The organism is Tessaracoccus sp. OH4464_COT-324 (genome assembly GCF_003932855.1).
In the GTDB taxonomy this organism is placed as follows: domain Bacteria; phylum Actinomycetota; class Actinomycetes; order Propionibacteriales; family Propionibacteriaceae; genus Arachnia.
This window is the reverse complement of sequence record NZ_RQYZ01000008.1, coordinates 57243-113940: the sequence shown is the minus strand read 5'-3', so window position 1 is coordinate 113940 and position 56698 is coordinate 57243. Positions and strand designations below refer to the sequence as shown.

Genomic DNA, 56698 nt, shown 5'->3' with positions numbered 1-56698 from the left:
CTTCATCTCTCTGTCCATCGCGCTGGTGCTCGGCGCTTCCGGTCTGCCGCACGTGCTGATGCGCTTCTACACCGTGCCCACGGCCAAGGAGGCCCGCAGCTCGGTGACCTGGGCAATCGGGCTGATCGGTTCCTTCTACCTGATGACGATGATCCTCGGCTACGGAGCCGCCTGGCTCGTCGGCCCCGACGCCATCCGCGGCATGCCCGGCGGAGCCAACGCCGCAGCGCCCGCGCTCGCCTTCCACCTGGGCGGCGAGATCCTGATGGCGGTCATCGCCGGTGTCGCGTTTGCGACCATTCTGGCGGTGGTCGCTGGCCTGACCATCACCGCTTCCGCCTCCTTTGCCCACGACATCTACAACTCGGTGCTCAAGGATGGCAGGGCCGACCCGGCGCGCGAGGTCAAGGTGGCGCGCACCACGTCGATCGTCATCGGCCTGCTCGCCATCGTCGGTGGCATCGCCGCCAAGCAGATGAACATCGCATTCCTCGTCGCACTCGCTTTCGCGGTTGCCGCCTCGGCCAACCTGCCCTCCATCTTGTACTCCCTGTACTGGAAGCGGTTCTCGACCGCAGGCTCCATCTGGTCGATCTATGGCGGGCTCGTGTCGTCGCTGGTGCTCATCATCTTCTCCCCCGCCGTTTCCGGCGCGAAGGGTTCGATGCTGGGCGAAGGCGTCAACTTCGCCTGGTTCCCGCTCGACAACCCCTCGCTGGTCTCAGTGCCCCTTGGCTTCTTCCTGGGGTGGCTGGGCTCGGTGGTGCGCCCCGACGGCGACAGGTTCGCCGACAAAGGCGCCGAGATGGAGGTGCGTTCCATGACGGGAGCGGGCGCCGAAGGAGCGATCGACCACTGACCCGCAGGGACTTGGGCGGGGAACCCGGGCGAGGTTCCCCGCCCGATTCCTCGCCCGGGATTGCGCCACAGGCCTAGACTGGTACCACAGCAAACTCCAGGAGGGCAGATGAGGGACAACGGACCCAACCCCAACGCGTTCGATATCGAAGACGCGACCATCGCAAACAGCAACTACCGCACCACCGTGTGGACCGGCAAGTACCTGCAGGTGACTCTGATGTCGATCCCGCCCGGCCAGTCCATCGGCTTGGAGGTGCACCCCGAGACCGACCAGTTCTTGCGGGTTGACGCCGGTGAGGGCCGCTGCGTGATGGGTCCCGCCGAGGACCAACTGAACTTCAGTCAGGAAGTCAGCGACGGCTGGGCCATCCAAGTTCCGGCAGGCATCTGGCACGACGTGCTCAACACTGGCGACGAGCCGCTCAAGCTCTACGCCGTCTACGCCCCCGTGCACCACGCCCAGGGCATCGTTCATCCCACCTTCGAAGACTCGGAGCGCGACGAGGAGGCCGGCACCGATGTGCCGCCGGCGTGGACCGTGCAGCCGCACTGACCAGGCGGCTGCTCGGCCTATCGGACAACAACGTGAAATGAGGTGAGGGCGGATTCCCGCCCTCACCTCATTCGGCTTTCAGCTCCGCTCAGATCAGCCCAAGCTCCTGGACCGCCTTGCGCTCGTCCTCCAGCTCAGCGACCGAGGCGTCGATCTTGGCCCGGGAGAACTCGTTGATCTCCAGGCCCTGGACGATCTCCACCTTGCCGTCGGTCACGGTGCACGGGAACGACGAGATCAGGCCCTCCGGCACACCGTAGGAGCCGTCCGACACGACAGCCATCGACACCCAGTCGCCCTCCGGGGTGCCCAGCGCCCAATCGCGCATGTGCTCGACGGTGGCGTTGGCCGCCGAAGCCGCCGAGGACAGCCCGCGGGCCTCGATGATGGCGGCGCCCCGCTTGGCCACCGTCGGGATGAAAGTGTTCTCCAGCCAGTCCTGGTCGCCCACCAGCTCGGCGGCGTTCTTACCTCCCACCTTGGCATTGAACAGGTCGGGGTACTGCGTAGCCGAGTGATTGCCCCAGATGGTCATGTGCTTGATGTCGGTGACCGGACAACCCACCTTCGCGGCCAGCTGAGAGATGGCACGGTTGTGGTCGAGCCTCGTGAGCGCGTTGAACCGCTCGTTGGGGATGTCGGGGGCGTTGTTCATGGCGATCAGCGCGTTGGTGTTCGCCGGGTTGCCGGTGACGAGCACGCGAACGTCGTCGGCGGCGACCTCATTCAGCGCACGACCCTGCTGGGTGAAGATGGCGCCGTTGGCGCTCAGCAGGTCGCCGCGCTCCATGCCGGCCTTGCGCGGCATGGCGCCCACCAGCATGGCCATGTTCACCCCCTCGAACACCTTCTTCGGATCGTCGCCGATCTCGATGTTCACCAGGTTGCCGAACGCGCAGTCGTCCAACTCCATCACGACACCTTCGAGGGCCTTGAGCGCCGGGGTGATCTCCAGCAGGCGAAGCTCGATCGGGGTATCACCAAGCAGAGATCCGCTGGCGATGCGGAACAGCAGGCTGTAGCAAATCTGGCCGGCGGCACCGGTCACAGCGATCTTCACGGGAGCGGCAGTGCTCACTTCAAAATCCTCTCGATCGTGGGTCTGTGAGACCGACTCTACCGCGCCTGCCAATCGGTTGGACCAAAGCTTCGGTTAAGAGCCGATTCCGCCCAACCCGGGCAGCCAAACCGCTGCCTCCACCACGACGATGATGACCAGCCACGCGACCACCGCTATCTCCAACCAACCGCCGGACACGGCCCGCGACAACCCACGGACCAACCCCGCCGGGGCGAGCAACTCGTCGGCCAGAATCACCTGGCGGGTCAGGGCGTACCAGGCCAGAACGGTGCACGCGAAGAGCGTCAGGCACCAGATGCACAGCGCGTGGATGACGAAAGTCGACATGACCAGCAGCCAGTGTGCGTAACCCACGGCACCGAACAGCAGCAGCCACATCCCGGTCATGAACCACCTGGGAAATCGAGTCCCCCCCAGCAACGCGGCTGCCACGGTGACGATCACGGGTTGCAGCATCAACCCCCAGAAGGCATTCGGCACATCGAACAGCGCACGCGCCGCCCAGTCATTCGCCACGGTCGCGCAGTCGAAGACCGAGTTCAACGAGCAGCCGAGTTTCGCCTCTGGGTTTGCCGCCAGTACCAACTGGTCCAGCGCCAGGATCAGAGAAGCCACCAAGCCGAGTAGCCCCACGGCCAGGAGCAGGGCCGGAGCCATCCTGTCCGGCCGGGACGCATCCATCTCATCTTGCACGCCCCGATTGTAGCCGCGCGCAGAACCTCTCAGGCGGGCACCACCAGGGCGGCAACACAGATCGCCGCAGCCAGCCCGAAATACACCACCAGGTCAAATGCGAAGCTCCGCACGACGAGCAGACCGGCCCGCTGCCTGGGCAGCGCCATCCGGAGGATACCCGCAACGCCCACCGCGCCCGCCACGCACATTGACGCCCGACGCCAGTGCCCGAGCAACGCGAACCCGAACCCCACCGCCAGCGCAAGCAACACCAGCAGCAGGGCCCACGGGCTACCCGGCTGGCTTTCCGCCGGGCGCTCGGGCTGGTCCGGCATCAACTCAGGCATGCAGCGCTTCGCAGCGGTCCACAACGTTGCTGAGTAGCATTGCCCGCGTCATCGGCCCCACGCCCCCCGGGTTGGGGGTCACCCAGCCGGCCCGCTCCCACACGTCGGCCGCTAGATCGCCGACGGTCTTGCCTGCCACTCGGCTCACACCGACGTCGATGCAGACGGCACCGGGACGGATCATATCGGCCGTGATCATGCCGGGCACCCCAGCCGCCGCGACGACGATGTCCGCCCGGCGCGTGTGCTCGGCTAGGTCCTTGGTGCCGGTGTGGCACAGCGTCACGGTGGCGTTCTCACTGCGCCGAGTGAGGATCAGCCCGAGCGGGCGGCCGACGGTGATGCCGCGTCCCACGACGCACACCCCCGCCCCCCGCCAGTCCAGGCCGTGGCGGCGGACCAACTCGACGATGCCGCGCGGGGTGCAGGGCAGGGTCCCGGGCTCATTCAGCACGAGCCTGCCAAGGTTCACCGGGTGCAGGCCGTCCACGTCCTTATCCGGGTTGATGAGCGAAAGCGCCCAGTTTTCGTCCAGGTGACGCGGGATGGGCAGCTGGACGATGTAACCGGTGCACCCCTCGTCGGCGTTCAGTCCCCGGATCGCGTCCTCCAGCTGGGCCGCGGTGGCGTCGCCAGGCAGCTCCACCCGGATGGAGCGAATCCCAACCTCCTCGCAGTCGCGGTGCTTCATACGCACGTAGTTCTGGCTGGCAGGATCCTCACCGACGAGCACCGTCGCCAGGCCGGGAACGACTCCCCGGGCGCTCAACGCCGCCACTCGCTCAGCGAGTTCAGCCTTGATCTGCGCGGCCGTGGCCTTACCGTCGAGTTTCTGTGCGGTCATGTCGCTCCTAGTGGAAGAAATGTCGGGTGCCGGTGAAGTACATGGTGATCCCGGCTGCCTGCGCTGCCTCGATCACCTCCTGGTCGCGCACGGAACCGCCGGGCTGGACGATCGCGGTGACTCCGGCCTCGATCAACGCCTGTGGGCCGTCGGCGAACGGGAAGAAGGCGTCGGAGGCCGCCACCGAACCGGCCGCCCGCCCGCCTGCCCGGGAAACCGCCAGGTGGCAGGAATCGACGCGATTCACCTGTCCCATGCCGACGCCGACCGAGGCGCCGTCCTTGGCCAGCAGGATCGCGTTCGACTTGACCGCGCGCACCGCCCGCCAAGCGAAGAGTAGGTCTGCCAGCGTGGCCTCGTCAGCGGCCGGCCCAGCCACCAGCCGCCAGCGCTCCGGCGCGTCCCCCTCCGCGTCGAGCGCATCCGGCTGCTGGCGTAGCAGGCCGCCCGAGATTTCGCGCCCCTCAATGCGCTGCTCAGCACGCCCGAAGGACATGAGGATGCGGATGTTTTTCTTCGCCGCCAGCGCCTCGACCGCCCCCTGCTCGTAGCCGGGCGCGACGATGACCTCCGTGAAGATCTCCGCCACTTGCTCAGCCATCTCCTTGGAGACGGGGCGGTTGCAGGCGATCACCCCGCCGAAGGCGGAAACCGGATCCGAGGCGTGCGCCTTCCGGTGAGCCTCGGCGATGTCCGACCCGACGGCGATCCCGCACGGGTTGGAGTGTTTGATGATCGCCACCGCAGGCTGATCGAAATCGTAGGCTGCACGGTGGGCCGCGTCGGCGTCGACGTAGTTGTTGTAGCTCATCTCCTTGCCATGCAGCTGCTGCGCCTCCGCCAGTCCGATGCGCCCCGGCTCGGTGTAGAGCGCGGAGCGCTGATGGGAGTTCTCGCCGTAACGCAGGTCCGCCACCTTCTCGTAGACGGTGGCGTACCACTGCGGGAACTGGTCGTCGCTCGCCTGCTCCCCCAGCCAAGTGGCCACCGCGACATCGTAGGCGGCGGTGTGCCGGAAGGCTTGGGCCGCCAGCTCTCGACGCTCCTCGAAGGTGTAACCGCCCGCCGCGAGCGCCTCGCGTAGCCCAGCGTACTGGTGAGCGGAGGTGATGATCGCCACCGAGGCGTGGTTCTTGGCGGCGGCGCGCACCATCGTCGGGCCGCCGATGTCGATCTGCTCAATGGTTTCGTCAACGTCGGCTCCGGAGGCCACCGTCTCGACGAAGGGGTACAGGTTTGTGATCACCACGTCGAACGTCGCGATACCCAACTCGCGCAGCTGCTCGACGTGCGATTCGAGGCGCAGGTCCGCCAGGATTCCGGCGTGGATCTTCGGGTGCAGCGTCTTGACCCGCCCATCCAGGCATTCTGGGAAACCCGTCACCTGTTCCACGGGCGTCACCGGGACACCCGCCTCGCTCAGTCTTCGCGCAGTGGAGCCCGTGGAAACGATCTCCACTCCCGCCTCCACAAGTGTCTGCCCGAGCTCGACGAGTCCTGTCTTGTCGTAAACGCTCACCAGCGCCCTGCGCAACGGCTTTCGGTTCGTCACTTGCTACCCCAATCCCGGACCACATCGACCAACAGCCGACGTTCGACCACCTTGATTCGCTCGTGCAGGCTGTCGACCGTGTCATCCGCCAACACTTCGACCGCCCCCTGTGCCAAGATCCTACCCGTGTCCACCCCGGAGTCCACGACGAACACAGTGGCCCCGGAGATCTTCACCCCTGCGGCCAGCGCATCGCGAGGGCCATGCATGCCCGGGAAGCTGGGCAGAAGCGCCGGGTGGGTGTTGATGGTGCGTCCTTCGAAGCGAGCCAGGAACGCGGGGCCGAGCAGCTTCATGAAACCGGCCGAGACCACCAGGTCGGGCGCGTAGCCTTCGACGATGGCGGTCAGTTCTCGATCCCAGGTCGCCCGATCCGCCCCCTTGGCGAGGGGGTGGGCCACCGCAGGGATGCCGTGCGTGCGTGCGCGCGCCAGGACGCCGGCCGTCGGCTGGTCAGTCACGACGGCCGCCACGCGCGCCTGTATCTCCCCCGACTCGATCGCTTCGAGGAGGGCCTGCGTCAGCGTCCCCGAGCCGGACGCCAATACGACGATGGTCAACATCCGTCACTCCTTCGGTGATTCCGCCCGTTCTTCCGTCAGCTGCTCGGCCCGCTTCCTGCGGCGGGAGAACCGAATCAGCCCGAGGATCAGACCGCCAAGCGCCCCCGACAGCCCGAGCACGCTGGGTGCCAGCACCACCAGCACCGACAGGTTAGCTCCGACGTGCATCAGTCGCTGCCCGCCGAGCGAGCCGGAGGCGGCCGAGGCCAGCAGCGTGATGGCGAGCCCCGCCCCGATCCCGGCGAGCGCCCCGCTGAGGGTCGACTCGTCGAAGCGAGCCCGGGGGCGGGCCCGGGCCACCGCCACGCCGGCGAGCAGGCCGGCCAGCACCCCGCTCAGCAGCCACCAGCCCCCACCCAAGGGCCCCGGCTCCGGGACGGCGCCCAGCACCGGGATCGCGGGCTGCAGGCCCACGTCGGTGAACAGCGGGGTCAGGTTCGAGCCGTCGCCGAGGGTGAATCCCGCGCCCAGCACCCACGACACCAGCCAAAGCACCAGGTTGGGTAGGTAGATGAGGTGCAGCGCCACGAGGGCGAACTGGCCGGTCGCATCGGGTTGCAGGGATTCGGCGAGCGTCGCGATCCGTCCGCGTCCGGTCACCAGCGCGATTGTGAGGGCCACGGTGGCGATGACCACCACCGACAGCACCGCGACAGTCAGCGCGCGGGGCACGATTCGTAGCCAGCCGGGCCAGGCGCTCGTCGGGTCGTAGTCCAGTGCCCCAGAGGCACCCCACAGGCCGGAGATGGCGCCAACGGACAGCGATCCCACGAACACGGGTCCCATCAGCTGGCTTCCGGCTACAGTGCCCACGCCGACGGTGGTTGTGGCGCAGTAGGCCAGCGCGTAGGTGCCTGCGACCCGCCACACAATCACCTCCGGGCGCGTGCGCTGATCGTCGGCTTGCCTGGCGACGTGGTGGGCGACGGGCAGGCTGAGGAAGACCATGATGAAGGTGAGGCCGAGCGGCATCAGGGTGATCCCGACGGGGCCGATCTCCAGGCTCGCGCCGTGTGCGGATCCGAAGACCTGAGTAGCGAGGGTGAGTGCGGCGCGCAACGGAACGTCGGGGGCAGCAAGCCAGGCGACGGCGGTGACGCCGCCCACCAGCACCCACCCCGCGAGCACGACGACGAGCGCTCCGACCACGCAGATGAGCTGCCAGGGCCAGACGAAGGAAAGCCACTTTCCAGGCTCTTTCTCGTCCACCGCTACGGCCACCGTCCGCGTACGATCGGCCACTGTTCCTCCTCAGGAGTGTTTCGCTGCCAGCAAAGCTCGGTAACCTAGGATGTCATGGAACCCATTCGGAAGGTAGGCGAGAGCAATGTCGAATGACGCTTCGCGCCCCCGTCGGGCCTTCTCGGCCGACGACACCGCGCAGCCTGCCTCGACAGGATCAAGACCCGACGCGGCACCAAGCGCACCGCCGACGCCCACTCACCGGCCGCGTCGGATGATGCTGCCCGCCGACATCACGGAGGACGACCCTCGTTTTGTCGGCTACGACGAGGAGACCATCGTAGTGGATCGGGTTGACGACCCGAAGCCCATGATTCCAGCGCCCGTGCTGCCGAACCGGGGCGAGGGGTTCTTCGACGGCCCCGGCCCGAACCCGCGTCGTTCGGCGTTGAGTTCTGTCACCCCACCGGAGGCGGATTCAGCCGCTGTGGCCAAGCCGTCGGCCACGGTCGAGGGCAGGAAGTCGCGAGGGCTGCCGGAGTGGGCCGTCGCTCACGCCAAGTCGTTCGTGGCCTCGGCCATCGCGGTCGCCATTCTGGCTGCCGGAGCCGGGATTTTCGGTTTCTTCAGTTCTCGGTCTGCGACACCGTCCGCGGAGCCGTCGCTCGGCGAGACCTCGACGGAGGGGCTGCCCCGCGTCACCGAAGCCGACCTGATTGCGGAGGCCGACGCCAAGGCGCTATCCCCGAACGCCACGTGGGCCGTCGCCAAAACCACCACCAGTTTCGCCGAGCACTCGGCCCGGCCCGCATGCCTGAGCACGGAGTCCTCGGACACCGCGCGGCTTGATTCCCTGCAGCGTACCCTCGGCACCACCGAGGCCGACCAACTGGCACTGCTGCATCAACTGGACTCCTACCCCTCCGAGCAGGTGGCGAAGGAGGCCTACCAGAAGCGCGCGAAGGCGCTGGCCGCGTGCAGCGAGGTGCAGACCCTGATCCTGTCCGCGAGTTCGGTGTCCGGGTTGGGCGACGAAGCCACGGCGATTGCGGTGCTGGACGAGGGCGAGGCCAAACGTTTCCACAGCCTCCTGCTGTACCGCGCCGGCAACGTGCTCAGCATCGTCGACGTGGCCAGCGCCTCGGCCGCCCCAAGCGTGTCCGACGCCGCGGCGGCGCTGAAGCGGACGGCTCAGCAGGTGTGCGCTTCGGTCGGCTGCGAAGCCGGGGAAGTCACCGTCGCGGATGCGCCAGTTCCCGCGGTGGATCCGGCGGGGTGGCTCATCCCCTCCGACCTGCCCCGCATCCGGCCGGGATTCGGGCGTTGGACCACCAAGCCGCCGGTGGCGCTCACCAGCCGGGGGACGGGGTGCGAGAACATGACCCTCGCCAGCGACGCCGGTCCTACAGAGCGGCTGCAGGCCACCTACCTGCTAACTCAGGACGACCTGCGGCCAGAGAACTTCGGCCTCGACGAGATGGTGTTCACATTCGAGAATGCCGAGCAGGCCACCGAGTTCTCGGAGAAGCTGGTCGGCGCGATCAACGGCTGCGGTAGCCGCGTGCTAGGCACCACAGCCACGGCGGTCGAGGGCCCGGAAGGAGCCAACTCGTTCGAGATCGTTCGCGAGGTGGACGGAGGCAGCGTGCTCTACCAGGTCTCCGTCGTCGCTGAGGGCTCCAAGGTGGCGTACCTGCTCACCACGATCAGCAGCAGCTACAAATTCACGCCGGAGCAACTGGGCTCTGTCGCGCTCAGGGCGAAGGCCCGCTTGGGCCAGTAGCGTGGCGCCCGAGGGGCTCTGGGAGTCCCCACCGCCCCTCGGGTTTCGCCAGGCTCAGCCCTGGACGCGCAGCTTTGCGAGTTCGTCCCTGACCAGTTGGGCGGTTAGCGAGGGGGTCTCACCCACGCGCACGCCTACGTCCTCTAGTGCTTCCTTCTTCGCCTGGGCGGTTCCTGCTGAGCCGGTGATGATGGCGCCCGCGTGCCCCATCGTCTTCCCCGGGGGCGCGGTGAAACCGGCGACGTAGCCGACAACCGGCTTGGTGATATGCCCGCGGATGTAGGCGGCGGCCCGCTCCTCGGCGTCGCCACCGATCTCCCCGATCATCACGATCACGTCGGTCTCCGGGTCGTCCTGGAAGGCCTGCAGGACATCGACATGGCTGGTGCCGACGACCGGGTCGCCGCCGATCCCGACGGCGGTGGAGAAACCGTGATCGCGCAGCTCGTACATCATCTGGTACGTGAGGGTGCCCGATTTGGAGACGAGGCCGATACGGCCCGGTCCGGAGATGTGCGCGGGGATGATGCCGACGTTCGACCGGCCGGGCGAGATGAGGCCGGGACAGTTCGGCCCGATAAGCCGGACTCCTGCGCCCCTGGCCGCCTCATAAAACTCGACCGTGTCGTGCACGGGGATGCCTTCCGTGATGACCACGACGAGTTCCACCCCGGCACCCACGGCCTCCAGCACGGCATCTCGGGCGAATCTGGGCGGAACGAACACCACGGACACGTTGGCGCCCGTGGCGGCGCGGGCCTCCGAAACCGTGTCAAACACCGGCACCGGGTCCTCCTCGAACAGGACGGATTCTCCGCCGCGGCCCGGCGTGACACCGCCGACGATTCGGGTGCCAGACATGATCATTCGCTGGGTGTGCTTGCGGCCCTCCTTACCGGTCATGCCCTGCACGATCACCCGGGACGAGGCGTCGATGAAGATTGCCATGTGATTCAGTTCCCTTCGCTCGCGAGTTTGGCCGCGGCGTGGGCGGCCTCGTCCATGGTGGTCTTGACGGTGATCAGCGGATGGTTTCGCTCGGCCAGGATGGCCTTGCCCACCTCGACGGAGTTGCCGTCGAGGCGAACGACGATGGGCAGTTTGGCCTCGTCTCCCAGAATGTCGAGGGCATGAACGATGCCATTGGCCACGTCGTTGCAGGCGGTGATGCCGCCGAAGACGTTCACGAACACCGAGCGCACCTGCGGGTCGCTCATGATGATGCGCAGCCCGTTGGCCATCACCTGGGCGGATGCGCCGCCGCCGATGTCCAGGAAGTTGGCTGGCTTGGGCTGGCCCGGCAATTCCCGGCCGGCGCCCGCGACAACGTCGAGGGTGCTCATCACCAGGCCTGCGCCGTTGCCGATAACGCCCACAGCGCCGTCGAGCTTCACATAGTTCAAGCCGAGTTCCTTCGCTTGTCGTTCGAGGTCCACCTCGACGGAGGTCTCCTGATACTGCGCCCGATCGGGGTGCCTGAAGTCGGCGTTGTCGTCGACGGTGACCTTCCCGTCGAGCGCGAGGACGTAGCCGGAAGCGGTGCGCACCAGCGGATTCACCTCGACGAGAGTGGCGTCAGCAGAGCGGAACACGCTCCAGAGCCTGCTCAGCACCTGGGCCAGCTTGTCGTGTTGGTCGAGCGGGAAACCGGCCGCTGTGAGGATTTCGGCGGCCTTCTCCTCGTCGATGCCGGATGAGTCCAGCCCGATCTTGGCCAGGGCCTCTGGCCGTTCCTCGGCCAGGGTCTCGATCTCGACGCCGCCTTCTTTGCTGCACATCGCGAGGAATCCGCCGGTGGCTCGGTCGAGGAGGATGGAGAAGTAGTACTCCTCTGCGATTTCGGCGCCGGGGCTGAGCATGATCGTCTCCACCTGGTGGCCTTTGATATCCAGGCCGAGGATCTGTCCGGCTACCCGGGCGAGTTCTTCGGGCGTCCTGGCCAGCTTCACTCCGCCGGCCTTGCCGCGGCCTCCGGTGCGTACTTGGGCCTTGACGACGACGGTGCCGCCGCCCAGTTCCTCGTAGGCTTCCCGTGCTTCCTCAAGATTGGTTGCGATTCGGCCCGGCAGGACGGGCACGCCGTGGCGCTCGAACAGGTCACGCGCCTGATATTCCAGTAGATCCACTTTGATGACTCCGGGGTCGGTTGCGTCGTTGCGAGAACCACCGTACTAGATACTCTTGGTAGCGCGATGAAAGTCTAAGGAAACCCGCGCAAAATGGCCGACTCTGTGAAATGCTGTCCGCGCGGGGTCGGCCGCGGCCGGAGCCGCGGTTTTCCCGCCCAACAGCCAGCCCGTCGACACGTCCCGAAACTGTGAAGCCTGTGAACTCGGCACAATGTTCGCAAACTTGTTTGAGAACTTCCTAAGAAATGCTAAGGTTTCCACGGTTCATCGATCATCTAGGAGACCGACTTGAGCGCAACACACGGTGCAGCACCCCGTCGCGGCATGACTGACGACGCTCAGCTAGAGCCCATCGCGGAGGCGGCGCCTACGCACGCCAAGCGCGCCAGGACCACTTTCCGCGTCAGCAAACGCTCGGTTGCGGCCGGATTGGCCGGGCTGCTGGCTGCCGGCAGCCTCTTCTCCTACGCAATCACCGCCCGATACACCCCCGACGTCGATCCGGGTCTGAGCGCGAACGTCGCCATCCCGGCGGAGGCCGAGCGCGCCGCCGCAGCTGGCTTCGTGGACCGCTCGTCGGATGTCTCGCGTAACGCGATCCGCGAGGGCGTCTCAGCCGTTGCTGCGGACGCGAACGCCCGCCAGCGGGAGGCGGAGATCGAGCTCGCGGCCGACGCTGCGCTGGAGGCCGAGGCGGAAGGCACCGCAGAGGAACGCCTCCGGTTGCTGGAAGCTGACCTGGAACGCGTCGCTCAGCAGGCGGACGAGCTCAAGAAGGAGGCCGCGGAGGCCGCCGAGCTCATGAAGCTCGCCAAGCAGGCCTCCAAGGACGGCAAGGACGGCAAAAACGGCAAGGACAGCAAGACGGATGCCAAGGCCAAGCCCGGTTCGAAGAGCCTGAGCAGCGAAGAAGTTCAAGCGCTCAACACCAAGGGTGGCTCGATGCCGATCAAGGAAAACTTCCGGGTGGGTGCCCACTTCGGGCAGCGCGGCAAGTGGCACAGGTACCACACCGGCCAGGACTTCCCGGCTCCATCGGGTACCCCCATCTACGCGGTCGCCTCCGGTGTCGTCCTCAGCCCCACCCGCGCCTACTGGGCGGGCACCAACGTCGTCATCCAGCACTCCTCGGGGGCCACCCTGTACGCGCACATGTCGCGCAGTGTCGTCTCCCCCGGAACCACCGTGAAGCCCGGCCAGCTCATCGGCTATGTGGGCAACACCGGGCGATCCTACGGCTCCCACCTGCACTTCGAGTACTACAAGAACGGCACCACCCCGGGCGACGTCTACCAGGCCTCCGATCCGATGGCCTTCCTCCGCTCGCTCGGCGTGCGCTGAGTCGCCGCAACCGGCCGGGGGCCGCCCACGACGGGCGGCCCCCGCCGGTTGCGTTCAGCCGGTTATCACGGGACCCACTCGCTCCGACAGTACATTCGCCACTGGCCCTAGAGTTTCTCCATCGGGGAGTGCTTCAGGCTCATACGTTTCAGGCCGTGCGAGCCGAAGTCGATATCGGCCTTGGCGTCGGCCCCCGCCCCCAGCACCGCAAGCACCGTGCCCAGCCCGAACTTGGCGTGCACCACCCGGTCGCCGGAGCGCACCTCCAGAACCGGCCGAGGGCTGCCCTTGCCCAACGCCCCGGCGAACCCGCCCACCGCGCGTCGCGTCTCCCGGTTGCGCTCGGCGCTGGTTGCCGCCCACCGCGACTGCGCGGTCTCCGCTCCCGTGCGTCGCCAGTCCAGCACGCTCTCCGGGATCTCGCTCAGGAAGCGTGACGGCGGGTTGTACATGGGCGAGCCGAAGACCACCCTGGTGGCCGCCCGCGAAAGGTAGAGCCGTTTCCGTGCCCGGGTGATGCCCACGTAGGCCAGCCGACGCTCCTCCTCCAACTCGTCGGCGGACGAGAACACCGCCCGCTGATGCGGGAACAGCCCCTCCTCCATGCCCGTCAGGAAGACGGTGTCGAATTCCAGCCCCTTCGCGGTGTGCAGGGTCATCAAGGTGACGACGCCGTTGTCCTTATCCGGCACCTGATCGGAATCCGCAACCAACGCGATGCGTTCCAGGAAAGCCGCGAGCGAATCATCCGGCTCGGGCATCCCCGCGGTCAGGGCCGAGTCGTCGAGGCTCAGCGTGTTGGCGCTCGCGACGAACTCCGCCGCGACGCTGACGAACTCCTCCAGGTTTTCCAGCCGACTCTCGTCCTGCGGATCGGAGCTGGCCTGGAGTTCGGGCACGTAGCCAGACTCCCTGAGCACGCTCAGCAGCACCTCGTCGGCGGGCGCCTCCCGTGCGAGCTGACGATGCCGCTCGATCAGCTCGACGAATGCCCCGATCGGTTTCAGACTGCGCGCGCCGAGGGGCGCTTCGTCGGCGCGCTGCAGGGCCTCGAAGAACGTGATCTGCTCCGCCGCAGCCAGCGAGCTGACGGCCGCCTCCGCACGGTCGCCGATGCCCCGCTTGGGCACATTCAGGATGCGCCGGACCGAGACGTCGTCCGCCGGGTTCGCGATGGCGCGCAGGTAGGCCACGGCGTCGCGAATCTCCTTGCGGTCGTAGAAGCGCACCCCGCCCACCACTTTGTAGGGCAGCCCGACCCGGATTAGCACGTCCTCCAAGGCCCGAGACTGCGCGTTGGTGCGGTAGAAGATCGCCGTGTCCGAGTAGCCCGACTCGCCCGCGTCGCGCAGCCGATCGATCTCGTCGGCGATGAACTGCGCCTCAGAGTGTTCGTCGTCGGCCACCCAGCCGGTGATCAGCTCCCCCCTGCCCAGCTCGGACCACAGCCGCTTGGCGCGCCGAGAGCTATTCCGGGAGATCACCGCATTCGCCGCGTCGAGCACGTTCGTGGTCGAGCGGTAGTTCTGGTCCAGGACGATGGTGTCCGCCCCCGGAAAGTCCGCCTCGAAGTCGAGGATGTTGCGGATCGTGGCACCCCGGAAGGCATAGATCGACTGGTCTGAGTCGCCCACCACCATGAGTTCCGCCGGCTCGACGGTAGGCACGCCCTCCGCGGCCTGCGTGGGTTCCCCACACAGCTCACGAATCAGCGCGTACTGCGCATGGTTGGTGTCCTGGTACTCGTCGACGAGCACGTGCCGGAACCTGCGACGATACTTCTCCCGCACCTCCGGAAATGCCTGGAACAGGTTCACCGTCGTCATGATCAGATCGTCGAAATCCAGCGCGTTGGCCTTGGCGAGGCGACGCTGGTACTCCCCGTAGGCCTCCGCGCGCAGCCGCTGGATCGGGGTCTGCGCCTCCTGCTGGGCGGTCTCGTGATCGATCAGCTCGTTTTTGAACCGCCCGACGTCGCCTAGCACGGTGCGCACCGGGTGCTGCTTCGGGTCCGCGTCCAGGTCGCGCAGCACGAGGGACATCAGCCGTTTGGCGTCCGCGTCGTCGTAGATGGAGAAGCTGCGCGTAATGCCGAACCTGTCGATGTCGGCGCGCAGGATGCGCACGCAGGCGGAGTGGAACGTCGACACCCACATGTGCCGTGCCCGGGCACCGACCAGTTCGAGGACACGCTCGCGCATCTCGGCGGCCGCTTTGTTGGTGAAGGTGATCGCCAGGATCGCCCCCGGGTGGACGCCACGGCAGCTAATCAGGTGGGCGATGCGTCGGGTGAGCACGCGGGTCTTACCTGAGCCCGCTCCGGCGACCACCAACACCGGGCCCTGGGAATGCTGCACGGCCAAGCGCTGCGGCGAGTTCAGCCCGGCCAGCAGTTCCTCCTCCGTCACTCCTTGCGCAGGCTCGACGTCGGGCTCGGCCAGGCGCGCAGGGTCGAAAACGGCAGCAAGGTTGGGCATAAGCTCTTCGTTCATGGTCCCTCAAGACTAGCCGCTGCCCACGGCTCAGCCTTCCAGCTCGGGCTGGCCAGACTCAAGCTCGGCGAACTTGGCCGCCATGGTCGGGTTGCCCCGGGTCAGCCGCTTGATCGTGACCCCCTGGGCCTTGTCGTTGGCCAGCCGAAGGTTCCTCGACGATCCGAGCAGCGCCTCCTTCACCTTCTGCAGCCGCTTGATGGACTCGTCAATCTCCTTGATCGCTTCCCCGAAGCGCCGCTCGGCAAGTTCGTAGTTGCGGGCGAACTTCGACTTGAACTCCTCCAGTTCGTTTTCGAAGTTGGTGATGTCGACGTTCTGCGCCCGGATAATCTCCAGCTCGGTCTTGTATTCGAGTGCCTTCAGGCCGGAATTGCGTAGCAGGGTGATCATCGGGATGAAGAACTGTGGCCGGATCACAAACATCTTCGGGTACCGGTGGCTCACGTCGACGATCCCGCCGTTGTACAGTTCGCTATCGGCTTCAAGCAAGCTCACCAGCACCGCGTACTCGCAGCCCTTCTCTGTGCGGTCCCGATCTAGTTCTTTGAAGAAGTCCTCATTCCGGCGCTTCGTGGCGGTGGTCTCGTTCTCGTTCTTCATCTCGAACATGATCGACACGATCTCCACCCCTGCGGCGTCGCGGTCGCGGAAGATGTAGTCGCCTTTGCTGCCCGAGCTGGCGTCGGTGTCTTTCTCGAAATAGGCCAGCGGGAAGGCCGTGGCCCGCAGCCGATTGAACTCCGTCTCGCAGTGCGCCTCCAGCGTCTCGCCCACCATCTTCGTGGAGAGCCTCGCTTTCAGATCCTGAAGCCGCTCGATGGCGTCGTCGCGGTCCTTCAACTGGGCCTCGTAGCGCTCCTTCAGGCTCTGCTCGGCCAATTTCTTCTCCAGTTCGGCCTGCTTCAGCAAGCCGCGCAACTCGTCGCGCTCCCGCTCCGCCTCGCCCACCGCCTGGCTAAGGGCCAGGTCGCGCTCGATAGACGCCCGCTCGGCCTCGGAGCGCAATCTGGCGACCTCCTGTTCGGAGTTCACCTTCAGCCGCTCAACCTCGGCCGCGTGCCGCTCCTGCATCAACTCAGCAGCGCTGGCCTGTTCGGCGCTCAGCCTACGCACCTCCTCCGCCAACCGGTCGCGCTCCATCTCGGCCTCGCCCAGCGCCCTGCTCACCGCCAGATCCTGCACGACCTGCGCGTTCTCCAGCCGGGCGGACAGCGCAGCGATCTCAGCGTCCTTCTTCGCCGACTCCGCCGCAAGCTCCTCGGCGACTCGTTTCTCCGCCAGGCCAAGCTGGGCGCGGTGCGCCTCCTCAGCCAGTGCCAGCCGCTCAGTCACCTCCCGATCAAACGCCTCATCGCGCACCTGTCTGAGGATTCCTGCGTAGCCGACCTCGTCAACGCTGAACGCGGTACCGCAGTTGGGGCAATTGATCTGATGCATGGTTGCTCCTCTCCGACGGTGCAGACAATAGCGTTGCCCGCTGACCGATTCTGTACACCTCGCGCAATAGACTGCCTGCATGAGCCGTTTCGAGAGGATGCGTCGCACCGCTTATCGGCTCGCGCTGCGCATCGTCGTCGCGCAGCTTGCGTTCATGTTTGGGCTGACTTTCGTGGAATCCCTGCGCAAGAAGCGCCGCTCGCTGACTCGCTTCCCCACCAAGCCCCCCATCCCCGTACAGGTGGACCGCGACGAGGTGCGTGTCTTCAGCTACGGCAAGGATCTGTATCACGCCATGATCCAGGCGATCGACTCCGCCGAACACCACGTCTATTTCGAGACCTACATCTGGAAGGGAGACGCGTGGGGGCGTCGGCTCAAGGAGGCGCTTTGCCGCGCGGCCGAGCGCGGGGTGCGGGTGTACGCCATCTGGGATGGCTTCGCTAACCTCGTGGTGAACCCCAAGTTCTACTCCTTTCCCGACAGCGTGCAGGCCATGCGTTTCCCGGTACTGACGCAGCTAGTGATGCGCCGCGATTGGGGACGGGATCACCGCAAGCTGCTCACTATCGACGGGCGGATCGGCTTCATCGGCGGCTACAACGTCGGCACGTTATACGCCACGGGTTGGCGGGACACACACGTCGAGGTGCGCGGGCCGAGCGTCGCCGAACTGGACAATGCCTTCATCGACTTCTGGAACGCTAACCGGCGCCGCAGGCAGCCCAGGATCGCCGACTGCCCCCGGAGGGCCTGGTTCAGCCAACTGCGCGTGCAGCGCAACGTGCCCCAGACGTGGGTCTACCCGATCCGCAACATGTATCTGGAGGCAATCGACCGCGCCCAACAGCGAATCTGGCTCACGCACGCATACCTAATCCCCGACAACGACCTAGTAGCCGCGCTGCGCCAGGCCGTGCACCGGGGGGTGGACGTGCGGATCATCGTGCCCGAGCGTTCAAACCATGTGGTGGCCGACTGGCTCTCACGCGGCTACTACAGTCGACTACTGCGCGACGGGGTGCGGCTCTTCCTATACCAGGACGCGATGGTGCACTCCAAGACGGCCACCATCGATGGCGCCTGGTCCACAATCGGCACCGCAAACCTCGACTCGTTGAGCCTTCGCGGCAACTACGAGATCAACCTGGAGGTGACCGACGTCGGCCTCGCTCAGCACATGGAGGAGTTGTTCGAACTGGACCTGTCCAACTGCTACGAGCTGAAACCGGGTGAGTGGCGAGCGCGCTCCTGGTTGGCCAAGGCAACCGAGGTCTTCCTGAGCCCCTGGCGGCACCTGCTTTGATCCCCCGGGTTCGCCTCCCCCGACGCGGCCGTTGGAGCGAACCCTAGATAAAGACCGCCACCGCCGCGTTCACCGCGGTGAGGCCGAGCGTGGCGAAGAAGATCCCCGGCGCAATATCGTCCTTCTTGCGCTGAGTCACCACAAGGGCAAACACCACGAGCATGAGCACTAGCTTCACGGCGATCTTCACGTGGTTGACGTCGAGATCCGCGATCTCGCGGACGGCCACCAACGCCAGACCGCTGACCAACATCGTGAGCGATCCATGCCACATCGCCGGGTTGACGACACGCTTCGGGCCTTTCATCTGGGTGAAGGCCCCGCCGAACAAGGCGGCGAACCCGATGAGGTGCACGAAGAGCAGGACCAAACGCAAGAAATCCATTCCGCCACTGTAACAGCCGCCAGGATGCCGCGAAACTCGCTACTTCGAGTACCACACGTTGAAAGTGGCCTCCCCGAGCGGGCACACTGGACGCATGCTGTTCAACATTCTGGCTTACATAGTTATCGGTTTTTGTGGCGGAGCGATCGCCAAGGCGATCCTGCCCGGCAAGCAGGGCGGGGGCTTCGTCAAGACCACGGCCCTGGGCATCGTCGGCTCCTTCGTAGGTGGGATGCTCGGCCGGCTGCTACTCGACAGCACCCCAGCAGCCGTGTTCTCCATCACCGGCCTCGTCACGTCAGTGATCGGCGCAATCGTGGTACTTGTGATCTACGGCTGGCTCCAGAAGAGGCCCTGACGGACCACTCATCCTGGAAGACTCGGAATTGGAATTGGAAGGGGCGGCCGCTGGCCTCTTCCTTTACTTTCTCTCCTGTTGGGTTGCGGGCTCCTCCGCTACTCTCCCGCCCGTCCAGCCTTGCCACGCTGCCAGGCCCACATGCCCAGCGCCACCAACAGCCCGCCGCCGACGATGTTGCCCAGGGTAACCGGGAGCAGGTTCCACCACAGGTAGGCCTCAACTGTCAGGCCCTCCAACTGGACGTCGCCGAGGGACCGCATCAACTCCGGCGAAGCCTCGGCTTTGGCCGCTAGCGCCGTCGGGACGATGAACATGTTCGCCACCGAGTGCTCGAAGCCGGTAGCGACGAACATCGGGATGGGAAAAACCACTGCGGCGAGCTTCTCGACAACGGACTTACCGTGGAAACCCACCCACACCGCTATGCAGACGAGCAGGTTGCACAACACGCCCAGCGTGAAAGACTCCACCCACGTGTGACCCACCTTCCCGAGGGCCGATTTCACCAGCACCGCACCCCACTCCCCGTCGTGGTAGCGGTGTGTGCCGGAGCCCAGGATCAGCACGCCCAGCAAGGTGGCGCCCAGCATGTTCGAGAAATAGACCAGCCCCCAATGCCTGAGCAATCTGCGCGGGCCCAGCTTTCCCTCCACGAGAGGGAGCGTGGTCATCGTCGAGGAAGTGAACAGGTCCAGGCCCAGCACCATGATAACGAAGAGCGCACCCGAGAAAACCAAGCCGCCGACGGTCTTCGCCATCCCCCACGGCATGTCCGACGCGCCAACCTGCGTCGTCGTATAGAAGACGAAACCCAGCCCAATGATCAGGCCTGCGAACGTCCCCGAGGCCAGCGTGGCCAGGGTCGGGGTCGTCGCCTTCTTCAGCATTCCCGAAGAGGCCACGAGCTGCGCGGCCGCCGCTGCGTCGGGTTTGTCAAGGGCGATCGTCTGATCGGGATAGGTCATGGATCGATACGTTAGCCCCTTCGACTACCCGAGGACGATCGGGCCCCAACTTTGCGCTGCGGGGCCCGACCGTAAGCAGCCAAGCATCAGCCGCCGCAGCGGGCGGCGCTCGATCTCACTCCCACTCGATGGTGCCCGGCGGCTTGCTGGTAATGTCCAGCACCACCCGGTTGATCTCGGGGCATTCGTTAGTGATCCGAGTGGAAATCCTCTCCAGCACACCGTAAGGCAGCCTCGCCCAGTCGGCCGTCATCGCGTCCTCACTGGTCACTGGGCGCAGCACGATGGGATAACCGTAGGTTCGGCCGTCGCCTTGCACGCCCACCGAACGCACGTCGGCCAGCAGCACCACCGGGAACTGCCAGATCTCGCGGTCCAGGTGGGCTGCCGTCAGTTCCTCGCGAGCGATCAGATCCGCCTGCCGCAGAATGCCCAGCCGTTCCTCGGTGACCTCGCCGATAATGCGAATGCCGAGTCCGGGGCCGGGGAAGGGGTGCCGCCACACCATCGCCTCGGGCAGACCCAGCTGCGCGCCCACCGCGCGAACCTCATCCTTGAACATGGTGCGCAGCGGCTCGATGAGCGTGAACTGCAGATCGTCGGGCAGACCGCCGACGTTGTGGTGGCTTTTGATGTTGGCCGCGCCCTCGCCGCCGCCCGACTCCACCACATCCGGGTAAAGCGTGCCCTGCACGAGGAAGTCGATGCCGCGCTCCCCCGCCAGCCTAGCGGCGATAGCCTCGAACGTACGGATGAACTCACGGCCGATGATCTTGCGCTTCGCCTCCGGATCGGTAACGCCGCGCAGCGCGTCGAGGAAGCGGCGCTTCTCGTCGGCCACCACCAGATCGACGCCGGTCACGCGCACGAAGTCCTCCTTGACCTGCTCCGCCTCGCCGGCCCGCAGGAGACCGTGATCGACGAAGACGCACGTGAGCTGCGAGCCGATCGCGCGCTGCACCAGCGCCGCGGCCACCGCAGAGTCCACCCCACCCGACAGCGCACACAGCACCCGACGATCCCCCACCTGCTCCTGGATGGCGGTGATGGCGTCGGAGACCATGGTGTCAGCGGTCCACGTGGGGCTGAGACCCGCGATCTTGTACAGGAAATGCTCGATCACCTGCTGACCCCACTGGGAGTGCAGCACCTCCGGGTGCCACTGCACGCCGGCAAGCTTGCGATCGCGATTCTCGAACGCGGCGACGGGGGCACCGGCCGTGCGGGCCAGCACCTGGAAACCCTTCGGGGCCTTGGAGACCGCGTCGCCGTGGCTCATCCAGACGTTGATGGTGTTGGGAATGGAGTCGAGCAGCCTGCCGTTCGTCTGGATGGCAAGCGCGGAACGGCCGTACTCCCGCTGGCCGGTGCGTGCGACGGTACCGCCGAGGGCCGAAGCCATCGCCTGGAAGCCGTAGCAGATGCCAAACACCGGAACGCCTGCCTCGAACAGCTTCGGGTCCACCTGCGGCGCGCCCTCGGCGTACACCGATGAGGGGCCGCCAGAGAGGATGATGGCGGCAGGTTTCTTGGCGAGCAGCTCCGTCACGCTCATCCTGGAGCTGACGATCTCGGAGTAAACGTTTGCCTCGCGCACCCGCCGAGCGATCAGTTGCGCGTACTGTGCGCCATAGTCAACGACTAACACGCGTTCGTGATTGACGATCATGCGGCGAGTCTATCCCTCAACCGGACAAATTGGCCCCCATCCGAGTCGGTTCTCGCAGCCCCTGCGCACCAGGCGACGCGGCCCGGGAATATCCGGGCCGGCCTGCGCGTTTCACCGGCATGAAGATCTATCCCGATACGACCGCCCTGATCGGCCGGACGCCGCTCGTGCGATTGAACCGAATAGCTGGTGACAACGCTCTCGTGGCGGCAAAACTGGAGTTCTACAACCCGGCCAATTCGGTCAAGGACCGCATCGGTGTCGCGATCATTGACGCGGCAGAAGCCTCCGGCGAGCTGCGCCCGGGCGGCACCATCGTCGAGGGCACCTCCGGCAACACCGGCATCGGCCTGGCGGCGGCGGGCGCCGCACGCGGATACCGGGTGGTGCTGGCGATGCCCGAGACCATGTCCGTGGAGCGGCGCGCCCTGCTCAGGGCCTACGGGGCGGAGCTCGTGCTGACCCCGGGCGCCGAAGGCATGCGTGGCGCGGTGGCGAAGGCCGAGGAGATCGCGGCAGAGCGCGGCGGAGTGCTCGCCCGGCAGTTCGCGAACGAGGCCAACGTCGCCGTCCATCGCACAACCACCGCAGAGGAGATTTGGGCCGACACCGACGGCCAAGTGGACATCTTCGTCGCCGGCGTGGGTACCGGAGGAACCATCTCCGGGGTGGGCCAGGTGCTCAAGAGCCGAAAGCCTGAGGTCCAGATCATCGCCGTCGAGCCCGCCGACTCACCGCTGCTCAGCGAGGGCAAAGCCGGCCCGCACAAGATTCAAGGGCTGGGAGCCAACTTCGTGCCCCCCATCCTCGATCGGGAGGTCATCGACGAGGTGCTCACCCGAGACCTGGACCAAGCCCTCGACTTCGCCCGACGGGCAGCCCAGGAGGAGGGCATTCTGGCCGGGATCTCCGGGGGCGCCGCGTTGTCGGCTGCCGCCGAGGTGGCCGCCCGCCCCGAGAACGCAGGCAAGAAGATCGTCGTGGTGGTGCCCGACTTCGGCGAACGCTACCTGTCCACACTTCTCTTCTCCGGACTCGTGGACTAGGTTCTGGCCATGAGTATCCGCAAGAACCTGAACTCGGCCTGGCGCCTGATCCGCGAGGACCTGGATACGGCGATGCGCGACGATCCGGCCGCCCGCAACCGCCTTGAGGTGGCGCTGCTCTACCCCGGCATGCACGCGGTCTGGGCCTACCGGCTCGCCCACAAACTGTGGAACAAGTCGAGCGCACTCCGGCCCATCGCACGCGCAATATCGCAGATCGCCCGGGCCCTGACCGGCATCGAGATCCACCCAGGAGCGAAGATTGGGCGTCGCTTCTTCATCGACCACGGGATGGGCGTCGTGATCGGCGAGACAGCCGAGGTCGGTGATGACGTGCTCATGTACCACCAGGTGACTCTCGGCGGGCGTGCGCGTGGCAAGTTCAAGCGGCATCCCACCATCGGCAGCCGGGTACTGATCGGCGCGGGAGCCAAAGTGATCGGCGCCATCAAGGTCGGTGATGACGCGAAGATCGGGGCCAACGCGCTGGTCGTGAAGGATGTCGCGCCCGGTAGCGTCGTCGTCGGCCACCCCAGCGTGGTCCACGAGGGAGACGTGGTGGCCTGACTCGCCACCAGGATGGCAAGGGTCCCATTCGTCCTATCCGATGCATCACCATCCGGAATGAACCGCGGAACATGGGTCTCGCGACTCGTCTCGGCCTGCCTCGCTTCTTCCGGGGCGGGCCGAGCCCTTTCCCCCGTCCGAACGCCGGGCTGCTCCCCCACGGCCGGAGGAGTAGCCTGAATACGCGTGTAGATGGGAGCGAGTGATGGCGATTCCGGTTTGGGGCTTGGTTCCGTTTGTGCTGATGCTGGCGGCAATCGCGACGCTTCCACTGATCGGGGCGGTGGCCCACTGGTGGGAGCGCCCCCGAAACCAGCTGGTCGTGGCCCTGCTGCTCGGCGTCCCCGTCTCAGTCTGGTTCCTGTCGGCTGGGGAGGGCGCAGCCGTCGGGCATGCCGCGTTGGAATACTTCCAGTTCATTTCCCTGCTGCTGGCCTTGTTCGTCGTTTCCGGCGGCATCCACCTGCGGGGCGATATCGAGGCCAGCCCCCGCAACAACGTGGCCTTCCTGGCCTTCGGCGGGTTGATCGCCTCCTTTATCGGCACCACGGGCGCTGCCATGCTCCTGGTGCGGCCGATTCTGAAGACGAATGTTCAGCGCCGCCATGTGGCGCACACGATCATCTTCGCGATCTTCATCGTCGCCAACTGTGGCGGCCTGCTCACTCCTCTCGGCGACCCTCCGCTGTTCCTCGGGATGCTACGCGGTGTCCCATTCAACTGGACCTTCGGCCTACTGGCCCACTGGCTGCTCGTCAATTCGCTCCTGCTGTTTACCTACTACGCCCTCGATCACAAGATGCACAAGCTGGAGGATCCGGCTGCTGTGCGCAGGGACATGACCGAAATCAAACCGTTGAGGGTTGAGGGCAGCATCAACTTCCTGTTTTTCGCGGTCATCATCGCCTCCGTTGCGCTGGCCCCCTCCATAAACCTGAACGCGGTCGAGGCCGGCCACGCCAATTGGCTGGACTACCTGCCGATGCGGGAACTGCTGATGCTGGCCGCCGCAGCCGCTTCACTGGTTTTCGGATCGAAGCGGGTACGCTACGAGTCGAATCGGTTCTCCTGGTCCCCCATCTTGGAGGTGGGAGCCATCTTCGTGGGTATTTTCCTGACCATGATTCCTGCGCTCAAGTATCTGGCGCAGGTGGCCCCCCGGTTGCCGCTTGACGAGATCTCCTTCTACTGGGTAACCGGCGGGCTATCCAGCTTCCTCGACAACGCGCCCACCTACGCGACCTTTTACTCTATCGCGGAGCAGCTGCCCGGCGATCCGCGCATCGGCTTCGCCCCCGGCGTACCCGAGATCCATCTCACCGCCATCTCCCTGGGCGCAGTGCTCTTTGGCGCCATGACCTACATCGGCAACGGCCCCAACTTCATGGTCAAGTCGGTGGCCGAGTCCGCCGGCGTGAAGATGCCGAGCTTCGGCGGCTACCTGAAGTGGTCCGGCGCATACCTCCTCCCCGTCCTCTTCGCGGTGTCCGCGATCTTCGTCGCGCAATCCCGGCTCTGGCTAGTGGTCGGCGCGGCGACGGTGGTCGCGCTCATCGTGCGGGCCTTCGTCGTGGCTCGCCAGGCACTACGCACCTGAGACGTGCACACCACGGCCTCGGCCACCACGGCGCTACCCCCGATCAGAGCAACCGAACCTGCAGCGCCTTGATGCTGGCCACCACCCGGTCGCCCGGGACCAGATCCAACTCGGCCACCGCGTTCAGGGTCAGCTCGGCGCGCAACATCTGGCCCCGAACATCCAACTCGACGGCCGCCCGCCGACCCAGTGGCTCCACCGACACCACCCGGGCCGGTAGGCAGTTGCGCGGGCTGCCCTGCGGCTCCTCCCGATACAGCGCCACGGCCTCCGGTGGAACCGCGGCTCGCGCCCGGGCGCCGGGTCTGAGATTGCCCACGCCGACCAGTCGCTCCCCGCCCAGATCCATCGCTGACTCCTCGATGGCGGTCCCCAGCAGCAGATTCACCCCGGTGAAATCCGCCACGAAACCGGTGGGCGGCTTCCCGAGAACATCGTCGACGGGCCCATCGGCCACCACCCGTCCGGCGTCAAGCACCACCACGCGGCTGGTGAGCGACACGACGTCGAGCATCTCGTGCGTGACCAGGAGGACGGTCCGTTCGGCCAGCCGCTCCCGCAGCAGGGCCCGCAGGGCAGGCGCCACCCCTACGTCCAGGGCGGCGAAGGGCTCGTCCAACAGCACCACATCCGGGTCGGTGGCCAACGCCCGCGCCAGGGCGACGCGTTGGGCCTGCCCTCCCGACAGCTGATGGGGCCGCCTGGTGGCCAGTTCCGCCGCTCCCACGAGTTCGAGCTCCCGCAGAGCGCGTTCTCTGGCCACGGAACGTGGCCTGCCCCTGGCCCGCAGCCCGTAGGCCACGTTGTCGAGCACCGTGAGGTGTCCGAACAACATCGGGCGCTGCTCCAGGTAGGCGAAACCGCGACGGTGCACGGGCACGTGTGCCCTGGGCCCGGACAGGCAGGTGCCGCGAAGCTGCACCACACCGTCGTCGGGAAACAGCGCGCCGGAGACCAGCCGCAGCAGGCTGGTCTTACCAGCCCCATTCGGGCCGATCACGGCAACGTGTTCACCTTCATCAAGCGTGAGGCGAGCGTCAAGTCCGCGATCCCGAAGCCGGGCGTCCACCTGCAAGTATTCAGTCATTGACCCCCCTCATCCGGTTCGCCGCGCCCATCAACCCCACGGCGACGATCACCAGAATCGCGGCCAGGGCTAGGGCCAGGTCGGAATCGGACTCCCTCAGCAGGTAGATCTCCAGCGGGAGGGTGCGGGTGACTCCCTGCAACGACCCCGCGAAGGTCAGCGTCGCGCCAAACTCGCCCAGCGCCCTAGCGAAGGCCAACACCAGCCCGGAGACGATGGCCGGCGCCAGCCTGGGCAGCGTCACCGTGAACAGCACCCGGGTGGGCGTGGCGCCCAGGTGGGCGGCCGCCAACTCCTGCCCCGTGCCCGAACTGCGCATCGCCCCTTCGACGGTGAGCACGAGGAAAGGCAGCGCGACGAAGGTTTGGGCCAGGATCACCGCGACGGTGGTGAAGCCGATCTCGATGCCGAGCGCCGACAGCGGCTGACCAATCAGCCCCTTCCTGCCCAAAGTGAGCAGCAGGGCCAGGCCAGCCACCACCGGCGGCAGAGCCATCGGAATGGCGAACCCGGTGCGGCACCAGTGGGCCCAGCGGCCCCGGCCCCGGGCGAGCACCAGCGCGGCAGGCACCCCCAGGACGAGTACCAAACCGACTGCGGCGGTGGACGTCGTGAGGCTGAGCAGGATCGCGTCGAGGGCTCGCTCGCTCGCCAGGAGCTGCGGCAGGCGAGCCCACGGCGTGCGGATCAGCAGCCCGACGATCGGAATCAACAGCAGGGCCACGGCCAGGGCGAACGCCGCCCAGGCCCACCGAGGGATCCTCACCTGGGCGGCCCGAACCCGGCAGCCTTCAGCTTGGCCAGCCCCTCCTCCTGGGTGAGTTTCTTGATGAACTGAGCCGCCGTCTCTGGCTGGCCCGCCCCCTTCACCACCGCAGCCCAGTACGTGTTCGGGTTCTCCTCGGCGCCTGGCACCGGGATCGTCTCCACATTCTTGGCAGCCGCCGCATCAGTGGCGTAGACCAGCCCGGCGTCTGCCTCTCCGGAGGACACCTTGCCGACGACGTCGCTCACCTTGGACTCCTCCGAGATCGGCTTCAGCGTGACGCCGCGACGCTCCGCCAGCTTCAAGGAGGCAGCCCCGCAGGGCACCTCGGGAGCGCACACCACCAGCTTCTTGCCCGTGAGGGAGTCGTCCAGCCCCGTGATGCCGGCCGGGTTCCCTCCCGGGGTGACCAGGACCAGGTAGTTGGTGGCGAACATCGTCGGTTTCTCCACCAGGCCCTTCTCCACGGCCTTGTTCATGTTGCGTTCGTCGGCGGAGAGGAACACGTCGGCGCGCGCACCTCCCGCGAGTTGGTCCACCAGCCCCGAGGAACCGTCGAAGGAGTAGGACGCGTTCGGCTCTATCTCCGGCAGTACCTTGCCGAGCGAAGCGGCCGCGAAGACCGTCGGCTGGGTCTTCTCGGTCTCCTGCCGGGAAGCAGTGCACCCCGTAAGAGCAAGCCCAGCGGAAATCGCCAGGGCGAACAGCTTTCTCATGCTTCGCCCGCCTCGATCGTCACGTTGGTGGCCTTGATAACAGCGGTGCCGATGGCACCCACCTGGAGCCCCAACTCCTCCACAGCCTCGGTGGAGATCAGCGAGACCACCCGGAAACGGCCGCACTGCAACTCCACTTGGCTCATCACCGGATCCGATTTGACCGCAGTCACGATACCGGTCAGGTGATTGCGCGCGGAGCGTCTACCCAACCCGGGATCGAGTTCCTCGATGGAGCCGTTCGCCAGTTCTTGGGCGAGCCTCGCCAGCTGCTCCCCGGGGACGACGCTGCACCCGCTGTCATCCTCGCCCATTTCCAGCCTCCCAGCAGAGACCCACCGGCGCACCGTGTCGTCACTGACCCCGAGCAACTGCGAGGCCGCCTTGATCCGTATCTGCGTCATAGCAAGAGCTTATCGTCCGCATACGCGGAGAGCAGCCGGGGCTGGTTAAACTGAGCATATGTCTTACACCGCCGTCGTCATCACCTGTTCCGACCGAGCCGCGGCCGACATCTACGAGGACCGCTCCGGCCCCGTCCTGCGCGACGGCCTGGCCGAGCTGGGCTTCACAGTGCTCCCGGCTGTGCTGGTTCCCGACGATACCCCGCTGATCCAGCAGGCCGTGCGCGATGCGGTGGGCGCAGGGGCGCGCGTGATCCTCACCACGGGCGGGACCGGGGTGGGCCCGCGCGATGTGACCGTCGAGGCCACAGCCGAGCTGCTCGCCTACGACGTGCCCGGCATAGCCGAGGCCGTGCGACGCGCCGGGGCAGCCAAGACCGAGCTGGCCACCTTGTCGCGTGGCCTCGCAGGAGTGATCGCCCCCGCCGACGGCAGGCCGTGCTTCATCTTCAACGCGCCAGGCTCCCGCGGCGGAGCGCGCGACACGCTTGCGGTCCTGTCACCGCTGCTGACACACATCGTCGAACAGCTCGACGGCGCGGATCACGACCTGAATCGACCCCCGAGCCAGCCGAAGGCAACCCAGTTCACCCACCTCGACGGCGCCGGCCAGGCCCGCATGGTGGACGTCACCGAGAAACAGACGACCGTCCGCACGGCCACGGCCGAGGCCAGCGTCAAGTGCAGCCCCGAGGTGGTCGCCCTGCTGCGCGATCACCGAATGCCCAAGGGCGACGTGCTAGCCGTGGCCCGCTCCGCGGGCATCGCCGCCGCCAAGCGGGTTCCCGACCTCCTGCCACTGGCCCACGTCATCGGGGTGCACGGTGTCGTGGTGGACCTAGCCGTCACTGATTCCGGGGTCGACATCTCCGCGACGGTTCGGGCGGCGGACCGCACCGGCGTGGAAATGGAGGCGCTAACCGCAGCGACGGTAGCCGCTCTGGCGGTGGTCGACATGGCCAAAGGCGTGGACCGGCTCTGCGAAATCACCTCGGCCAAGGTGGTGGCCAAGAGCGGCGGGCGCTCCGGAGACTGGCGGCGCCCCGCCGAGTGACGGCCCCGGCTCACCGGGTAAGCAGAACGGTCACCACCTCCCCCTCGGCCACCTCACGTGCCTGGGCGGGCACCACGGCCAGCCCGTCAGTCAGGTGCAGCGAGGCCACCAGGTGTGAGCCCGCCCCAAGCCGATGCGTGGGCAACGCGTGGGCGGTTCCGTCGTCGGCCCAGGAAAGCTGCACGGGCACGAACTGCTGCCGACCTTCCGGGCTTCTCCATCCCCGCCCGACGACGGCCCGCAGGCTCGGCCAGGAGGCCCTCCAGCCGCCGAGCCGGGCCAGCGCAGGACGGACGATCGCCCAGGCGGACACAAACACACTGACCGGATTGCCGGGCAGCCCCACGAGCGGGACTTCGCCTCCGGGCAGCCGGACCCGGCCGAAAGCCTGCGGCTTGCCCGGCTGCATCGCCACCTGCTCGAACCGTACCTGCCCCTGGGTGGAACGCCGCACCACCTCGAATGCCCCGACCGACACCCCACCGCTCGTGACGATCAGGTCGACCCCGGCCGCTTCCCGCAGCGCCCACTCAAACGACTCCAGCCGGTCGTCAACGCTGCTCGCCCACGCCGCCTCAGCCCCGAACTGGCGCACCAGCCCGGCCAGCAGCACGCTGTTGGAATCGGGGATCTGCCCGAACCCCAGGTCGGCTCCGGGAGCGACGAGCTCACTGCCCGTGCTGATGACCGCCACCTTCGGACGACGCACGAGAGGTACCCGGGCGTACCCCACCGACGCGGCCGCAGCCGCACAGGCTGCGCTCCACCGCTGGCCGGAGCGGAGCACCACGTCCCCAGGGTGGGTGTTCTCACCCCGCCTACGGATGTGGCTGCCTGCCGCCACCGGCTGCTGCACTCGCACCGTCGTCGGTAACGGCACGCTGCCCGTTGGCTGGTCCGTCAGTTCCACGGGCAACACCGTATCCGCGCCGGGGGGCAGCGGAGCCCCGGTCATGATTCGGGCCGTCTCTCCCGGGCCCACCCCGGGCACGCTGGCTGCCCCGGCCGGGACGTCGCCGACGACCCGCAGCACCGCGCCGGCAGCCAGGTCGACGGCTCGCACCGCGAAACCATCCATCGCAGAGTTATCGAACGGCGGCACCGCAAACCGGGCAACCAGGTCCTCCGCCAGCCCCCTGCCATGACCAGATCCGATCGGGCTCGATTCGACGGGCAGCCGGGTCAGCTGCGAAACAACCCATTCGCGGTAGGTATCCAGACTCAACATCAGCGGGCCTTTCTCAACGGCAGCACGTTCCACCTACCGGTGGACGCGTCCAGCACCAGCACCCGCCCGACGAGCGGCTCACCAAAACCGGCGAGCAACTTGATGGCCTCGGTGGCTTGCAGCGCGCCGAGCTGGCCGACCATGGCCCCCAGGACGCCCACCTCCGCGGCCTGCGGGTAGCTCCCCGCCGGAGGCTCAGCTGGGATCAGGTCGCGCAAGTAGAGCACGTCGCCGTGTTCGTCGGGCACGCCGAAGACCGAGCACTGCCCGTGCATCCCCACGGCGGAAGCCCAAACCAATCGGGACTGCGTGGCCCGGGCCACGTCGGAGATCATGAACTTAGCTGAGAAGGAGTCGCAGCAGTCCAGCACCAGGTCGAACTGCGGAAACAGGATCGCAGCTTCTTCGTCTGATAGGAACCGTGGGATCGGCTCCACCCGGATCCCGGGATTCAGGCGCTGCAGCCGCTCGGCCGCCGAGACGGCCTTATTCCGGCCCAGGTCAGTGTGCAGTACTTGACGTTGCAAGTTGCCCAGCTCCACCACGTCGCCGTCTACCACCGCGATTCGCCCGACTCCTGCCGCAGCCAGGTAGGGCAGCGCCGCCGAGCCGAGTCCGCCTGCTCCGACCACCAACACCCTGGCCGCTAACAGCCTCTCCTGCCCGGCTTCTCCGATGCCCCGAACATCAATGTTGCGCTGGTACCTGATGCGTTCCTCAGCGCTCAGGGGCATTGCGACCACTCGTACCCGCCGTCGGCCAGGAACTGTTTCTTCCACACGGGTAGCACCTCCTTGACCCGATCCACCAGCTGCCAGGCGCAGTCGAACGCCTGGGCTCGGTGGCTGGCGGAAACTGCGACGAACAGCGCCAAGCCGCCGATGCCGAGGACGCCGACGCGGTGCTGGGCCACCACCCGATGCACGCCTTCCCGCCGGGTGAAATCGTCCACGATCTCGGCCAGCACCCGCCCGGCCGACGGATGGGCGACGTATTCGATGCCGGTGACCGCCGCCCCGCGGTCGTGGTTGCGCACGACACCGGCGAAGGTCACAACCGCCCCGGCGCGGTCGTCGTGCACGGCGGCCAGCAGCCGGTCGGCGTCGATGTTGACTTCAGTGATCGTCTCCACGGGCGTAGGTCAGCTGGGTTTCGCTGCACCGGGCTTGGCGTAACGCCACCAGGTGATAGCGGTGCACACCAGGCACCAGATCACGCCGATGACGTAGAACACGACGGGGCCGAGCATCGAAAGCCCAATGCCGAACAGGAACGGCCCGAAGGCGGCGATGGCTGCGGTCCAACCGATCACCCCGCCCGCCTGACGACGCTCGAAGATCATGGGCATCTGCTTGAAGGTCGAGGCATTGCCGATACCGGAGAACAGGAAGATGGCCAACATTCCCCACAGGAACAGGTTGAACCCACCCTGCAGCGACTCCGCGCTGGAGGTGTCCGGAGAAAGCGCAGGAATCGTGACGCCGATCGCGGCCACCAGCCCAATCCCAGAGATCAGCGTCCAGATGGCGCCGCCCATCTTGTCCGTCAGCGGGGAGAACAGCACCCGCGCGCCCGCGCCTACGAGCGGGCCGAGGAAAACGTAGGCGACCGGATCCGGCAGCGCGTAGCCCTCGACCAGCACTCGCGCGGTTTCGCCAGCGCCCTCCACGATCGCCGGGTTGCCCGCGCCGTAGAGGTTGAACATCAGGAGGCCGAACTGGGCGGACAGACCCGAGAAGGTGCCGAAGGTCATGATGTACAGCGCCGTCATCCACCACGTGTCCTGGTTGGAGAAGATGTCGAACTGCTGGCGAATGTTCGCCTTCACCGGGACGGATCGCAGCGCCAGGTAGGCCCAAATGGCCACGGCGAGCGCAATGGGCACGTAGAGGAAGGCCGCATTCTGGTAGAAGACTTCGCGGGTGGTTCCGCCCGCGGTCGCCATGGTCTGGCTCGACCCCAGGAAGCCCACCATCGAAAAACCGATCAGCCAGGGCGTCAGCAACTGCACCAACGAAACCCCGAAGTTGCCCACACCGGCCTGAATGCCCAATGCGGTGCCCTGAGCCTTCCGCGGGAAGAAGAAGGAGGTCGAAGGCATGAAACCCGAGAACGCGCCGCCACCGAGGCCCGCCAAAAAAGCCAGGAGCAGCAGAACCCAGTACGGCGTCTGGTTGTTCTGCACGGCCACACCCCAGCCCACCAACGGCAACACAAGAGCCGCGGTGGTCAGGGACACCATCTTTCTGGTGCCCATGATCGGGGGCAACACCATCCACACCAGTCGGAGCAGACCGCCGGAGAGGCCCGGCATGGCGGCGAGCCAGTAGAGTTCGTTCTTGCTGATGTCGAAGCCGAGGGCCAGCAGACGCGGCACGATGGCGCTGGGCAGGAACCACGCCACGAAGCACAGCGTCAGTGAGATCGTGGTGATGGTCAGCGTGGTCCAAGCCAGCTTCTTGTCCCACGATTTTTCGTCTTCCGGATCCCAGGTGACCAGCCAGTCACCCTTGGTAGCAGGCGCGGTCATGCCGAGGCTCCTTCCTTAGCGGGGGTCTCAAAGTTGTCAGCCAGTTCTGGCGCCTTTTCATGCAACATCCGGACGATTGTGAAGTGCATCCACAACGTACACACGGCGACCAGGACGAAGATGCAAAAGAAAGTAGAGCTGGGGAATCCCGACCACGTCTTGGTGTAGGCAAACAGCGGAGGCAGGAAGAATCCGCCCAACCCGCCCAGCATGCCGACGAGCCCACCGACCGACCCAACGTTGTCAGGGAAGTACTCAGGAATGTGTTTGTAGACGGCGGCTTTGCCAAGGCCCATGGCGCAGCCGAGTAGGAAAACCAACACCACAAACCAGGGCAACTGCATCGTGTAGTGCCAATGCTCCGAGGTGGAGCCGTCGGGCAGCACTATGGTCAGGAAGCCGTTGGGCATCATGAGGATACCGCTGGTCACCAGCATCAACCCGAAGGTGCCGTACATCACGCGACGTGCGCCAAAGTGGTCGCTCATCCAGCCGCCGAGCGGCCTAAGCAGCGAGGCAGGGAAGATGAACGTCGCCGTCAGTAGCCCAGCAGTGCTCAGACTGGTTTCGAAGTTATCCACATAGTACTTCGGCAGCCAGGCCGACAGCGCCACGTAGGCACCGAAAACGGCCACGTAGTAGAGGCTGAAGCGCCAGACTCGGACGCTGGATAGCGGCGCCAGCATCTCCTTGATCGGCTTCGATGCCCCTGGCGCCCGGTCCACGTGAGGAACAACCAACCAGGTGAGCACGCCGGTGATGATCAGCAGCACTGCGTAGATCACGGGGATCAACCGCCAGCCGCCTTGAACGCCCAGGATATACGTGGAACCCGCCGTCGCCGCGATCAAGCCCGGGCCGATGAACTTGGTGACGGAAGCGCCCACGTTACCCGCTCCGAACACGCCGAGCGCTAGCCCCTGGCGGTCCTTGGCATACCAGGCCGAGTTCCAGGCGGTGCCGACAGAGAACAGGTTTCCGGCGAAACCGACCAGGAAGGCCAGAACCAGCAGCCACATGTAGTTCTGCGCCACCGACACCAGGTAGGCAGGTATGGCGGTGGCGAACAGCATGAACAGGGTCACCTTGCGGCCGCCGATGCGGTCCGTGATGATGCCGGCCGGCAGCCGCCACATGGAGCCGTTCAGCACAGCCACCGCGGATATCCAACTCAACTGCTCGTCGCTGAGCCCCAGTTCTTTCTGGATCGGGATGCCCAGGATGCCGAACATCAGCCACACCGCGAACATCAAGGTGAAGGCGATGGTGGACATCGTCATGACCCGGCCCGCCCCCGCGCCGGTTTCGTGGATGGGGGGAACCTCTATCAGCTTGCTCATTTCTCCTGCGATTTCTAGGGGGTGGTCAGATACGTTGGTTGTCGCGCAAGCCAACCGGGTCCCAGCCTCGGCCCGATGTCGTGGCCGAGACCGCGGGAGTAGTGTCACGCGACCGATAGACGATGTAGGGGCGGAAAAGGTAGTGCAGCGGCGCGGAGAAGGCGTGCACCAACCGGGTGAACGGCAGGATCGCAAACAGCAGGAGACCTATGACCACATGCGCTTGGAACTGCCATGTGGCCGCGGCCATCGCTTCGGTGTCCGGTTGGAAACCGAACAACGAGCGGAACCAGACCGATACCGTCTCGCGGTAGTTGTGCTCCTCGCCCGTGGGCGTCTTGTCCCCGGTCAAGGTCGCGAACAAACCGAGGCCAATGGCCGTAGAGAGCACCACATACATCACCCTGTCGCTCAGCGTGGTGGCCCTGCGCACGCTTGGGTTCGTGGCGCGGCGCCAGAGCAAAAGTACCAGCCCCACCACCAGAGCGACGCCGGCCAGCCCGCCACCATACAGTGCGACGGAGTGATAGCTGTGCTGGTCAATGCCCACCCAGTCGGTGAAGGCCTTGGGAATCAGCAGCCCAACCAGGTGTCCCATCAGCACCGCCAGCAGCGCGAAGTGGAAGATGGGCGAACCGAACCTGAGCAGTTTGGATTCGTAAAGCTGCGACGACCGGGTGGTCCAGCCGAACTGGTCGTATCGATAACGCCAGATCAAGCCTCCCACGAGGACGATCGCGACGACGTAGGGCAACACGCTCCAGAGCAGAAACTCCATGTCAGCTTCCTTGAAAAATCGGGTACGGGAGGGGGGTGTGGTCCAACCCGACGGTCTCAACAGGGGGGCCAGCGAGGAGGTCGCGGACCTCGGCGCGGGTTTTCGGGGACGGGCCGCCCAGCTGCTGACACACGGCCGCGACGACCCCTTCCTGCGGAAGCTTGTCCTCGGCCAGTCCGATGCGCAGCAACTCCAACGACGCCCGGTAAGCGTTCAGCAGCGCGACACCCAACTCGGGCGAGCCGGTGGCCGCGAACTCCAGCACCATCGGCAGAAAGTCGGGCAGCTCCCCGGCCAGATCCACCAGCAGCCCGGAGTCGCGGTACGTCTGTTTGATCGCCGCCAACACCTCGCCGCGCCGCCGGGTGTCGCCGTCGGTCCAGTAGGTCAGGTGCAGCGCATGCCGACGGGAAAGATCAAACTCCTGAACGTGAAACGCCTGGAGCTCCATCAGGGGCGCGCTCCGCAGGTGCGCGAGCGTCGGGTGGAAGTAGTGGCCCTGCCCTACTTCCTCAACCGCGGACTCCACCAGATCGAGTCTGGCCAGCAGTTCCTCGTCGGGGTAGCTGAGCAGCATCCCCGCAGCTTGGAAGACCACCGCCTGCCTCATGGCCTCATGCCTCTCGTCGGGCTTGCGCTGCTGCGAAGCTCTCGATGCTGACCGGCACCCGGCGACCCGCTCCGACGCTGACCGGCCCCGCACCGCCAGGCCCGGGACCACCGTCGAAATCGAGGGAACATCCCATCTCCTCCAGCTGATGAGCCCGCTCTACGTGCGCCTTCGGAATGACGTAGCGTTCGTCGTACTTAGCGATCGCCAACAGCCGGTACATCTGCTCCATCGCTGCCGGCTCCATCCCGACCGCGTGCGCCAACTCGGGCTGGCGCTGTCGGCCGAGCGTCACGTCGCGCATGTAAGAGCGCATCGCCGCAAGGCGCTGCAGCACGTCCGTGACAACCTGGGTGTCGCCCGCCGTGAACAGCTCGGCCAAGTACTCGACGGGGATCCGCAGGGCATCAATGGCGCCAAACAGGTTCCCTGCGGCCTCGGAGTCATGTCCTTGGCCCCTGAGTAGATCCACCACGGGAGACAAGGGCGGCACGTACCACACCATCGGCATGGTGCGGTACTCGGGGTGCAGCGGCAGTGCCACCTTGAAGTGTTTGATGAGCGCATAGACGGGCGACCTCCGGGCCGAGTGCAGCCAGTCCATGGGGATCCCGCTGGCCAGCGCGTCGGAGATCACCTCGGGATCAGTCGGGTCAAGCATGATGTCGAGCTGGGCCTGGTATAGGTCCTTGTCGTCAGCTAGGGCTGCGGCAGTCACGCGATCGGGATCGTAGAGGATGATGCCGATATAGCGCAGCCTGCCCACGCAGGTTTCGGAGCAGACAGTCGGTTGACCGAGCTCCAGTCGCGGGTAGCACATCGTGCACTTCTCGGCCTTGCCGGTGCGGTGGTTGAAGTAGATCTTCTTGTAGGGGCAACCTGTGATGCACTGCCGCCAGCCGCGGCACCGATCCTGGTCCACCAGGACGATCCCGTCCTCGGCCCGCTTGTAGATCGCGCCCGAGGGGCACGAGGCCATGCACGACGGGTTCAGGCAGTGCTCACAGATCCGGGGAACGAAGAACATGAAGGTCTTCTCGTACTCGAACCGAATCTTGAGGTTGGCCTCCTCGCGAAGCTTCTTGACGATGGGGTCGTCGTGGCCAGTCTCCGCGATACCGCCCAGCGCATCATCCCAGTTCGCCGACGCCCGGATGGCCATGTCCTCGCCGGTGACCAGCGACTTGGGGCGGGCGACGGGGAAGTCATCTCCGAGCGGCGCCTGGGTGAGGGTCTCGTAGTCGTAGGTCCATGGCTCGGCGTAGTCTCCAATCCCAGGCTGGCGCGGCGCAGCGAAGATGCTGAGCAGCTTACGGAACCTGCCGCCGGAGCGCAGCTTGAGCCGCCCGGATTTGGTGCGCACCCAGCCGCCCTGCCATTTCTCTTGGTCCTCGTAGGTGCGTGGGTAGCCCTGCCCGGGACGGGTCTCCACGTTGTTGAACCACACGTACTCGGTTCCCGAACGGTTGGTCCAGGCCTGCTTGCAGGTCACCGAGCAGGTGTGGCATCCGATGCACTTGTCCAGGTTCATTACCATGGCCACTTGGGCCATGACGCGTCGTCGCTTGGCCATCAGTACTGCACCTCCTGGGAGCGCCGACGCACGGTGGAGACGATGTCTCGCTGCACGCCGGTGGGGCCGATGTAGTTGAAGGCGTACGCCTGGTGGGCGTAACCGCCGATCAGGTGGGTAGCTTTGAGCAGGATGCGGGTGACGGAGTTGTGGATGCCGCCGCGCCTACCAGTGGCCTGCGATTTGGGCACATCCACGGTGCGCTCCTGCGCATGCTGCACGTAGGCGATGCCGTCGGGCAGCTTCGGGGTTACCACCGCCCGGGCAACGAACACTCCGTTCGCGTTGGTCAGCTCAACCCAGTCGTTGTCCGCCACCCCGATGCTCTTGGCGTCGTTCACGCTGAGCCAGGCCTGTGGCCCACCGCGGCCGAGCGAGAGCATAAACCAGTTGTCGTAGTACTGCGAGTGAATCGCCCACTTGTTGTGCACCGTGAGGTAACGCAGGGTGATGGCCTTCTCCCCAGTGGGGCCGATCTCTGGCTCCCCGTAGGCGGTGGTCATGTCCAGAGGCGGCCGGAAGATGGGCAATTGCTCCCCCGCGTCGATCATCCAGTCGTGGTCCAGGAAGAAGTGCATCCGGCCACTCAGGGTGTGCCACGGCTTCAGCCGCTCCGTGTTGATGGTGAACGCGGCGTAGCGGCGGCCACCCGTCTCGGAGCCCGACCACTCCGGCGAGGTAATCACCGGCTGAGGGGCGGACTGGGTCTGCGCGAAGGTGATGATGCGCTCCTCGGATCCCGCGGACAGGTCGGCGAGCTTGCGACCCGTCTTGCGCTCTAGGTCGTGGAAGCCCTGGGTGGCGACCTCACCGTTCGTGGTACCCGAGAAAGTCAGGATGGCCTCGGCCAACCGGGAATCGGTGTCGATGGCCGGCCGTCCGGCGGCCGGACCCGACGGGTACACCCCATGCAGCTTCGCGAGCCGCGCCACCTGGTGGGTCATGTCGTAGGTGATGTTCTTCACGGTGAAGCCCAGCTTGTCCGCCAGTGGGCCGACGGTGAGTAGCTTGTCCGCGATAGCGGTGTAGTCGCGTTCCACCACCTGCAGCACGGGCAGGTTCTTGCCAGGAACCGCTGGCAGGTCCGTGCCGCGCCAGTCAGGTGCCCGCCCGCCCGGCTGCGCAATCTGCCCGGGCGTGTCGTGCTGCATCGGCACCGCGACGACGTCGAGTCGAGTGTCGAGACGTCCCTTGGCCAACTCGGAGATCGCGGCGGCCAGGTCGCTGAACAGGACGAAGTCGGTTCGGGCCTCCCACGGTGGATCGATCGCCGGAGTGAAGGCGTGAACGTAAGGGTGCATGTCCGTGGAGCTGAGGTCGTATTTCTCGTACCAGGTGGCCGCGGGGAACACGATGTCGCTGAGGAGGGTGGAACTGGTCATCCGGAAGTCTGCGGTCATCAGCAGGTCGACTTTGCCCTCAGGGGCCTCGTCCCGCCACTTGACGACGCTGGGCTTCTGGTCGGCACCGTGCCCGTTTTCCATGACGTTGTTGTGGGTGCCCAGCAGGTGTTTGAGGAAGTACTCGTTTCCTTTGGCGGAGGACCCGAATAGGTTTGAACGCCAGAGGATCATCGTGCGTGGCCAGTTCTCCGGCGCGTCGATATCCTCGACCGCGCTCTTTAGTTCGCCCGATTTCAGTTTGGCGGCCACGTACTCCTGCACCGTGGCGTGCTCGCCGCGCTCCACCGCCGCTTGGGCCTCGTCAGCCAGGTCGAGGGGGTTCACGTCGAACTGGGGGTAGAAGGGCATCCAACCCAGCCGGTGGGCCAGCGCGACAGAATCTGCGGTGTGCATACCGTCGAGGCTGCCGGTGGACAAGGGGGATTTGATGCGGTCGGAGGAGAAGCCGTCCGTGCGCCACTGATCGGTGTGCATGTACCAGTAGGCGGTGCCGATCATGGTGCGCGGCGGCCGCGTCCAGTCGGTGGCGTTGGCCATGTTGAACCAGCCCGTCATGGGCCGGCACTTCTCCTGGCCGACGTAGTGCGCCCAGCCGCCCCCGTTCTTGCCGATGCAGCCGGTGAGCATGAGAAGGGCGATGATCGAACGGTAGGTGACATCCGCGTGGAACCAGTGACAGATGCCGGCCCCGATGATGATCATCGTGCGGCCTTTGGACTCCTCCGAGTTGCGCGCGAACTCCCGGGCGGCGCGGATACAGGCCTCTGCAGGCACCGAGGTGATCTCGGCCTGCCAGGCCGGGGTGTACGGCACGCTCGGGTCGTCGTAATCCTTCGGCCAAGTTCCGGGCAGGCCCGGCCGGGCGACGCCGTATTGGGCGAGCATCAGGTCGAAGACGGTGGTCACCAGGTGGCCGTCCACCTCAAGCGCAGGCACGCCACGTCGGATGACTGATCCCACGCCCTTGGGATCCTCGAAGCACGGCAGAGCAATCTCCACCCCGCGGGCCCCAGCCTCGCCTTCAAGCGTCAGCGCGGGGTCGATCTCTCCCAGATCGAGGTTCCACTGACCGGCGCCGTCCTCGTTGTAGCGGAAACCCATCGACCCGTTTGGTATCGCCGTGCCGCCGGTGGCGCGATCCCACATCACGGTCTTGAAGTCCGCATCCGGTAGGGATTGGTGAGCGGGCAGGCCCGCCGCCGTGAGGAACTTACCCGGCACCAAACCGTGCCCTTCCGGGTGTTCCACGAGCGTGATCAGCATCCCCAGATCGGTGTACTGCTTGACGTAGTCGGTGAAGAAATCAACCTGCTTGTCGACGAAGTTTTCCTTCAGGATGACGTGCCCCATCGCCATGGCAAGCGCGGCGTCCGTGCCTGCCTGGGCTGGGAGCCACTCGTCGGCGAACTTAACGTTGTCGGCGTAGTCGGGCGAGACCACCACCACTTTCGTCCCTCGGTAACGCACCTCGGCCATCCAGTGCGCGTCGGGGGTACGGGTGACCGGAACGTTAGAGCCCCACATCATGAGATAAGTGGCGTCCCACCAGTCACCAGACTCCGGGACGTCGGTCTGGTCCCCGAAGACCTGGGGGCTGGCGACGGGCAGATCAGCGTACCAATCGTAGAAGCTGGTCATCGCCCCGCCGATCAAATGCGTGAAGCGCGTGCCGATCGCGTGGCTCACCTGACTCATCGCTGGGATCGGCGAGAAGGAGACGCAGCGATCCGGGCCATAGTTCTTGATGGTGTTGACGTAGCTGGCTGCGGAGATCTCCAGCGCCTCCTCCCAGCTGATTCGCACGAGGCCACCCTTCCCTCGGGCCTGCTGGTAACGCCGCCGTTTGACCGGGTCAGTGGAGATTTCCCGGAAAGCCTCCACCGGATCGCCAAGGCGTTTTTTCGCCTCTCGATACATCTCGACGAGCACACCCCGCCCGTAGGGGTAGCGCACCCTGGTCGGGGAGTAGGTGTACCAGGAGAACGCCGCGCCTCGCGGGCAACCCCGAGGCTCATACTCGGGTCGATCCGGCCCCGTCGACGGATAGTCCGTCTGCTGAGACTCCCAGGTGATGATGCCGTCACGCACGTAAACCTTCCACGAGCATGAACCCGTGCAGTTCACGCCGTGAGTGGAACGCACCACCTTGTCATGGCTCCAGCGGTCCCGGTAGAAGACGTCGCCGGCTCGGCCACCTTCGCGAAAAACCGCCCTGGAATCCTTCGTAGTATCCCACTTCTTGAAGAACCGACCGATGCCCAGCAGGGCGTCGGAAGCCGGGCCATCCAGTCGTGCAGCGTCAGTGCTCATGAGGATAGCTTGACATGCTCATCCGGGTCTTGCCCATTAATTCAAACTATTTGTCTGAAATCGGCCATCAGACCTAGCCAGCAAGCAATTAGGCAATTCGCGCCTTGGCTAATTCCGGGACATCCGGCGAAACTGTTCGGGGGTATCGATATCGGCAACCACCCCTTCAGAGACGGGCACTTGACCCACCACCAAACCCCCTAGTGCACGACGCACCGACACTCCGCGCACCTCAGGGAGTCGAGCAATTGTTGCCCTCAGTGGTTCTCCCCGGTACCGCCCCGCCAGCCACTGTGGCCAGCCCTCCTCGTCCCTCAACACCACGCCATCGCCGTCCATGGCAGCTGCCGCCAACGAAGCGACGACTTCCCGGGGTCGCGCCAGATCACCGGCCAGCAGCAGATACTCGTCGGCGGGCACCACCGCCAAGGCGGCAGCCAGCCCCGCCACCGGCCCACCGAACGGCGGCTGTTCCTGCACAAAATCCGCCGCCAACGGCCTCTGCGGGCCCGCGACAACCACGCGATCGGCCCACTCCCCCGCAGCCGCGCAAACGGCGCCCAGCAGCGTGCTCTCGCCCAGGGGAAGCTCAAGCTTGTCCCGTCCCATCCTCCTGGAGCGCCCGCCACCCAGCACGATGGCGACGCGACTCGGGCTACCCACCTGCAAAGGGCGGCAGTACGTCGACCTGTGCCACCCCGACAAGCGAATCCCGCTCGCCCGTTATGCGACGCCCGTCCGCCAAAAACGAGCAGACCTGCAACACCCGGGCGAGGTGCTCGTTACCACTGCCCAGGTGCGCGAGAAGCTGCTCGTAGCCGAGCCCGTCAGGTACCTGTCGCCGCTCGACCCCGGCCGCCTCCGCTGCACCAGCGAAGAACCGAACTTCCATTTTCAGCCTCCAATCGCGCTCATGGTACGAGCCGGAGGGATGAAATCGGCCTCGTCGATTCCGTGGGCCCTCGGCTTCGCCCCGTGCTCGCTGCTCCACGCAGCCACGATATCGTCGTCGCTGCCTCCACCGCGCATGATCGCGCGCAAATCGCGCTCTCTGCGAGAGAACAAACATGAACGAACCTGCCCGTCGGAGGTGAGCCGAGTACGGTCGCAGTCTCCACAGAACGGGCGCGTGACCGAGGCAATCACCCCCACCACCCCCCCGGGCTGGGTGCTGTTCGGCCGGACAGCCCAAAGCTGGGCCGGAGCGCCGCCGCGAGGCTCCTGGACAGGAGTGAGCACGAACCGACTGCCCAGCAGCGCGAGAATCTCATCAGCCGTCACCATCCGATCCCGCTGCCATTGCCCCTCCGGGCCCAGCGGCATCTGCTCGATGAACCGCAGCTGATATCCCCGGCGCAGACAGAACTCGGCCAACGGAACGACGTCTTGCACGTTCTGTTCCCGCACGATCACCGAGTTGACCTTCACTGGGTTGAGACCGGCGGCGGCCGCCGCCTCGATGCCGCGCAAAACGTCGGGCAGGCGATCTCGCCGAGTGATTCGGGCATACCGAACCGGGTCCAGCGAGTCCAGGGAGACGTTCACCCTGCGCAAACCCGCGCGCACGAGCCCGTGGACCCGCCTGTCCAGGCCCAGACCGTTAGTAGTCAACGCCAAATCGACGCCGCCGACGACAGAGCCAATGTCGGACGCCCCGGCGATGATTCGCTCCAGTCCTTTGCGCAGCAGGGGCTCGCCCCCGGTGAACCTGATCCGTTCCACCCCCAACCGCGTAACGGCGACCCGGATCAGGCGAAGCACCTCGTCGTCGGTCAGGGTCTGCTCCGTCGGCAACCAGTTCAGCCCTTCCGCGGGCATGCAGTAGGAACAACGCAGATTGCACCTGTCGGTCAACGAGACCCTGAGGTCACGGGCTCGACGGCCATAACCATCGACCAAAGGTACAAATTCCATGTACAAACTCTAGCCAGATCGCACTACACGGCGCACACGTGCAACACTGAGAACATGAGCAGAAACCACCACGATTTGGGCCCCACTAGGGCAAAAGTGCTGGCCACCCTGCAAGGAGCTGACCGCGCCCTAGCCGTCGCGGAAGTTGCGGACGAGCTGAAACTTCACCGCAACTCCGCACGATTCCACCTGGATGCGTTGGTGGATCGCGGCTTCGCCGTCCGCGAGGCCGTCCGCAGCGAAGGAGCGGGGCGCCCCCCGCTGCGCTACCGCGCCACCAACAAGTCGCCCACCGTCGGGAACCGCCACCTGACTGAACTACTGGGTGTCCTACTCGACATCATGCCCACAGCCAACCAAGAGCAGTTGAGCCTGGCTCAGCACGCAGGCGCGGCCTGGGGCAGTTCCGCGGCCGCCCAAGCGCAACCGGGACCGGCGGCGGAGCAACTCGTGACAGAGCTCGGCGAGCGCGGCTTCGCCACCGCGCGAGAGCCCAAATCCATCCGCTTCACCCGCTGCCCCTTCCGTGACGCGCTTTCCCCCGACCAGTTGAAGCTGGTCTGCAGCATCCATCAGGGTTTCATCGACGGGTTTCTCGCTCACAATATGGACGGAACCCGCGCGGGCAGCCTGAAGGTGGGCAGAACGACCTGCCGCATCGAGCTGACTGACGGGCCTCCCGACCCGAGCCGCTGAGCCCGGCCCAACTGGTTTGCCGCAGCTCCGCTGGACCCGACGGAGCCCCGGCGTGATCGGGCTCAAACCCGCAGATCGCGTCGATCGAAGCGGCGGAAGGCCACGGTCAGGGCCGCCGACGCCAGCGCGAGCAACACCCCGACGTGGCCCCAGTCGGCGCCCGACTCCAGCGGCCGGGCAGCCGCGTAGTAGTAGGTGGGTGACAGTTTGGCGAGGACAGCGGTGGCAGGATCCAGCTGGAGCAGAGAGTAAGTGAAGTGCCCCAGGAAGCCGACCCCAGCAGCGCCCCAGCCCGCCGCAGCGGCGCTACCTGTGGCCGCCGCAACCGCCAGCGATATCGCCCCCACACACAACCCGTAGCCAAACAGGTGCATGCAGGCCCCAGCAAGCCTGACGACAGGCAAACCAAGCCCGCCCCACGTGTCGGCTACTAGCAGGCCGACGAAAGTAAGCATGGCGAGGAGCCCGCAGCCTACCAGTATTGCCAGCAGGGCCCCGCGCAGCACCCGGGCCCTCGATACCCCCGTGGAGAGCAGGAATCCCACCCTGCCTGCGCGCTCCTCCTTGGCCAGGCCCACTGCTTGGGCTGCCGCCAGCGCGATGATCGCCAGCGGCGCATAGACGCTCATCACTTCCGTCCACAGAAACCCCCCTGGGCTCAAGAGATCCTCGATGCCGAATATCGCCAGCAGGTCATCCGGCAGCGAGTTCTGAAAGGAACCCAGCTCGCTCTTCATAGAGTCGAACATCGGACCCATCATCACCGCGCTCACCGCAAGCAGCATGCTCACTACCAGGATCATCGTGAATCCACGCCCAATCGCAGCACCGGCCACGCTGCGCGGCGCGACGTGCAGCCTCACCGCCCGAAGGCGCTCACCCAGCGGCGCAGTGGCCACGGAGCGCAGGTCTCGCAGCGGGAAGGAGACGATGCCCACCGCGAACAGCGCTGCCATGACAATGATCAACTGCGCGAGCGTTCCCTGATCGAGCCCACGCATCAGCGTCTTCTGGCCTGCGAACCAATGATACGGCAGCCAGTCCGCGTATTTCGCATAGCCTGAGGTGAGCGGGAGAAGCCCGGAGCCAAGCCAGCCCAGCATCAGCAGGGCGGAACCAGCCCCCGCGGCCAGGCCCTTGCGGCCGGTGATCGCCCCGACCGCGAAGGCGGCAGCGCCATGCAGCGCCGCGCTTACACCAAGCGTCACGCAGAGGGCTCCCAGGTGCAGCTCGCTCGTGTCGACATCGTAGCCGAGCGCGAGCAACTGGCTACCGGCCCAGATACCCGCGCTCATCGCAGCGACCAGGGTAAGGTGCACGGCAGCGCTTGTGAGCACCGTGGTCAGACGCGAGATCGGCTGGGCCAACACGTATTGGAGAGTTCGCCGCCCTTCACCGCCCGCGACGATGTCCGCCCCTAGCGCGATGGCCACACCTGACACCGCCAACCCACCGACCATCCCTACCCCTTCATTGAAGGCGAGCACCTGCGCACTGGCTCCCCGGGGGAAACCAACCAGGGCCAGCACCGGTTCGGGCAGGGAGTCGTAGATGCTGAGGTCGATGGAGCCGTAGATCTCGATGGCCAGCCAGGTGATGCCCAAGACGGCCGCCAGCGTGCCGGCTGCCGAACGCCACTTTTCCGTGAGAGCGCGCGTGGCGAGCGCTGCGGCTATCACTTTTGCTCCTGGTAGAAGGCCAGGAAGAACTCCTCAAGGTCCGCGTCGGCGGCCTGCATGTCGAGGATGTGGTGTTTCTTACCCACCGCGTCCAGCAGCACGCCGAGTTCACCCGCGAAACCCAGGGTGACTCGTTTATCCGTGATGCGCAGATCGGTGACCCCGGTGAGCCCTGCGAAGTCGTCGCGAGTGGCCACGCCGTCGAGGACGAGAACCACTCGCCGCACGGCGAGCAGCCGACCAATCTCCTCGACGGCGACCATGCGTCCCTGACGGATGATGCCGACGCGGTCGGCAACTCGCTGCACCTCGGAGAGCGTATGGCTCGATAGGAACACCGTTCGCCCCTCCGCCACGACCTCCCGCACCACCTGCTGAAACTCGTGCTGAATGAGAGGATCCAGGCCGGCGTTTGGCTCATCCATGATCACCAGCTCTGGCTTGTGCATGAGCGCGGCGATCAGGCCGATCTTCTGCCGGTTCCCGGTGGAGAGCTCGGCGCAGCGCTTACCCAGTTCAGCGTCGAACCGTGCGGCAAGCTCGTTGACGTAGGTCCAGTCGATGCCGCCACGCAGCCGGGCAAAGAACCGCAGGCATTCCTTGCCCGTCAGCTTGGGGTAGAGCGTGAGGTCGCTGGGCAAGTATCCGATCCGTCGGTGGATCGCCACCGCGTCCTTGCGTGAGTCGAGGCCGAACAGGGTGGCCGCTCCTGCCGTAGCGCGGATCTCGTCGAGGAGCACGCGGATCACGGTGGATTTTCCCGCGCCGTTTGGGCCGAGGAAGCCGTAAACCTCCCCCGCCTGCACCTGAAGGTCGATTCCTTCGAGAGCCGTGAACTTGCCGAAGCGCTTGATCAGGCCGTTGGTTTCGATGACGGTCATCGGTTCTCCTGTAGGTATGCGCGCAGCAGCGCGAGCCGGGTGGGCGACATCAGTCCCGCATACAGCTCCACCTGCGCGGACAGGTAGTTGTGGAATCCGGGTTCCTGAGCCAGGTCGGTCCTGGTCAGGTCGACGTGGAACATTCGCGCCAGGTGACGGTGCAGGGCCACCTCGCCCAGTGCGTGCAGCGTGGCGAGCTTGGCGACGTGGTGCAGGTCGGCGATCGGCTGCAGTTCGCCAAGTTCCACGGCCTCGCGCAGGTAACCCTCGGCGTCTGAGGCGAGCTGGTCGACGAGGACGTCGATCTCCGGGCTATCGGCCCCCAGCCGGTGGGCCAGGTAGGGCAGGGCGCGCGTGCGATCCGCGGCCAGGATGGCCTGCAGCACGTCGAGCCGTTGCCCCAGCCGGATCGCCTCCTGCTTCATCTGACGGATGAGCCGCGCGATGTGTGCATCGCACTCCGCCTGAAGTTTGCTCATCGAGCCGAAGTGATGCCGGACCAGGCCCGCGCTCACCCCGGCTCGTTCGGCCACTGTTCGCGCGGAAGGCTGGTGCCCTTCCGCCACCAGCTCAATCGCGGCATCCCGTAGCCGAGCTCTCGTCGTCCGCTCCATGATACGAGTGTATCATTTCTTATACATCCGTATAGTGACGTTCACGTACTACTCTTGTCGACCATGGAAGAGAGCTTCTTCGACCGCGTCGGCGGCCATGAAACCTTCGCGCGACTCACCCGGGAGTTCTACCGTGGCGTGGCGCAGGATCCGCTGCTCAAGGAGATGTACCCCGAGGAGGACCTGGGCCCGGCGGAAGAGCGGCTGCGGCTGTTCCTGGAACAGTACTGGGGCGGCCCCAGCGCCTACCACGAGCTTCGCGGCCACCCCAGGCTCCGAATCAGGCATGCGCCCTTCAAGGTGACGCCGACGGCCGCAGCCCGCTGGCTGCACCACATGAGTATCGCCGTGGACACCCTCGGGCTCAGCCCCGACGATGACCGCGAGCTGCGCGAATACCTCACCCGGGCAGCCCAGTTCCTCATCAACGCCGACGACTGACCCGGCCCACCAGACAGCACAAGCCGCGCGAGCCCGGGCTTCCCGGAGTCAGGCTAGCTGATCGGGCTCACACCCGCTCCTCCCGGATGCGCTCGTGGTGGCGCACCACCTCGCGTACGATGAACTGCAGGAACTTCTCCGCAAACTCCGGGTCGAGCTGCGCCTCCTCCGCGAGCGAGCGGAGACGAGCGATCTGCTGCGCCTCCCGCACCGGGTCCGCGGGCGGCATGTCATGCCCGGCTTTCAACTCGCCCACCCGCTTGGTCACCTTGAATCGTTCCGCGAGCAAATGCACCAGCATCGAATCCAGGTTGTCGATGCTGGCTCGCAGCCGCAACAGCTCGGCGCGCGCCTCGTCGGCATTCATCGGCGCAAGATGAGGTCAGCACGCTGGAAGCGCTTGAGGTCGGTGTGCCCCGTCATCGCCATCGCCTTGCGCAGGCCACCCGCCAGGTTCATGGTGCCATCTGGCAGGTGCGACGGGCCGACGACCACCTCCGCCAGGGTACCCACCTGCTCGAAGTGGGAACGCTCACCGCGCGGCAGCGAACCGTGCCACGCCTCCGGCCCCCAGTGCCACCCCCTGCCCGGGGCCTCCGTGGCGCGCGCCAGCGGGGACCCCACCATCACGGCATCCGCCCCGCAGGCGATGGCCTTGGCGATGTCGCCCGAACGACCCACCGCGCCGTCAGCGATGATGTGCACGTAGCGCCCGCCCGACTCCTCCAGGTAGTCACGACGAGCCTCCGCCACGTCCGCGACCGCCGACGCCATCGGCACCTCGATACCCAGCACCGACGCCGTCGTGTGCGTAGCGCCGCCTCCGAAACCGACGAGCACGCCCGCCGCTCCCGCGCGCATCAGGTGACGCGCAGCCCGGTAAGAAGCCACACCGCCCACGAGCACCGGCACGTCGAACCGATAGATAAACTCCTTCAAGTTGAGGGCCTCTGCACCGCCGACGTGCTCCGCGGACACCGTCGTGCCGCGAATCACGAAGAAGTCCAGGCCCGCCTTCTCGATGATTGACGCGAACTCCTGCGTGCGTGCGGGCGACAGCGAGGCGGCCACAGGGACGTCTGCCGCGCGCAGCTGAGCAAGCCTGGCCTCGATCAGTTCCGCCTTCACCGGCTCGGAATAGATCTCCTGCATCTTTCGTGTGACCCGCACCTGGTCCATCTCGCCGGTCAACTGCTCGTAGGCCGCCGTCGGGTCCTCGTAGCGGGTCCACAGCCCCTCCAGGTTAAGCACCCCCAAACCGCCCAGCTGTCCCATCCTGATTGCGGTCTCCGGACTCATCACCGAGTCCATAGGAGCGGCGACAATCGGCAGGTCGAAGGTGACCGCGTCGATCCTCCACGAAATATCCACCTCGGAGTCGCCGCGAGTTCGCCGCGTGGGCGCGATCGCTACGTCGTCAAAGCTGTAGGCCGGGGTAGCACGCTTGCTGCGGGCGAGTTCGTACATGATCAGTCCTTCCAAAACGGGGCCAGTCTAGTCCAGCTCAGAGCATCAGCCAGCCGACGAACACCGCAGAGAGCACGCAAACGACGAAGGTCAACGGCATGAACCGCAGCGCGAAGCGAGTACCGAAGGCGCCCGACTGCATCGCGAACAACTTCACGTCCACCATTGGGCCCACCACAAGGAAGGCCAATTGAGCCGTCGGGGAGACAAAGCTCATGGACGACACCACAAAGGCGTCCGCCTCCGAGCACAGCGACAGCAGCACAGCGAGCAGCGCCAGGCACGCCACCGCCAGCCAAGGGTTTTCGCTGAGTGCGGTGAGCCAGCCGACCGGCAGGGCCACCTTCATCAGGGCGGCGACCCCGGCGCCAACCACCAAGAACCCCCCCGCCTGCATCAGGTCGTGGACGGCCACCTCCCGGAACTCTCCCCAGCCGGAGTGGTGATGCCCCCCGGGTTCCTGGGGCTTCATCCACTCCTCCTTTCCCAGGAACACCCAGAGCCAGCACACCATCAGCACCGCGAGGAGCGAGGCCACGAACCGCGCCCACACCATCGTCGGGTTACCGAGGAAAGCGATAGCCGTGGCCACCATGACGATGGGGTTGATCGCAGGCGCGGCCAGCAGAAAGGCCAGCGCGGCCGCCTGCGACAGCCCGCGGCGCATCAACGACTGGGACACCGGCACCGACGCGCACTCGCAACCCGGCAGGAACACCCCGGCGACGGAGGCAGCAGGCACCGCAAGCAGCGGGGACCGGGGCGTTATCCGAGACAGCAGGTTTCTGGGCAGAAACCCCGCGATCAGCCCCGACACGACGACGCCCAGCACCAGGAAGGGCAGCGCCTGCACAACGATGGCCACGAAGAGCGTGGACCAGGTCGCGAACATGCCCTCGTAGCCCACGATTGGCCCGAGCCGGAACTGGATGCCGATTAGGACCAGCACCGCCGTCATGATCGCGACGGGCATCGGCCAGATGCGGGGACGCATGGCGGGCAGCACACTCACAAGTAGGGCTCCTCCGGAACGGGCACCTCGGTCACCGACTCCACGAACAGCACGGGAAGCTCACCGCTGGCGTCAAAGTCGATCACCCCAACCACCTCCACCCAAGCGAAGGTGCGCTCCGGCCGGGGCACGCCGCTGATGTTCGCGGAGTAGGCGCGGGCATCGGCGGCACAGCAGAAAATTCCGAACCGGTTCAGGCTCCAGCGCTGGCCGTCGGATTCCTGGCCGACGAAACCGACAATCCTGAGTTGCTTTCCGGCCAGATCCTCGGGATCGTCCCACTCGTAGCGCTCCAGCAGTTGCTTCAGCGTCATGTCGTTGGCCTGCCCGTCGGCGAGCGGCGGGAAGCCGCTGTCCTCGGCCACGGGCACCGTCAGCGCGGGCTGCCGCTCCAACGCGTCGACACCCAGCGGTCCGGGGGCCGCCATCGAAACCAACAAGACGGGCACCAGGACCAGCGCTCCAATCCGTGGCGCCGGGTGGTGCACCGTCACTGAGTCGCCCGCGAGGTCAATCTCCTCGGCGGCGGCGATGAGCGTCCACAACCCGAAGAACCAGAGGATCGCCGAGCTGGCAAACAGCGGGACCTCGTACCAGGGTTGCAGGTAGTTGGTGAAGATGCCCGTAGCGGTCATGAAGAAGACGATGAACCCGAGCGCCAGCAACGTAGCACCCTGCAACCCCTGGGCGAAGCAGTACCGGCCCGCGCTGGTGGGCACCGGGCTCGCAGACGTCGGAGCCTCCGACTGCGCGTGGGACATCCCGCTCAGCGCCTGCCGTAGTTCGGGGCGTCGGCGATGTTGTGCACGTCGTGTGGGTGCGATTCCTTCAGCCCGGCCGCCGTGATGCGCACGAACTTCCCCCGGCTTTGCAACTCGCTGACGGTGCGCGCCCCAACGTAGAACATCGACTGGTGCAGGCCGCCAATCAACTGATGCACCACCGAGGACACCGGCCCGCGGTAGAGCACCTGGCCCTCGATTCCTTCCGGGATGAGCTGGTCGTCGCTGGTGACGTCGGCCTGGAAGTAGCGGTCCTTGGAGTAGGACTTCTTGCCTCGCGAACTCATTGCCCCCAGCGAACCCATGCCTCGGTACTGCTTGTACTGCTTGCCGTTGATAAAAACGGTCTCGCCGGGGGACTCGGAGCAGCCGGCCAGCAGCGACCCAACCATCACGGAGTCCGCACCCGCCACCAACGCCTTCGCCACATCCCCGGAGTACTGCAGCCCGCCGTCGGCAATCACCGGCACGCCCGCAGGTTTGCACGCCAGCGACGCCTCGTGGACCGCAGTCACCTGCGGCACACCCACCCCCGCGATGACCCGGGTGGTGCAGATCGAGCCGGGGCCCACACCCACCTTCACTGCGTCGGCACCGGCATCAACGAGCGCCTGGGCTCCCGCCCGGGTGGCGACGTTTCCGCCGACGATCTGCACGTGGCTGGAGGCCGGGTCGTCCTTCAGGCGACGGATCATGTCGAGCAGGAGCTTGGAATGGCCGTGCGCGGTGTCGACGACGAGCACGTCCACCCCGGCCTCGATCAGCGTGTTCGCCCGCTCCCAGGCCTCTCCGAAGTAGCCGACGGCCGCACCCACCATCAGGCGGCCCTGCTCATCCTTCGACGCCAGCGGGAACTGCTCGGATTTCACGAAATCCTTCACGGTGATCAGACCGGTCAAGCGGCCCGCCTCGTCGACGAGTGGCAGCCGCTCCCGCTTGTGCTGGCGCAGCAGGTGCGTGGCATCGTCGTGCGAGATGGTGTCAGGCGCGGTGAACAGCGGCATGGGCGTCATCACGTCCCGCACCCGAGTAGTGGCCCAGTCGGCCACGGGGGTGAAGCGCAGGTCGCGGTTGGTGCAGATGCCCAGGAGCTTGTTGTCGGGCGCAACGACGGGCAGGCCGGAGACCCGGTACTGGCCACAGAGCTGATCGAGCTCTTCGAGCGTGGCGTCTGGGCCGATCGTCACGGGGTTGGTAATGCGCCCGGTCTGAGTGCGCTTAACCAGGTCCACTTGGTAGGCCTGGTCCTCGGTGGACAAATTACGGTGCAGCACCCCTAGGCCGCCCAGGCGCGCCATGGCGATGGCCATGCGCGCCTCAGTGACCGTATCCATCGCGGCGGAAAGGATGGGGATTCGCAGCTGGAGCCCGCGGGTGAATTGGGTTGTCGTGTCGACCTCGGAGGGAACGACATCCGTCTCCCCGGGCAGCAGCAACACGTCGTCGTACGTCAGCCCCAGAAAGCCGAACGGGCCCGCATCATGCTTGTCAGTCACGCTTTACCTCTCGCGCCGTGACACCCGATCGGGATGTCCTAACGTGTGCGTTGAGTCTACCCGCGCAGCGCAACCGCACGCCAGCAACTCTGCCAGCGGCGTCCACGCGACGCGACCTCCCCATTGATGGTGCAGCCAAGGGTGCTCTCGGGCGCACCGAGGAGGCTCCCGGAGGCAGGGACCCTGCGGGTAACGCAGGCGTCCGCCTCACCCAGGTCGGCCCAATCGGCCGTTTGCACGCCGTCAGTGCAGGCCGCCAGACCAGATACCAGCATTTGACCGAGTCTCCTGCCAGAGGCCGCCCATGCCGGATAGAGTGTGTGAACCGCTTTAGTGAGCGGGAAACTCCCAGAAATGGAGAATAGTAATGAGCGAGCTTAGCCTCACAGCGCCCCTGACGGGAGTCGTCGTGCCAATCGATGTGGTCCCCGATCCGGTTTTCGCGCGCAAAATGGTTGGAGAAGGGGTTTCAATCGACCCCCTTGAGTCGCGGCTGCACGCCCCATGCGACGGCGAGGTGGTTTTGGTGCATGCGAGTAAGCACGCCGTCACCGTGCGCCACGATTCCGGAGTCGAGGTGCTGATGCACATCGGCCTGGACACGGTGGGCATGGAGGGCGAGGGCTTCACTACGCTGGTAAAGATTGGCGACCGGGTGCTGGCCGGCACCCCGCTGATCGATTTCGACCTCGACATGGTGGCCCGCGAGGCCAAAAGCGTGCTGACTCAGATCGTGATCTCGAACTCGGAGCGGATTAGCGGGTTCGAGGCGCTGGGCGAGGGCATCGTCCACAGCGGCGATTCCCTGGCGGTGATGCAGGTGAAGGAGGAAGGCAGCGAAGCCGATCAGGGAGGTAAAACCGTAACCTCTCCGGCCATCATCATCGGAAACCCGACTGGTCTGCACGCGCGCCCGACTGCGGTGCTCGTCGGGCTGGCCAAGAAATTCGCCTCCAAGGTGACCCTGCAACGCGGCGACGACTCCGCGAACGCGAAGTCCGTGGTGGCAATCATGGCCATGCAGGTCCTCAACGGAGACTCTGTCCATGTCGTGGCTGTCGGGACGGACGCCGATGAAGCAGTCGAGACCCTGACTAGGGAGATCGAGGCGGGCCTCGGCGAGGAGGTCCAGTTGTCGGCGGCTGCCGTGGCCCCGCCCGTGACGCAGCGCCCCACTGCCCCGCGGCGCAGCAGCGACCCAAATCTGCTCCTGGGCGTTGGAGCCTCCCCCGGGCTGGGCGTAGGCAGGGTCGTGCAGGTTCGTCGCAAGGAGATCACCGTCGAGGAGACCGCTTCCGACAAGCACGTCGAGCGACGGAAGCTGAATAGCGCCATCGACCGCGCCCTCGTCGAACTCCAGGCGTTGGAGTCCGGGATGGAGGATAAATCGAAGGCGGAGATCTTCGCGGCCCACCGCGAGTTGCTCGCCGACCCGGATCTGCTGGACTTGGCCTCCAGCGCGATCGATAAGGGCAAGTCGGCCGCGTACGCGTGGCGGGGCGCTTACCAAAGCTTCGCCGATCAGTTGGCCGGGCTCAGCAACGAGGTGCTGGCCGGGCGCGCCAACGATGTGCGTGACGTGGGCATCCGGGTGCTGGAGGAACTCACCGGGCAGAAGAGCGAGCAGACGGAACTCGAAGAGGGTTCGATCCTCATCGCGGAGGACCTGACCCCGTCGGACACCGCTCAGATGGACCGAACCAAGGTAGCGGGCTTCGCCACCGTGAACGGAGGCGCCTCCAGCCACGTCGCCATCCTGGCGCGCTCGCTCGACATCCCCGCGATCGCGGGAATCGAGGCCCGCGCCCTGGACCTGCCTGAGGGGGAACTCGTGTTCCTCGACGGCACGCGAGGCGCCTTGCGCACCGGCGTGACGGAACAGGAGGTCGAGGAGATCCGCTCCCGGCAGTTGCGCATCGCCGAACGTCGGGCCGAGGAGCAGGCGCACGCACACGAACCGGCAAAGACCACCGATGGGCACAGCGTCCTTGTCGTTGCCAACATCGGCGGGCTTGAGGATGCGAAGAAGGCGGTCGCCGGCGGCGCTGAGGGTGTCGGCTTGCTGCGCTCCGAGTTCCTTTTCCTGGGCCGGCGCAGTGCGCCGTCGGAGGATGAGCAGGCGGAGATTTACCACAGCATCGCCGCGACGATGCCGGGCAAGCCATTGGTCATCCGCACCCTGGACGTAGGTGGAGACAAGCCGCTGGCCTATCTGCCCATCGCCCCGGAGGAGAACCCCTTCCTCGGCCTGCGCGGCGTCCGCGTCGGGTTGGACCGGCCCGAGATTCTGCGCACCCAGTCGCGCGCAATCCTGCGGGCGGTCGAGGCAGGCGCGCAGATTCACGTGATGTTCCCCATGATCGCCACACTGACCGACTTCCGCCAAGCGAAGGAGATCTTCGAAGACGAGCGGCGCAAGCTCGGGGTGTCTCAGGTGCCGCTGGGCGTGATGGTCGAGGTGCCCAGCGTGGCCGTGATGGCCGACCAGTTCGCCCGCGAGGCGGACTTCTTCAGCGTCGGCACCAACGACATGACCCAATACACTTTGGCGATGGACCGGGGACACCCGATGCTGGCGCCCCAGGTGGACGCCGTTAATCCTGCGGTGCTGACCCTGATTGGGCGGGCGGCCGAGGCCGCGCATCGCTACGACCGGTGGATCGGAGTGTGCGGCGGCGTCGCATCCGACCCGCAGGCGGTCCCGCTGCTGATCGGCCTGGGTGTTGACGAGCTAAGTTGCTCCATCCCAGCGATCGCAAACGTCAAGGCGCAGGTCAGGCAGTACTCCATGGACTACTGCCGAGATCTGGCTGAAGGCGCCCTGCGCAAGACGACATCGGCCGAGGTCCGTGATCTCGTCCCGCTGGAAGAAGACTAGGAGAGCCTAGATGTCAACTGTTGCTAGCGAAATCGTGGCCGCGCTCGGCGGCCCACAGAACATCATCGGCCTGACGCATTGCGCGACGCGGCTGCGCTTCGAGCTGGTGGACAGCTCCGGCGTATCCGTGGATCAAGTCGAGTCGATCAAAGGTGTGATGGGCGCGGTTCCACAGTCTGGAAACCGCTTCCAGGTAATCATCGGCGGCGCGGTGGCGGGAGTGTATGCCGACATCAACAACCTGCCGGAGATGGCCAACGCGGGTAGCCGCGAGCTCAGCGACGCCGAAATCAAGGCAGCCGCCCGCCAAGGAGGGATTCGAGGCAAGGCGAAGTGGGTTGACTCGTTCTTCGAGTACCTCTCCGATTCGTTCCGTCCCTTGCTCGGTGTGCTGCTCGGGGCATCGCTCATTATCGCGTTCGCCGCGGTCCTGGACGCCCTGAAGTACGTCGACTTCCGGGCAGAAGATAAGGCGGCCGGCTGGGTGTTCGTGGACACCATGTGGCGTTCCGTGTTCTACTTCCTGCCGATCATGGTGGCCTACAACGCGGCCAAGAAGCTGAACGTCGACGGGTGGCTCGGCGCCACGATCATGGGCGCCCTGATGACTCCCGAGTTCCTTAAGCTGGGCGCGAACTCCTACGTGGAGACGGAGGAGGGCTCCGGGCTCTACCAGAAGGTGCAGGCGTTCGCCGACACCATCTGCACCAAGGACCCGACGCTGCAGACTGACTCCTGTGTGGCGCACATCTTCGGGGTGCCGCTGCAACTGAACGACTATGGTGGGCAGGTCTTTGTACCACTGATAATGGTGGCGGTCCTCGCGCTGGTCTACCGCGGGCTGAAGCGCATCTTCCCCGAAAACCTGCAGATGGTGTTCGTTCCCTTCTTCTCGATGATCGTCATGATCCCGCTGACGGCCTTCCTCATCGGCCCGCTGGGCATCTGGCTGGGCTCCGGCATCGGCAACGGCCTAGCCTGGTTGAACACGTCGGCTCCAATCGTCTTCGCAATCATCATTCCGCTGGTTTATCCGTTCCTGGTTCCGCTTGGCCTGCACTGGCCGTTGAACGCGTTGATGCTCCTCAACATTCAGCAGCTGGGCTACGACTTCATCCAGGGCCCGATGGGCACGTGGAACTTCGCCTGTTTCGGTGCGACGGCCGGCGTACTCTTCATCTCCATCCGCGAGCGCGAAACCCAGATGCGCCAGACCGCCACCGGCGCTCTGGCAGCGGGCCTTCTCGGTGGCATCTCCGAACCATCGCTCTACGGCATCCACCTGCGCTACAAGCGGATCTACCCGCGGATGCTAGTGGGTTGTCTAGTCGGTGGCGTCACCATCGGCTTGCTGAGCATGAGTGTGGGTGGCGTGCGTACGGGCGCCTTCGCGTTCACCTCGCTGCTGACCATCCCGGTGTTCAACCCGATGTGGATCTATGCGGTATCGATTGCCGCAGCTTTCTTCACCGCCATGATCCTGGTCATCATCTCCGACTACCGCACCCCGGAGCAGCGGGCGGAGGCCCGCGCCGAGCGCGACGGCAAGCCGAAGGAGACGGTCGGCGACACGGAGCCCCGAGTCATTGTCGTGAGCGATGTGGAGACCAACCAGGCCAAGCAGTGGCTGACCGCGTTGGGCGGTGAGGAAAACGTCGCGAGCGTTTCATCGATCGCCGAGACCCGCCTGCGAGTGGAAGTCCGAGACTCCTCGAAGGTGGATGTTGAGGCCCTGGAGCGGGCCGGGCTGCCCGCTGCAATCGAGGTCTCTCCCGGCGTGTGGCACCTGGTCGCGGGCTTGGAGGCCGAGAACTTCGGCACCGCAATGAACAGGCGGTTGGCCAGCGTGTAGCCCCTTCTCTCACCAACCGTGGGCCCCGGGTTCTTCCCGGGGCCCACTTCGTCTCCCTCCCGCGGGGTGGTGCGGTGGGCCAGGTTGCGCGACGGGCGCGGATTCATTTACCACGAATCACCTGCCAAAGGAACTCCACCGGGTCGAGTTGGTGACGTTGTGCGGCCTTCTCCCGTTGCACAAAGCCCACGGCTCCTGTGCACTGAAAGCGGGGCTGAGCCGCGGGATGCTCTCGTCGCGCTGCCGGCCTGCCGCACGGCCTCGAACCTTTGTCCCGCGACTGGCCGCTGGGCAGCCGTGACATCCGTTCCGCGACTACCCGGCCAGGCGGAAGGCATCCGAGACAGATAGTCGCTCGCTGCGCGAGGCTACTGGCATACTTGGCCGCATGCCCCACAGTTACTTCGACGACGAGTACGACCCCCTGGCTCCGATGCTGGATGCGGAC

At 66.1% G+C, this 56698-nt stretch carries 54 protein-coding genes and 1 pseudogene (2 of these 55 only partly in view); 16 read left to right on the top strand and 39 right to left on the bottom strand.

The window, feature by feature from the left end:
* A protein-coding gene (locus EII42_RS06505) for a cation acetate symporter (protein ID WP_125171298.1) crosses the window boundary here: on the top strand, positions 1-859 show its 3' portion. It extends 761 nt beyond the left edge of the window; only the last 859 of its 1620 coding nucleotides appear in the window; its start codon lies off the left edge, out of view; the stop codon is at positions 857-859.
* Between the two features lie 108 nt (positions 860-967).
* A complete protein-coding gene (locus EII42_RS06500) occupies positions 968-1414 on the top strand; it encodes a cupin domain-containing protein (RefSeq protein WP_125171297.1) in 447 nt (148 codons plus the stop codon).
* Between the two features lie 88 nt (positions 1415-1502).
* Here EII42_RS06500 and EII42_RS06495 read toward each other — a convergent pair whose 3' ends face one another.
* The 7 genes from EII42_RS06495 to EII42_RS06465 form a co-directional block, all read right to left on the bottom strand.
* The gene (locus EII42_RS06495; RefSeq protein ID WP_125171296.1) at positions 1503-2492 is read right to left on the bottom strand and encodes a malate dehydrogenase; all 990 of its coding nucleotides are present in this window, start codon (positions 2490-2492) and stop codon (positions 1503-1505) included.
* 75 nt (positions 2493-2567) lie between these two features.
* Positions 2568-3188 carry a vitamin K epoxide reductase family protein gene (locus EII42_RS06490; protein ID WP_125171295.1) on the bottom strand — a complete coding sequence of 207 codons (621 nt, stop codon included), beginning with the start codon at positions 3186-3188 and terminating at the stop codon, positions 2568-2570.
* 29 nt (positions 3189-3217) lie between these two features.
* On the bottom strand, positions 3218-3517 hold the full coding sequence (locus EII42_RS06485) for a DUF3017 domain-containing protein (RefSeq protein ID WP_199729813.1): 300 nt from the start codon (positions 3515-3517) through the stop codon (positions 3218-3220).
* Entirely contained in the window at positions 3510-4361 is an 852-nt protein-coding gene (locus tag EII42_RS06480) for a bifunctional methylenetetrahydrofolate dehydrogenase/methenyltetrahydrofolate cyclohydrolase (RefSeq protein WP_125171294.1), read from the bottom strand. The genes EII42_RS06485 and EII42_RS06480 overlap by 8 nt, the downstream gene beginning before the upstream one ends.
* 7 nt (positions 4362-4368) lie before the next feature.
* On the bottom strand, positions 4369-5913 hold the full coding sequence (purH, locus tag EII42_RS06475) for a bifunctional phosphoribosylaminoimidazolecarboxamide formyltransferase/IMP cyclohydrolase (protein ID WP_125171293.1): 1545 nt from the start codon (positions 5911-5913) through the stop codon (positions 4369-4371).
* On the bottom strand, positions 5910-6476 hold the full coding sequence (gene purN / locus EII42_RS06470) for a phosphoribosylglycinamide formyltransferase (RefSeq protein WP_125171292.1): 567 nt from the start codon (positions 6474-6476) through the stop codon (positions 5910-5912). Before purN ends, purH begins: the two co-directional genes overlap by 4 nt.
* Positions 6477-6479: 3 nt before the next feature.
* Complete coding sequence (locus tag EII42_RS06465; RefSeq protein WP_125171291.1) at positions 6480-7718, bottom strand: DUF6350 family protein; 1239 nt, start codon at positions 7716-7718, stop codon at positions 6480-6482.
* 85 nt (positions 7719-7803) lie between these two features.
* On the opposite strand from EII42_RS06465, the gene EII42_RS06460 reads away from it, so the two are divergent.
* The gene (locus EII42_RS06460) at positions 7804-9441 is read left to right on the top strand and encodes a hypothetical protein (protein WP_125171290.1); all 1638 of its coding nucleotides are present in this window, start codon (positions 7804-7806) and stop codon (positions 9439-9441) included.
* 54 nt (positions 9442-9495) lie between these two features.
* Here EII42_RS06460 and sucD read toward each other — a convergent pair whose 3' ends face one another.
* Positions 9496-10389: a succinate--CoA ligase subunit alpha gene (gene sucD / locus EII42_RS06455; RefSeq protein ID WP_125171289.1), complete on the bottom strand. Its 894-nt coding sequence runs from the start codon at positions 10387-10389 to the stop codon at positions 9496-9498.
* Positions 10390-10394: 5 nt separating this feature from the next.
* Complete coding sequence (gene sucC / locus EII42_RS06450; RefSeq protein WP_125171288.1) at positions 10395-11567, bottom strand: ADP-forming succinate--CoA ligase subunit beta; 1173 nt, start codon at positions 11565-11567, stop codon at positions 10395-10397.
* A gap of 327 nt (positions 11568-11894) precedes the next feature.
* Between sucC and EII42_RS06445 the strand changes: the two genes are divergently transcribed.
* Positions 11895-12911: a M23 family metallopeptidase gene (locus EII42_RS06445; protein ID WP_125171287.1), complete on the top strand. Its 1017-nt coding sequence runs from the start codon at positions 11895-11897 to the stop codon at positions 12909-12911.
* Between the two features lie 107 nt (positions 12912-13018).
* Here the strand turns inward: EII42_RS06445 and pcrA are convergent, their stop codons facing one another.
* Positions 13019-15403 (bottom strand): DNA helicase PcrA, encoded by a 2385-nt coding sequence (gene pcrA, locus EII42_RS06440; RefSeq protein WP_125171286.1) that lies wholly within the window; start codon positions 15401-15403, stop codon positions 13019-13021.
* Positions 15404-15433: 30 nt separating this feature from the next.
* Positions 15434-16843, bottom strand: a complete 1410-nt coding sequence (locus EII42_RS06435; RefSeq protein WP_125171285.1) for a DUF2130 domain-containing protein — start codon at positions 16841-16843, stop codon at positions 15434-15436.
* 79 nt (positions 16844-16922) lie between these two features.
* On the opposite strand from EII42_RS06435, the gene EII42_RS06430 reads away from it, so the two are divergent.
* On the top strand, positions 16923-18149 hold the full coding sequence (locus EII42_RS06430; protein WP_125171284.1) for a phosphatidylserine/phosphatidylglycerophosphate/cardiolipin synthase family protein: 1227 nt from the start codon (positions 16923-16925) through the stop codon (positions 18147-18149).
* 43 nt (positions 18150-18192) lie between these two features.
* On the opposite strand, the gene EII42_RS06425 is transcribed toward EII42_RS06430, so the two are convergent.
* Positions 18193-18534, bottom strand: a complete 342-nt coding sequence (locus EII42_RS06425) for a hypothetical protein (RefSeq protein WP_125171283.1) — start codon at positions 18532-18534, stop codon at positions 18193-18195.
* Between the two features lie 94 nt (positions 18535-18628).
* On the opposite strand from EII42_RS06425, the gene EII42_RS06420 reads away from it, so the two are divergent.
* Positions 18629-18892, top strand: a complete 264-nt coding sequence (locus tag EII42_RS06420) for a GlsB/YeaQ/YmgE family stress response membrane protein (RefSeq protein WP_125171282.1) — start codon at positions 18629-18631, stop codon at positions 18890-18892.
* Between the two features lie 98 nt (positions 18893-18990).
* Here EII42_RS06420 and EII42_RS06415 read toward each other — a convergent pair whose 3' ends face one another.
* Positions 18991-19860 (bottom strand): formate/nitrite transporter family protein, encoded by an 870-nt coding sequence (locus EII42_RS06415; protein ID WP_125171281.1) that lies wholly within the window; start codon positions 19858-19860, stop codon positions 18991-18993.
* 115 nt (positions 19861-19975) lie between these two features.
* Positions 19976-21529, bottom strand: coding sequence for a glutamine-hydrolyzing GMP synthase (gene guaA / locus EII42_RS06410; protein ID WP_125171280.1), 1554 nt, complete (start codon positions 21527-21529; stop codon positions 19976-19978).
* A 119-nt stretch (positions 21530-21648) separates the two neighbouring features.
* Between guaA and cysK the strand changes: the two genes are divergently transcribed.
* The 3 genes from cysK to EII42_RS06395 all read left to right on the top strand — a co-directional run bounded on the left by cysK (position 21649) and on the right by EII42_RS06395 (position 24739).
* Complete coding sequence (cysK, locus tag EII42_RS06405) at positions 21649-22575, top strand: cysteine synthase A (RefSeq protein ID WP_125171279.1); 927 nt, start codon at positions 21649-21651, stop codon at positions 22573-22575.
* A 9-nt stretch (positions 22576-22584) separates the two neighbouring features.
* Complete coding sequence (cysE, locus tag EII42_RS06400; RefSeq protein WP_125171278.1) at positions 22585-23142, top strand: serine O-acetyltransferase; 558 nt, start codon at positions 22585-22587, stop codon at positions 23140-23142.
* A 205-nt stretch (positions 23143-23347) separates the two neighbouring features.
* Complete coding sequence (locus EII42_RS06395) at positions 23348-24739, top strand: sodium:proton antiporter (RefSeq protein ID WP_125171277.1); 1392 nt, start codon at positions 23348-23350, stop codon at positions 24737-24739.
* A 43-nt stretch (positions 24740-24782) separates the two neighbouring features.
* On the opposite strand, the gene EII42_RS06390 is transcribed toward EII42_RS06395, so the two are convergent.
* The 4 genes from EII42_RS06390 to EII42_RS06375 are packed head-to-tail and all read right to left on the bottom strand — an operon-like array spanning position 24783 to position 27712.
* Positions 24783-25826, bottom strand: a complete 1044-nt coding sequence (locus tag EII42_RS06390) for a sulfate/molybdate ABC transporter ATP-binding protein (protein ID WP_125171276.1) — start codon at positions 25824-25826, stop codon at positions 24783-24785.
* Complete coding sequence (locus tag EII42_RS06385; RefSeq protein WP_125171275.1) at positions 25819-26592, bottom strand: ABC transporter permease; 774 nt, start codon at positions 26590-26592, stop codon at positions 25819-25821. The genes EII42_RS06390 and EII42_RS06385 overlap by 8 nt, the downstream gene beginning before the upstream one ends.
* Positions 26589-27308 (bottom strand): molybdate ABC transporter substrate-binding protein, encoded by a 720-nt coding sequence (modA, locus tag EII42_RS06380; protein ID WP_125171274.1) that lies wholly within the window; start codon positions 27306-27308, stop codon positions 26589-26591. Before modA ends, EII42_RS06385 begins: the two co-directional genes overlap by 4 nt.
* Complete coding sequence (locus tag EII42_RS06375) at positions 27305-27712, bottom strand: molybdopterin-binding protein (protein ID WP_125171273.1); 408 nt, start codon at positions 27710-27712, stop codon at positions 27305-27307. Before EII42_RS06375 ends, modA begins: the two co-directional genes overlap by 4 nt.
* Positions 27713-27770: 58 nt before the next feature.
* On the opposite strand from EII42_RS06375, the pseudogene EII42_RS06370 reads away from it, so the two are divergent.
* Both EII42_RS06370 and moaC read left to right on the top strand, forming a co-directional pair.
* Positions 27771-28217: pseudogene (locus EII42_RS06370) on the top strand (MogA/MoaB family molybdenum cofactor biosynthesis protein); the annotation flags it as partial.
* A 45-nt stretch (positions 28218-28262) separates the two neighbouring features.
* Positions 28263-28766, top strand: coding sequence for a cyclic pyranopterin monophosphate synthase MoaC (moaC, locus tag EII42_RS06365; RefSeq protein WP_255416247.1), 504 nt, complete (start codon positions 28263-28265; stop codon positions 28764-28766).
* Between the two features lie 10 nt (positions 28767-28776).
* On the opposite strand, the gene glp is transcribed toward moaC, so the two are convergent.
* From glp to moaA, 12 genes are all read right to left on the bottom strand, one after another.
* Positions 28777-29994, bottom strand: a complete 1218-nt coding sequence (gene glp / locus EII42_RS06360; RefSeq protein WP_125171272.1) for a gephyrin-like molybdotransferase Glp — start codon at positions 29992-29994, stop codon at positions 28777-28779.
* The gene (locus EII42_RS06355) at positions 29994-30728 is read right to left on the bottom strand and encodes a HesA/MoeB/ThiF family protein (RefSeq protein ID WP_125171271.1); all 735 of its coding nucleotides are present in this window, start codon (positions 30726-30728) and stop codon (positions 29994-29996) included. The genes glp and EII42_RS06355 overlap by 1 nt, the downstream gene beginning before the upstream one ends.
* Entirely contained in the window at positions 30719-31126 is a 408-nt protein-coding gene (locus EII42_RS06350) for a molybdenum cofactor biosynthesis protein MoaE (RefSeq protein ID WP_125171270.1), read from the bottom strand. Before EII42_RS06350 ends, EII42_RS06355 begins: the two co-directional genes overlap by 10 nt.
* A 9-nt stretch (positions 31127-31135) precedes the next feature.
* Positions 31136-32524 carry an MFS transporter gene (locus EII42_RS06345; protein ID WP_125171269.1) on the bottom strand — a complete coding sequence of 463 codons (1389 nt, stop codon included), beginning with the start codon at positions 32522-32524 and terminating at the stop codon, positions 31136-31138.
* Positions 32521-33864: a nitrate/nitrite transporter gene (locus EII42_RS06340; RefSeq protein WP_125171268.1), complete on the bottom strand. Its 1344-nt coding sequence runs from the start codon at positions 33862-33864 to the stop codon at positions 32521-32523. Before EII42_RS06340 ends, EII42_RS06345 begins: the two co-directional genes overlap by 4 nt.
* A gap of 25 nt (positions 33865-33889) precedes the next feature.
* Complete coding sequence (narI, locus tag EII42_RS06335; protein WP_125171267.1) at positions 33890-34642, bottom strand: respiratory nitrate reductase subunit gamma; 753 nt, start codon at positions 34640-34642, stop codon at positions 33890-33892.
* 1 nt (position 34643) lies between these two features.
* Positions 34644-35252: a nitrate reductase molybdenum cofactor assembly chaperone gene (gene narJ, locus EII42_RS06330; protein ID WP_125171266.1), complete on the bottom strand. Its 609-nt coding sequence runs from the start codon at positions 35250-35252 to the stop codon at positions 34644-34646.
* A 4-nt stretch (positions 35253-35256) separates the two neighbouring features.
* Entirely contained in the window at positions 35257-36825 is a 1569-nt protein-coding gene (gene narH / locus EII42_RS06325) for a nitrate reductase subunit beta (RefSeq protein ID WP_233558296.1), read from the bottom strand.
* Positions 36825-40538: a nitrate reductase subunit alpha gene (locus tag EII42_RS06320; RefSeq protein WP_125171265.1), complete on the bottom strand. Its 3714-nt coding sequence runs from the start codon at positions 40536-40538 to the stop codon at positions 36825-36827. The genes narH and EII42_RS06320 overlap by 1 nt, the downstream gene beginning before the upstream one ends.
* A gap of 108 nt (positions 40539-40646) precedes the next feature.
* Entirely contained in the window at positions 40647-41201 is a 555-nt protein-coding gene (locus tag EII42_RS06315) for a molybdenum cofactor guanylyltransferase (RefSeq protein ID WP_199729812.1), read from the bottom strand.
* Positions 41194-41430, bottom strand: a complete 237-nt coding sequence (locus EII42_RS06310) for a MoaD/ThiS family protein (RefSeq protein ID WP_125171264.1) — start codon at positions 41428-41430, stop codon at positions 41194-41196. The genes EII42_RS06315 and EII42_RS06310 overlap by 8 nt, the downstream gene beginning before the upstream one ends.
* Before the next feature lie 2 nt (positions 41431-41432).
* Positions 41433-42452 carry a GTP 3',8-cyclase MoaA gene (moaA, locus tag EII42_RS06305; RefSeq protein ID WP_125171263.1) on the bottom strand — a complete coding sequence of 340 codons (1020 nt, stop codon included), beginning with the start codon at positions 42450-42452 and terminating at the stop codon, positions 41433-41435.
* A gap of 54 nt (positions 42453-42506) precedes the next feature.
* Here moaA and EII42_RS06300 point away from each other — a divergent pair, with 54 nt between their 5' ends.
* The gene (locus tag EII42_RS06300; RefSeq protein WP_125171262.1) at positions 42507-43148 is read left to right on the top strand and encodes a metalloregulator ArsR/SmtB family transcription factor; all 642 of its coding nucleotides are present in this window, start codon (positions 42507-42509) and stop codon (positions 43146-43148) included.
* A 62-nt stretch (positions 43149-43210) separates the two neighbouring features.
* On the opposite strand, the gene EII42_RS06295 is transcribed toward EII42_RS06300, so the two are convergent.
* Genes EII42_RS06295 through EII42_RS06285 form a run of 3 tightly spaced genes read right to left on the bottom strand, consistent with a single transcriptional unit; the run spans position 43211 to position 46322 of the window.
* Positions 43211-44827, bottom strand: coding sequence for an ABC transporter permease subunit (locus EII42_RS06295; RefSeq protein WP_125171261.1), 1617 nt, complete (start codon positions 44825-44827; stop codon positions 43211-43213).
* Positions 44824-45708 carry an ABC transporter ATP-binding protein gene (locus EII42_RS06290; RefSeq protein ID WP_125171260.1) on the bottom strand — a complete coding sequence of 295 codons (885 nt, stop codon included), beginning with the start codon at positions 45706-45708 and terminating at the stop codon, positions 44824-44826. Before EII42_RS06290 ends, EII42_RS06295 begins: the two co-directional genes overlap by 4 nt.
* Positions 45705-46322 (bottom strand): TetR/AcrR family transcriptional regulator, encoded by a 618-nt coding sequence (locus EII42_RS06285; RefSeq protein WP_125171259.1) that lies wholly within the window; start codon positions 46320-46322, stop codon positions 45705-45707. The genes EII42_RS06290 and EII42_RS06285 overlap by 4 nt, the downstream gene beginning before the upstream one ends.
* 63 nt (positions 46323-46385) lie before the next feature.
* Between EII42_RS06285 and EII42_RS06280 the strand changes: the two genes are divergently transcribed.
* Positions 46386-46763 carry a globin gene (locus tag EII42_RS06280; RefSeq protein ID WP_125171258.1) on the top strand — a complete coding sequence of 126 codons (378 nt, stop codon included), beginning with the start codon at positions 46386-46388 and terminating at the stop codon, positions 46761-46763.
* A 67-nt stretch (positions 46764-46830) separates the two neighbouring features.
* Here EII42_RS06280 and EII42_RS06275 read toward each other — a convergent pair whose 3' ends face one another.
* Genes EII42_RS06275 through EII42_RS06250 form a run of 6 tightly spaced genes read right to left on the bottom strand, consistent with a single transcriptional unit; the run spans position 46831 to position 51795 of the window.
* Complete coding sequence (locus tag EII42_RS06275) at positions 46831-47130, bottom strand: chorismate mutase (protein WP_125171257.1); 300 nt, start codon at positions 47128-47130, stop codon at positions 46831-46833.
* Complete coding sequence (locus EII42_RS06270) at positions 47127-48230, bottom strand: GuaB3 family IMP dehydrogenase-related protein (RefSeq protein ID WP_125171256.1); 1104 nt, start codon at positions 48228-48230, stop codon at positions 47127-47129. The genes EII42_RS06275 and EII42_RS06270 overlap by 4 nt, the downstream gene beginning before the upstream one ends.
* 37 nt (positions 48231-48267) lie before the next feature.
* A complete protein-coding gene (locus EII42_RS06265) occupies positions 48268-49242 on the bottom strand; it encodes a permease (RefSeq protein ID WP_233558295.1) in 975 nt (324 codons plus the stop codon).
* The gene (locus EII42_RS06260; RefSeq protein WP_125171255.1) at positions 49239-50003 is read right to left on the bottom strand and encodes a TIGR03943 family protein; all 765 of its coding nucleotides are present in this window, start codon (positions 50001-50003) and stop codon (positions 49239-49241) included. The genes EII42_RS06265 and EII42_RS06260 overlap by 4 nt, the downstream gene beginning before the upstream one ends.
* A 5-nt stretch (positions 50004-50008) precedes the next feature.
* Positions 50009-51520 (bottom strand): IMP dehydrogenase, encoded by a 1512-nt coding sequence (gene guaB / locus EII42_RS06255; protein ID WP_125171254.1) that lies wholly within the window; start codon positions 51518-51520, stop codon positions 50009-50011.
* Positions 51521-51576: 56 nt separating this feature from the next.
* A complete protein-coding gene (locus EII42_RS06250; RefSeq protein ID WP_125171253.1) occupies positions 51577-51795 on the bottom strand; it encodes a hypothetical protein in 219 nt (72 codons plus the stop codon).
* A gap of 92 nt (positions 51796-51887) precedes the next feature.
* On the opposite strand from EII42_RS06250, the gene ptsP reads away from it, so the two are divergent.
* The 3 genes from ptsP to EII42_RS06235 all read left to right on the top strand — a co-directional run.
* Positions 51888-54398 (top strand): phosphoenolpyruvate--protein phosphotransferase, encoded by a 2511-nt coding sequence (gene ptsP, locus EII42_RS06245; protein ID WP_125171252.1) that lies wholly within the window; start codon positions 51888-51890, stop codon positions 54396-54398.
* A gap of 10 nt (positions 54399-54408) precedes the next feature.
* Positions 54409-56250 carry a PTS transporter subunit EIIC gene (locus EII42_RS06240; protein ID WP_125171251.1) on the top strand — a complete coding sequence of 614 codons (1842 nt, stop codon included), beginning with the start codon at positions 54409-54411 and terminating at the stop codon, positions 56248-56250.
* A 388-nt stretch (positions 56251-56638) separates the two neighbouring features.
* Positions 56639-56698: the 5' end (the start) of a hypothetical protein gene (locus EII42_RS06235; RefSeq protein WP_125171250.1), read on the top strand. Its footprint extends 801 nt past the window's final position; the window shows 60 of its 861 coding nt (coding positions 1-60); its start codon is at positions 56639-56641; its stop codon lies off the right edge, out of view.

Bases quoted from the DNA above. Each gene is read 5' to 3' on its own strand.
- sucD (WP_125171289.1), bottom strand. From the start codon at position 10,389: ATGGCAATCTTCATCGACGCCTCGTCCCGGGTGATCGTGCAGGGCATG.
- EII42_RS06250 (WP_125171253.1), bottom strand. From the start codon at position 51,795: ATGCTGGTATCTGGTCTGGCGGCCTGCACTGACGGCGTGCAAACGGCC.
- EII42_RS06240 (WP_125171251.1), top strand. From the start codon at position 54,409: ATGTCAACTGTTGCTAGCGAAATCGTGGCCGCGCTCGGCGGCCCACAG.
- EII42_RS06285 (WP_125171259.1), bottom strand. From the start codon at position 46,322: ATGGAGCGGACGACGAGAGCTCGGCTACGGGATGCCGCGATTGAGCTG.
- pcrA (WP_125171286.1), bottom strand. From the start codon at position 15,403: ATGAACGAAGAGCTTATGCCCAACCTTGCTGCCGTTTTCGACCCTGCG.
- EII42_RS06375 (WP_125171273.1), bottom strand. From the start codon at position 27,712: ATGACGCAGATACGGATCAAGGCGGCCTCGCAGTTGCTCGGGGTCAGT.
- EII42_RS06320 (WP_125171265.1), bottom strand. From the start codon at position 40,538: ATGAGCACTGACGCTGCACGACTGGATGGCCCGGCTTCCGACGCCCTG.
- guaA (WP_125171280.1), bottom strand. From the start codon at position 21,529: ATGATCGTCAATCACGAACGCGTGTTAGTCGTTGACTATGGCGCACAG.
- modA (WP_125171274.1), bottom strand. From the start codon at position 27,308: ATGAGAAAGCTGTTCGCCCTGGCGATTTCCGCTGGGCTTGCTCTTACG.
- EII42_RS06425 (WP_125171283.1), bottom strand. From the start codon at position 18,534: ATGGATTTCTTGCGTTTGGTCCTGCTCTTCGTGCACCTCATCGGGTTC.
- EII42_RS06415 (WP_125171281.1), bottom strand. From the start codon at position 19,860: ATGACCTATCCCGATCAGACGATCGCCCTTGACAAACCCGACGCAGCG.
- EII42_RS06340 (WP_125171268.1), bottom strand. From the start codon at position 33,864: ATGAGCAAGCTGATAGAGGTTCCCCCCATCCACGAAACCGGCGCGGGG.
- narJ (WP_125171266.1), bottom strand. From the start codon at position 35,252: ATGAGGCAGGCGGTGGTCTTCCAAGCTGCGGGGATGCTGCTCAGCTAC.
- moaA (WP_125171263.1), bottom strand. From the start codon at position 42,452: ATGGAATTTGTACCTTTGGTCGATGGTTATGGCCGTCGAGCCCGTGAC.
- EII42_RS06445 (WP_125171287.1), top strand. From the start codon at position 11,895: ATGACTGACGACGCTCAGCTAGAGCCCATCGCGGAGGCGGCGCCTACG.
- EII42_RS06345 (WP_125171269.1), bottom strand. From the start codon at position 32,524: ATGACCGCGCCTGCTACCAAGGGTGACTGGCTGGTCACCTGGGATCCG.
- EII42_RS06480 (WP_125171294.1), bottom strand. From the start codon at position 4,361: ATGACCGCACAGAAACTCGACGGTAAGGCCACGGCCGCGCAGATCAAG.
- EII42_RS06500 (WP_125171297.1), top strand. From the start codon at position 968: ATGAGGGACAACGGACCCAACCCCAACGCGTTCGATATCGAAGACGCG.
- EII42_RS06420 (WP_125171282.1), top strand. From the start codon at position 18,629: ATGCTGTTCAACATTCTGGCTTACATAGTTATCGGTTTTTGTGGCGGA.
- EII42_RS06355 (WP_125171271.1), bottom strand. From the start codon at position 30,728: ATGCCCCTGAGCGCTGAGGAACGCATCAGGTACCAGCGCAACATTGAT.
- cysK (WP_125171279.1), top strand. From the start codon at position 21,649: ATGAAGATCTATCCCGATACGACCGCCCTGATCGGCCGGACGCCGCTC.
- EII42_RS06290 (WP_125171260.1), bottom strand. From the start codon at position 45,708: ATGACCGTCATCGAAACCAACGGCCTGATCAAGCGCTTCGGCAAGTTC.
- EII42_RS06395 (WP_125171277.1), top strand. From the start codon at position 23,348: ATGGCGATTCCGGTTTGGGGCTTGGTTCCGTTTGTGCTGATGCTGGCG.
- glp (WP_125171272.1), bottom strand. From the start codon at position 29,994: ATGTTGAGTCTGGATACCTACCGCGAATGGGTTGTTTCGCAGCTGACC.
- narI (WP_125171267.1), bottom strand. From the start codon at position 34,642: ATGGAGTTTCTGCTCTGGAGCGTGTTGCCCTACGTCGTCGCGATCGTC.
- EII42_RS06275 (WP_125171257.1), bottom strand. From the start codon at position 47,130: ATGAATGCCGACGAGGCGCGCGCCGAGCTGTTGCGGCTGCGAGCCAGC.
- cysE (WP_125171278.1), top strand. From the start codon at position 22,585: ATGAGTATCCGCAAGAACCTGAACTCGGCCTGGCGCCTGATCCGCGAG.
- EII42_RS06310 (WP_125171264.1), bottom strand. From the start codon at position 41,430: ATGGAAGTTCGGTTCTTCGCTGGTGCAGCGGAGGCGGCCGGGGTCGAG.
- EII42_RS06435 (WP_125171285.1), bottom strand. From the start codon at position 16,843: ATGCATCAGATCAATTGCCCCAACTGCGGTACCGCGTTCAGCGTTGAC.
- purN (WP_125171292.1), bottom strand. From the start codon at position 6,476: ATGTTGACCATCGTCGTATTGGCGTCCGGCTCGGGGACGCTGACGCAG.
- EII42_RS06260 (WP_125171255.1), bottom strand. From the start codon at position 50,003: ATGTCCCACGCGCAGTCGGAGGCTCCGACGTCTGCGAGCCCGGTGCCC.
- EII42_RS06460 (WP_125171290.1), top strand. From the start codon at position 7,804: ATGTCGAATGACGCTTCGCGCCCCCGTCGGGCCTTCTCGGCCGACGAC.
- EII42_RS06485 (WP_199729813.1), bottom strand. From the start codon at position 3,517: ATGCCTGAGTTGATGCCGGACCAGCCCGAGCGCCCGGCGGAAAGCCAG.
- EII42_RS06300 (WP_125171262.1), top strand. From the start codon at position 42,507: ATGAGCAGAAACCACCACGATTTGGGCCCCACTAGGGCAAAAGTGCTG.
- EII42_RS06270 (WP_125171256.1), bottom strand. From the start codon at position 48,230: ATGTACGAACTCGCCCGCAGCAAGCGTGCTACCCCGGCCTACAGCTTT.
- narH (WP_233558296.1), bottom strand. From the start codon at position 36,825: ATGGCCAAGCGACGACGCGTCATGGCCCAAGTGGCCATGGTAATGAAC.
- EII42_RS06430 (WP_125171284.1), top strand. From the start codon at position 16,923: ATGAGCCGTTTCGAGAGGATGCGTCGCACCGCTTATCGGCTCGCGCTG.
- ptsP (WP_125171252.1), top strand. From the start codon at position 51,888: ATGAGCGAGCTTAGCCTCACAGCGCCCCTGACGGGAGTCGTCGTGCCA.
- EII42_RS06390 (WP_125171276.1), bottom strand. From the start codon at position 25,826: ATGACTGAATACTTGCAGGTGGACGCCCGGCTTCGGGATCGCGGACTT.
- EII42_RS06280 (WP_125171258.1), top strand. From the start codon at position 46,386: ATGGAAGAGAGCTTCTTCGACCGCGTCGGCGGCCATGAAACCTTCGCG.